The sequence below is a fragment of the Salipiger abyssi genome, from assembly GCF_017311415.1.
Taxonomy (GTDB): Bacteria; Pseudomonadota; Alphaproteobacteria; order Rhodobacterales; family Rhodobacteraceae; genus Salipiger; species Salipiger abyssi_A.
This window is the reverse complement of sequence record NZ_JAEKIS010000010.1, coordinates 1-55,291: the sequence shown is the minus strand read 5'-3', so window position 1 is coordinate 55,291 and position 55,291 is coordinate 1. Positions and strand designations below refer to the sequence as shown.

Sequence of the window (55,291 nt, the reverse complement as noted above, 5' to 3'; positions counted from 1 at the left end):
TGCTGCGCCCGAAGTTCACCCGTCCGGCTTGGCCAACGCATGTACTCAGGGTGTTTTGCGGCTGGAGCGGGGTCAGCTTCATGTTTGCCGCCGCCGCCTTCATCCCGCTGGCAGATGCAACCGCCATCAGTTTTCTCAACCCGGTGGTGGGCATGCTGCTGGCGATCCCGATCCTCGGTGAAAAGGTCGGGCCGGTGCGGCTGCTGGCCGCCGCGATTGCGCTTGCCGGAGCCATGATGCTGCTGCGGCCGACGCCGCAGGCGTTCCAGCCCGCCGCCCTGCTGGCGCTCGGGGCCGCCGTTTGCCTCGGCGCAGAGCTCGTGATGCTCAAGCTGCTGAGTGGGCGCGAGGGCGCGTTCCAGATCCTGCTGATCAACAATCTGATCGGCTCTGTCATCGCCAGCCTCGCGGTGCTGGCGTTCTGGCAGATGCCGACGCCGGCGCAATGGGCCGCGCTGGCCGCTGTGGGGCTGCTGATGGCGGCGGCGCAGGCCTGCTTCATCCAGGCGATCCGGCGCGCCGATGCCGGGTTCGTGGCGCCGTTCTGGTACGCCACGCTGATCTTTGCCGCGTTTTATGATGTTTTGATCTTCGCGCAGATCCCGGATGCCGTGTCGGTGCTGGGTGCGGTGATCATCGTCACCGGCGCGGGCCTCGTGGCCTGGCGCGAGGCCCGGCTCAGGCCTTCAGACGCCAGCCCGTCCGGAACAGCGCCCATGCCGCCAGCAGCACCGCCGCTGTCGCCGCCAGCGCCACCGCAAAGCCAAAGCCCGGCGCCGCGTCGCTGACGCCGAGCATGCCATAGCGGGCGCCGTCGATCAGGTAAAAGACCGGGTTGAAATGGGTGACCTCGTAGAGCCCGGGCGGCAGCGCCTGCACCGAGTAGAAGGTGCCCGAGAGGAAGGCGAGCGGGGTGACGAGGAAATTGGTGATCGCCGCCATCTGGTCGAACTTGTTGGCCCAGAGCCCGGCCAGCATGCCGAGCGCCGACAGGAAGGCCGCGCCGAGCGCGGCGAAGACCAGCAGCACCAGCGGATGCGCCGGCGCGAGCCCGGTGGTCAGCCAGATCCCCAGCGCGATCGCCACGGCCACGAAGAGCCCGCGCGCCACGCCGCCGGCGAGATAGCCCAGCACCAGCTCGAACGGCGCCAGCGGCGGCATCAGCGTATCGACGATATTGCCCTGCACCTTCGAGATCACGATGGAGGAGGAGGTGTTGGCAAAGGCGTTCTGGATCACCGTCATCATCAGGATGCCCGGTGCGATGAAGCTGGTGAAGGGCACGCCCATCACGTCGCCCCGGCGCGGGCCGATGGCGATGGTAAAGATCACCATGAACAGCCCCGCCGTCACCAGCGGCGCGAGCAGCGTCTGGGTCCAGACATTGGTGAAACGCCGCACCTCGCGCCGGCACAGCGTGTAGAGCCCCAGCCAGTTGACGCGGCCAAAGCGGCGTTCGCCGGGATCGGTATGGGGGATATCGGTCATTCGCGGCCCTTTCCTCTGCGGCCTTGGCTTGTAACTCGGATGACGATGACTACAATAGGGCCAACCGCGGAATTTCCAGGCGGCCCCGGTCGTGGGCCGCTTTTTCAATAAGGATACATCATGTCCTGGACCGATGAGCGCGTCGAGCTGCTTAAGAAGATGTGGGCGGAAGGTCAGTCCGCCAGCCAGATCGCCAAGGAACTGGGCGGTGTCACGCGCAATGCCGTGATCGGCAAGGTGCATCGTCTGGGCCTGTCGAACCGTACCGGCGCCGGCGCCCCTGCGGCGGCGCCTGCCAAGGAGGCGAAGGCGCCCAAGGAGGTCAAGCCCAAGGCGGCACCGAAACCGGCTGAGCCCGAGCCCGAAGCCAAGCCGCGCGAACCCGCCGTGCCGGCTGCCGCCGAGACGCGGTCCGCGCCGCCGGCCACGCGCAAGCAGATCATCCCCGCCGGCCAGCCGCTGCCGCCGCAGCCTTCTGCGAACGAGATCAGCCCCGAAGCGCTCGCCAAGGTCAGCGAGGTCGAGAAGAAGGCCAAGAAGCTGACGCTGATGGAGTTGACCGAGCGCACCTGCAAATGGCCGGTGGGCGACCCGGCGACCGAGGATTTCTGGTTCTGCGGGCTGCCGGTGCAGCAGGGCAAACCCTATTGCGACGCGCATGTGGGCGTGGCTTTCCAGCCGATGTCCTCGCGCCGCGATCGCCGCCGCTGAGCGCGGGGCAACGCAGGCTTTCAGCACTGTAAGGGGACGGGCCGTCATGGCGCGTCCCTTTGTCTTTTGGCGATGCTGTGGCGACCGGGCGCGGATTGGCATGGCGTGCGGGGCGGGATAGCCTGCGGGCGGACCCTCTGAGGCGCAGGACGAAATGACCCGCATCCGCCCGGTCAGGCCGGAAGACATCGACGCGCTCTACGCGATCTCGCTTGCCACCGGTTTCGAGGGTGGCGACGCCTCGCATCTCTACGACGATCCGGCCCTGATTGGGCATATCTACTCCGCGCCCTATGCCGCGCTCTGCCCGGAGCTGGGGCTTGTGGTGGAGGATGAGGCGGGGATTGCCGGTTTTGCCGTCGGCGTCGTCGACACCGTTTCGTGGGCCGCTCGGCTGGAGCGCGACTGGTGGCCGGCATTGCGCAGGCGCTATCCCGACCCGGTGGAGATCCCGGCAGCGACGCGCACACCCGGCCAGCGGCGGGCCTTCATGATCCATCACCCGGAGGCGCCGCCCGTCGCCGTGACCGACCGCTATCCCGCGCACCTGCATATGAACCTGCTGCCCCGTCTTCGGGGCGCGGGGCTCGGCACGCGGCTCTTTGCCGACTGGCGGCGTCTGGCCGAGGCGCAGCGGGCCGGCGGCGTACATGTCGGGGTCAATCGCGCGAACGCCCGCGCGCTGGGTTTCTGGCGCAAGATGGGGTTCAGGGATCTGGGCTGCGCGGAGGGGCGCACCCTCTGGATGGGGCGCGAATGAGCGGGTGCCAGCACGATTGAAGCGCGCGGCGATTTCTGAAACGGTGACGCGATCCGGCGCCGCAGGGAGATCGGCATGACATCCAGCTACGAGTTCGTTGCCAATCCTCTGGCGAAGCCCGATGGCGTCTGGAGGCCCGCGCAGGACGACATCCTCTCTGACCGTGCCTTTGCGGCGGCTTATGACGCGATCTCGCACTGGCCCGGCTATGCGCCCACGCCGCTGCACGCGCTCGCCGATGTCGCCGCGGAATTCGGCGTCGCCACCATGCGCTACAAGGACGAAAGCGCGCGCTTCGGGCTCGGCAGTTTCAAGGCGCTCGGCGGTGCATACGCGGTGGCACGGCTGCTGCGCCGGGAGCTCTCGGCGCGGCTGGGGCGCGAGATCCCGATGCAGGAGATCATCGACCGTGCCCACCCGGAGGCGGCGGAAATCACCGTCTGCTGCGCCACTGACGGCAATCACGGGCGCTCGGTCGCCTGGGGCGCGCAGCGCTTTGGCGCGCGTTGTGTCATCTTTATCCATGAGACGGTTTCCGAGGGCCGCCGTGCGGCCATCGCACAATACGGCGCCGAGGTCAGGCGCACGCCCGGCAATTACGACGCCAGCCTGCGTGAGGCGCAGGAGACCGCCGATGCCGAGGGCTGGTTCGTCGTCTCCGACACCTCCTATCCCGGCTATACCGATGTGCCGCGCGACGTGATGCAGGGTTACGAGATCATGGCAGCGGAGGCTTTCGACGCCTTGCCCGAGGCGCCGACCCATATCTTTGTGCAGACCGGCGTGGGCGGCATGGCGGCGGCGGTCGCGGCCTCTGCCACGCGGCGTTACGGCGCGGCGCGGCCCCGGCTGGTGCTGGCCGATCCGCTGAAGGCCGATTGCTGGCTGAAGAGCTTTCGCGCCGGGGCGCCGGTGGCCGACGAGGGCGAACTCGACACGATGATGGCGGGGCTGGCCTGCGGCGAGGTCTCGCTATTGGCCTGGGAGATCCTCAAGGACCATTGCGACGCGGCGGTGGGCGTGCCCGAGGAGGCGGTGCCGCGCTGGATGCGGCGCCTCGCGGCGGGCGCGCCGCCGGTGGTTGCGGGCGAATCCGCCGTGGCCGGGCTTGCGGCGGCGGAGGCCTGCTGCGGCAACGCGACCTGGCGGACGGCGCTCGGGCTCAGCGGCACATCGCGGATCCTGGTCTTTGGCAGCGAGGGCGACACCGACGAGGCGCTTTACCGCCAGATCGTGGGCGGCTGAGCCGCAGGGCAGGCGGCATTCGCGAGAATATCGAAACGGGTGCTTCCCCGCACCCGCGCGCTCCATTATATGCCCGCCATGCAGAATCCTCCCGACCTGCGCCCCGATCTGGCGCGCGCCCGCCTTTCCGAGACCAAACGCGACGGCCAGCCGACCATCGGCATGGTCTCTCTCGGCTGTCCCAAGGCGCTGGTCGACAGCGAGCGCATCCTGACCCGGCTGCGCGCCGAGGGTTACGGCATCTCGCCCGATTACAGCGGCGCCGACGCGGTGATCGTGAACACCTGCGGCTTTCTCGACAGCGCCAAGGCGGAAAGCCTGGAGGCCATCGGCGAGGCGCTGAACGAGAATGGCCGGGTGATCGTCACCGGCTGTCTGGGCGCCGAGCCCGACTATATCACCGGCGTGCATCCCAAGGTGCTGGCCGTCACCGGCCCGCATCAATACGAGCAGGTGCTGGACGCGGTGCATGGCGCGGTGCCGCCCGCGCCCGATCCGTTCGTCGATCTGCTGCCGTCGAGCGGGGTCAAGCTGACGCCGCGCCATTACAGCTATCTCAAGATCTCCGAAGGCTGCAATCACGCCTGCAAGTTCTGCATCATCCCCGACATGCGCGGCAAGCTCGCATCACGGCCCGCGAAGGCGGTGCTGCGCGAGGCGGAAAAGCTGGTCGAGGCCGGGGTGAAGGAGCTGCTGGTGATCAGCCAGGACACCAGCGCCTATGGCACCGACTGGAAGGATCGCGCCGACAAGTTCCCGATCCTGCCGCTGGCGCGCGAGCTGGGCAGCCTCGGCGCCTGGGTGCGGATGCATTACGTTTATCCCTATCCGCATGTGCGCGAGCTGGTGCCGATGATGGCCGAGGGGCTGGTGCTGCCCTATCTGGATATCCCGTTCCAGCATGCCCATCCCGACACGCTGCGCCGCATGGCGCGGCCGGCGGCGGCGGCCAGGACGCTGGACGAAATCGCCGCCTGGCGCGCCGCCTGTCCCGAGATCGTGCTGCGCTCGACCTTCATCGTCGGCTATCCCGGCGAGACCGAGGCGGAGTTCCAGACCCTGCTCGACTGGCTCGACGAGGCGCAGCTCGACCGGGTGGGCTGCTTTCAATATGAGAATGTCGCCGGTGCCCGGTCGAACGCGCTGCCCGATCATGTGGCGCCCGAGCTCAAGCAGGAGCGCTGGGAGCGCTTCATGGAAAAGGCGCAGGAGATTTCCGAAGCCAAGCTTGCGGCCAAGGTCGGCAAGCGGCTGGAGGTGATCGTCGATCTCGTCGAAGATGACGCCGCCACCTGCCGGACCATGGCCGACGCGCCCGAAATCGACGGCAATCTCTTTATCGACGAGGGCCACGAGGCGCTGAACCCCGGCGATATCGTCACCGTCGAGGTGGACGAGGCGGGGGAATACGACCTTTGGGGCCGCTTGATCCGCGGCTGATCCCGGCCCGTATTGCGCAGTGATTCTTTACCGCAGAGTCAAAAATCCGACTTTCCGGCTCATGATCCCTGTCGTTTCTTACAGTTTTTGCCCGGGAAACCGCTGCAAAAGCTGACGTCACGTCCTGGGATATGACGCCAATGCGAGACAAAAATCTGAACTTATGGTAAAAATATGGCGTTCGGTCGGGCCAGCAGGGAGAGCCATTACCGGTTCGCATGATCCGGCCGCGCCGGGGGAAAGCTGTTTGCGACAGCGTCGATAGGCGGTTTTCCCGCTGCGTGTCCTTGTTTAACCCTTCTGGGGGGGAAGTCGTTTTAGATACCTTTTCAGCATTTTAAGAATGCTCCTCGGAAACGGGGGGCATTCTTTTTTGGGCGAACGCCACAGCTTTATCAGAGTACCACCGGTTGCAGCGTGGCGCCGCCTTCGTCCATCTCGATGAGGGTTTGGGCTTCGCGGTCGCCCGGCCGGTTCAGCGGATCCGGGAGCACGCCCAGCGACATTGCGAGCGCCGCAAGCTCGGCGCGCGAGGTCATGCCGGTATTCTGCGACAGCGCGTTCATGCGCTGCCGGATCGCCGAAATCGACACCCCGAGTCGCTCCGCGATCTGTTTGTCCTGAAGCCCTGCACCGAGCAGCTCCAGAAGCTCCAGCTGCTTCGGTGTGATGCGGTTCCGTTCGGCGAATTCGCGGCCGAAATGATAGATATACCGTTGATGCGCGGTCAGCGCCGCAGTGGTAAGCGTCCAGCCGTGGGCGTTGATGATTGTCAGCATGTCCCGGCGCGAATGGTCGCCGGAAAAACTGATGAGTGCGCTCTGCGGTGGGGCGTTGCAGCGCAGGGGAATGGAATATCCCGCGCGCAGCCCGCGCCGCGCCGCCTCGCGAAGCACTTCGAGGCGCGGTTCCGGGATGGGTTTGTATTCGTCGACGAATTCGAGACCGATGGCGATCGGCGTCAGATAATCCATCGCGTGGCAGCGGAAATAGGACCAGCGCGAGATTTCCGGGTCTCGGTAATAGCTGTTGAGCCATGACGCATCGTAGGAGGTGCGGATGAAACGGGTTTTCTTCCAGCCGTGCCAGGAACTGGCAGAGATGAAATCGACGAAAGGCAATTTCAGCTCGCGTCCGAGCGCGACGAGCATGCGCCAGACTTGGCGCGAGTTCTCGGTGGTTTCCAATTGCAGCAGAAACCGCTGGAGCAGCTCGGGAACATGCTGCTCGGCGGCGCTCAGCGGACGGGGCTGGGACGGGTCCTCAGGCTGTTTCATCTTCGAGATGCAGCTTGATATCGACAAGCACCTTCTGGAGGGCAAGCGTTTCCTTGAGCAGGCGGCGGGCTTCGGTGCCCGAGATCACGCCGTCCTGGATCGACTGGTGATATTCCGCCATGAGCATCGCGAAACGTTGGCTAAGCGCCACCACATCGCTGTTGACGCCGCCTTCTCGCGGGGCATTCCTGCGGTCGCCGCCGTGCTGGAGCATGATGGATTGCAACTCTGCCAGCGCCGAGGTCACATGCGGATAGGACGCGGCCTCCTCCAACGCCGCCACGGTATCGACGGGCATAAACCTGTCTTCATGCTCTTGGTGATCGGAATAATAGCGCCCCAGCGTGGCCTTTGATTTTCCGCTGAGGGTGCAGGCGGCCTCGATCCCGACATCCTTTACCAGCGCCTCGGTGTGTTTTTTCAGGTAACGTCCGACGATCGACATTTGCACTTGGTCTGCCTTTTTGCCGCGTCCGGCGCGGATGGGAAACTGCGCTATCATTTCCCATTATACCGCAATGAGGCAAATGTCATTTTCTGTGATCAGTTGGCACGCGTGACCGGTGGTTCGAATCGGGACGGGCTGCGAACCGTCCCGCAGGCGGGGCGGCGGGCGGTCTGGTGAGGCGCGGCGCGATGCCGGTCGGCAACCCCCGGGGCTCTGTCCCGCCGGCCCGGCGTCGCGCCGCGCTTTCACCGCCGCGACGCAAAGCTGCGGCTTGCGCCGCGCCGCGGGCTGCGGCATGGAGCGTCGCCATGGCGAAGCTCTATTTCAACTACTCCACCATGAATGCCGGCAAATCGACGCTGCTTTTGCAAGCGGCGCATAACTATGGCGAGCGCGGCATGGAGGTCTATCTGCTGACCGCGCGGCTCGATACGCGGGCGGGGCAGGGGCGTATCGGGTCGCGCATCGGGCTCGGGCGGGATGCGGATACCTTCACCCCGCAGGACGATCTCTTTGCCCGCATCCAGGCGCAGAATACCGCGCGGGCACTCGCCTGCATCTTTGTCGACGAGGCGCAGTTTCTGACCGAGGCGCAGGTTTGGCAGCTGGCGCGCGTGGCCGACGATCTGGGAATCCCTGTGATGGCCTATGGCCTGCGGGTCGATTTTCGCGGCCAGCTCTTCCCCGGCTCGGCGGTGCTGCTGGCGCTGGCGGACACTCTGCGCGAGGTCCGCACAATCTGCCATTGCGGTCGCAAGGCAACAATGGTGATCCGGCAGGATGCAGAGGGCCGGGTGGCGATGGAAGGCGATCAGGTGCAGATCGGTGGCAATGAAACCTATGTCTCGCTCTGCCGCCGTCACTGGCGCGAGGCGGTCGGCGAGCGCCCCGCGAGCTAGCCGCGCTTCTGTGCGGGGGCTTACAGGCCGGGGTGCAATCTCGTCTTGCGCGTGCTTTGTGGAGAGAAGATCCCAGGGCGATGTGGCGGGCGCCCGGGGAAAGGGGGCTCTGCCGGCTATGGCAGCAGGGCGCCAAACCGGTTCATGCTTGATCCGCCGCGCGTTTCGAGATCCGGGATTTCAGCATCGCGTAGACCGGGGTCTGGGAGACAAAGATCGCCACCACCACCAGCAGTAGCGTCAGTGACAGCGGGCTGCCGAAGATACCGGCAGAGAAGGCGCCCAGATCCTCGCGCTCTGAGATGATCGCCCGTCGCCAGTTGTCGTCCAAGAGGCGCGACAGGATCACGCCGAGGATCACCGGCCCCAGCGGATAGCCGTAGTGCCGCATGAAATAGCCGAAGACGCCGAAGCCCAGCATCCAGTAGACATCGGTGACCGAGTTGTTGACCGCATAGGCGCCCACCACCGACAGCAGCATGATGAGCGGGATCAGCACCGCGCGTGGCATCTCGACGATCTTGGTGAAGAGCTTGATGCCGGTCAGGCCGCAGATCAGGATAAAGACATTGGCGGTCAGCAGCGCGCCGACGATGAACCAGAACATCTGCGGCTGATCGACCATAAGCATCGGGCCAGGGTTCAGCCCGTGGATGAAAAGCGCCCCGATCATGATCGCGGTCACCGCGTCGCCGGGGATGCCCAGCGTCATCATCGGCACGAAGGCCCCGCCCACCGCGGCATTGTTCGCCGTCTCGGGCGCCACCAGCCCTTCCATGGCGCCGGTGCCGAAGGGGCGTGTCGGCTTTTTCGTCACACGCTTGGCGTGGTCGTAGGCCATGAGCGCCGCGATGTCGCCACCGGTGCCGGGCAGGGCGCCGATGATGACGCCGATCGACGAGGTTTGCAGCGACAGCGGCAGGTATTTCCGCACGGTCGACCAGGACGGTACAATGCGGTCGATCTTCTGACGCATCGCCTCGGCGCCGACATGGTGAAGTTGCAGCAGCGCTTCGGAGATGCCGAACATGCCGATCATCACCGCGATGAAGGAGATGCCGCCCTCCATGATCTGAAAATCGAAGGTGAAGCGTTCGGCAAAGGTCAGCGGGTCGCGGCCGACAGCGCCGATGGCGATGCCCAGGGCGCCGGCGAAGATGCCCTTGAGCAGGCTGCCCGCGGAAAGCGAGCCCACCAGCAGGATGCCCAGCACCGCGAGCAGCATGTAGTCGCGCGGCTGGAAGGTCAGCGCGAACTCGGCGACGAAGGGCGCCGCCAGCGCCAGAACGGCGATCCCCACGAGCCCACCGAAAAAGGACATGACGGTGGTGACGCCGATGGCCTCGCCGGCCTCGCCGCGCTGTGCCATGGGATAGCCGTCCATGGCCGTGGCGATGGCCGAGGGCGCGCCGGGAATGTTCAGCAGGATCGCCGTGCGCGAGCCGCCATAGACGCCGCCCATGTAGATGCCCACCATCAGCGAGATCGCCGGGTAGACATCCCAGGAAAAGGTGAAAGAGATCAGGATCGACACCGCCATGGTGACCGACAGGCCGGGGATCGCGCCGATATAGACGCCGAGAAAGGTGCCCAGCCCCACCAGAAGAAAGAGCTGCGGCTGCGTGAAGACGGTGAGAAGTGCGAGCAGGGTATCCATCATTGCGCTCCCCCGCCGGTGCCGAGGTTGCGGAAGAATTGCAGCAGCTCGGCCTCGGGCACGATGCCGGCGGGCATCAGAACGGTGAAGACGATACGGAAGACCACCCAGATCAGCAGCAGGCTGCCCAGCGAGACCGCCAGGGTAAAGCCCCAGCCGCGGCCCGAGAGATACTTGATCGCCAACACTAGAAAAAGCGCGGCCGTCGGAAGAAAGCCCAACGGGACCAGCAGCAGGCCGAAACAGACCAGCAGCCCGCCGAAGAGGATCACCTTGAACGGCAGGATGTCGCGCGCCAGGCTCTCCGTCGACACTTTCGGCAGCCGCGCGGTGCGCAGCACGATGATCAGCGCCGAAACCGCCATTGCGGCGGTTGTCGCCATCGGAACCGCACCCGCCGACGATAGCGCCTCGAAGCCGGCGATGCCGTAGGCCTCCCAGAGCAGATAGAGGCTTGCCACGAGCAGGAACAGGGCAAAGGCCAGCTCTCCGGGCCGCCGCTCGGTTTCATAGCCGCCGGGCGTGGCGTCGGATGTGCCGTCATGGTGATCGGCGTCACCGCGATAGTCGATTTTCATGGGGACCTCCTCTGGCAGAGCCATCGCTGGCGGGCAGCGTTCCGGGCCGCCTCCGGCAGCGCCGGCCGGTGCCGGAACGGCGCCCGCACCGGGGCGCCGTTCGGCCGTTATATCATATTGTTTCCCGGTTCATGCGCCGCGGCTCAGGGGCGCGGAATATCGAACTCTTCGGGCGATTTTTTCGAGAAGCCCGCGTCATGCACCAGCCAGGAGGAGGTGGACCGGTAGCTTTCGAGGAAATCCATCGCCTCGTCTCCGGCGATCGACATGACAATGAAGCCGCGATCTTCCATCAGCTCGATGAAGTCGGGATTCTTGGCGCCTTCGGCATAGGCGGCTTGCAGCTCGGCGACGACTTCGTCCGGCGTGCCTTTCTTGACGAACACGCCGAAGAACGGCCCCCAGGGAAGGTAGTCGGCGAAACCGGGGATCTCCTCGGTGATCGGCACGACGCCCGGCAGCAGATCGTTGGGCTGGGTATCGACCAGGCCGATGACCTTCATACGTCCGGCTTTCACGCCTTCGATGGCGGCCCCCAGCACTGCGGGCATCACGTCGATGGCGCCGCCCTGAAGCGCGGTCAGCGCGGGGCCGTCGCCGTCATAGGGCACACGGGTGAACTCGACATCTTCCTGGTCGGTCAGCATGGCCAGCACGATCGAGGTCAGCCCGCCGGGACCGGTCGAGCCGACGCGGACCTCGCCGGGGTTGGCCTTGGCGTACTCGACGAATTCCGTCATCGAGTTGTAGGGCGCGTCATTGTTGGCGACGAACATCGGCACGCCGCGCGCCAGAACGTTGATCGGCACCATATCGGTGTAATCGTCCGTTCCGAGCCCGAGCACCTTGTACATCTGCGGGTTCTCGGCGCCCATCAGCAGCGTGTAGCCGTCGGCATCCTGCTGCTGGACATAGCGCAGGGCGATGGCGCCCACGCCGCCGGTCTTGTTCTGCATGACGATATTACCGCCAAGCGCCTCGGCCGCATGCGGCGTCACCGCGCGCATCACCGTGTCGGTAGAGCCCCCGGCCCCCCACTGGATGATCCCCTGGATCTCCTTCACGGGATAGTCTGCGGCGAGCGCGCTGCCGCCTGTCATGGCCAGCAGGCTCAGGCCTGCGAGAAACGTTTTCATGGTTTTCCTCCCATTGATTGACGGCCCTATGCCGCCGCTTGTTCTGCCGGATCCGAGGGCAGCCCCTCTCCCAGCAGGAAATCCACCAGCCTTTCGGCTTCGGCGTTGAACATGCCCGCGCCGGTCATCGTGTTGCAGCCCTTGGCCCGGGCGGCGGCCACCATGGGCGACACTTCGGGGCGGGTGATGGCGTCGGCGACGAAGGTCTCGGGCGACATCAGCGCGGGATCGGAGGGGAAGGGGTCGCCCTCGCGCATCCCGCAGGGGGTGACGTTGGCCACCAGGTCCATGCCCGTCGGATCGTTGCTGCCGGCCGCGACGCGCCCGGAGAATTTCTCGTCCAGCGCCGAGACGATGCGCGAGAGGCGCGTCTCGTCGAGATCCGAGATGGTCAGATGCGCGGCGCCGCGATCCAGGATTTCGAAGGCCACGGCGCTGCCCGCGCCGCCGGCGCCGATCAGCAGCGCCGTCTTGCCCGCCGGCTCGAAGCCGAGCGCCTTGATCCCGTCGAGATAGCCGATGCCGTCGACATTGTCGCCGATGAAGCGGCCTTCTGAATCCTTGTGGATGACATTCACTGACCCGACAAAGCGGGCGCGGTCGCTGACCACGTCGCAAAAGGCGAGCGACGCGATTTTGTGCGGGATCGTGATCACCAGGCCGCGAACGTTCTGCATGTGGCGAAAGCTTTCCATGGCGGCGGTCATGTGATCGGCATGGATGTGCAGCGGCGGCACGAGGGCGTTGATGCCGCGTGCAGCCAGGATTTCGCTCAGGAAGCGCGGAGAGCGGACCTGCGCAATGGGGTCCCCGATCACCGGGAACAGGATGGTTTCGCCGTCAAGCTGCACGGGTCTGTCCTTTCTCTTGATGCGAGCGGGCGGCGGCATGGCGTGCGGCGATGGCGCCGAAGACCAGGCCGGGGCCCAGTGTGATGCCGGGGCCGGGATAAGTGCCGCCCATGATGGAATGCAGGTCGTTGCCCACCGCATAGAGCCCGCCGATCACGCTGTCGTCGTCGCGCAGCAGCCGGGCGTGGGTATCGCCGCGCAGGCCTTGCGCCGTGCCGATATCGGCGGGTTGCAGGCGCACCGCATAGAAAGGCGCGGTGGCGATCCGGCCCAGCGTCGGGTTGGGTGCAACCGTCGGGTCGCCGTTGTTGCGCTGGTAAGGCGAGCCGCCCCGACCAAAGCTTGTGTCCTCGCCCTTCTCCGCAGCGGCGTTGATATCGGCGACGCTGGCGGCGAGCGACTGCGGGTCGGTGCCGGTCTTGGCGGCGAGCTCGTCCAGTGTCTGCGCTTCGATCAGATAGCCGTCGGCAACATGGGGTTTCGGGTTCTCGCCGCCCGGGTGGACCATGCCCAGCCCGAATTTCGCCAGCGTCGGCGCGTCGGTGACGATCCACGCACCGGCAGTGTCGGGGCCGCCCGCCAGCATCGCCTTGCCAAAGGCATGATACGAGATTGTTTCGTTCACGAAGCGGCGGCCCTTGAGATCGACGCAGACGGTGCCGGGCTTCGAACGGTCGAGTACGAAATGCGGGAAGACCGCAGTGCTGCCATCGGCGCGGCGGCGGGTGGAGCAGGGTGCCCAGAAGGCGCTCTGATCGTTGCCCTGGCCGTAGGTGGCGCCAAGAGCGAAGGCCAGATCGTGCATCGTGCCAGTATGGCCGGGAGCCGAAGGGCTTTCGGCGGGCAGGGTGTCGGGCAGATAGGCGGCACGGCGGCTGGCGGAGCGTCCAAAGCCGCCGGTGGCGAGGATGACGCCACCGTCCACGGCCACGGTGCGTTCCTTGTCGCCCGCCCGAAGGCGCAGTCCGGTCACCTCGCCGTCGGTTTCGGTCAGTGCCGTCACCTCGGTGCTGCGCAGGATGTCGACGCCCAGATCCAGCGCCGACGCCAGCAATCTGGCCACCAGCGCGCCGCCCATGACCACCCGCGTGTGCCGGCCATGCAGCGCGCGGTCGCGCATGTAACGGGGCACGATCCTGGCGACATGCAGGAAGCTGGCCGGGGATTTGTAGCGGTTCAGCAGGTGGCCGATATCCACCCGGTCGATATTCATGCCGCCGAGCACGGTGAATTCCGGAATCGGCGGGCGGATCATGTTGCGCGCGGCGCCCATGGCGCGCGTATCGAAGGGCACCGGCTCGATCGCGCGGCCATTCAGGGTAGGGTTGGGGTGATCCCATTCGTAATCGGGATGACGCGGATAGGGGCGGAACCGCACCTGCGTGCGCGCCTCAAGCGTGGCGATGGCCTCGGGGGCGGCATCGAGGAAGGCCTCGCGCATGTCGCGGTTGCCGAAAATGCCCACGGCGCTGTCGAGGAAGGCCGAGACCTTTTCGCGGGAATCGTCGGGATTCGCGGTGCGCCCGGTTTCGGTGCCCGGCGCCCAGACCGTGCCGCCGGAGAGGGCGGAGGTGCCGCCGATATACTCGGTCCGTTCGACCAGCAGGACGCGCGCGCCTTCGAGCGCGGCAAAGACCGCCGCGCCCAAGCCGGCCGCGCCCGAGCCGATAACGGCGACATCGTAGCGCTCAGCGGTGCTGTCGATGGAAATATCGGCCATATCGTCCTCCCTGACGCTCGGTAGCCAGCTCGCCTCCTGCGAGCCGTCGAATCGCGTCTGAACCCATCATTGCCAGAAAATGAAATATCATTCCAGTTTTTAATGGTCTTCACATTTTGATTATTCTTCCATATCCTATGAGCAAGCAACAGCGAGAGGCCTGTCATGAGCAGCGCATTGGAAAAGGGACTGGGTGTTATCAGCTTCCTGGCCGAGCGGCCCGAAGGGGCGTCGGTGAGCGAGATCGCCAAGGCGCTGGATCTGCCGCCGTCGGGCGTGCATCGCCTTTTGAAAGAGCTGGAGGCGCTCGGGTATACGCGCCAGAGCCGCGAGCATGGCGACTACATGCTGACGCTGAAACTGGCGACCAACGGGCTGGCCTTTCTCGCCCGCACCGGGATCCCGGATCTGAGCCAGCCGATTCTCGACCGGCTGGCGCAATCGACGAAAGAATTGATCCGGATGGCGCTGTTCGACGGCGAGGAGCTGGTCTGGGTCGGTGTCTCGCAGGGCGCGACCGCGGGGCTGCGCTATGATCCCGATGCGGAGCATGGGCAGATTGTACATCTCGCCTCCGCCTCTGGCGGGCAGGCCTGGTTGTCGGGGCTGAGCGACGACGATGCCGTCGCCTCGGTGATGCGGCAGGGGCTTGAAAAGCCAGGCGGGGCCGGTGTCTCGGCGCCCAAGGGCGTGGCCGAGCTCTTGCAGATCGTGCAGACCGCGCGGGCCCAGGGCTATGCGCAGAACACCTCCAGCTTCATGCTCGGCATGGCGGCAATCGCCGTGCTGATCCGCCATCCCGACACCGACGAGCCGATCGGGACCGTGTCGATCGCCGGCCCGTCTGCCCGTGCGACGCCCGAACTGCTGCATTCGTTCCTGCCGGAGCTTCGTCAGGCCGCGACGGATCTGGCAGAGGCCAGTCTGGCGGGGCGCAGCTTTACCCGCTGGTATGACGAGACCATGGGGCGCCGGCAGACGCAGTCCCGGGCGGGAGAGGGGCGCGACCGGTCGTGACGCATAAGGGGAGGAGCATCGACGCGCGCCCCGAGCCGGGCGCGAGCTACGATTTGCTGGTCGTCGGATCGGGCGCCGGAGGGCTTGCCACCGCGGTCACCGCCGCCGATCTGGGCCTGTCGGTCGCCGTGCTGGAAAAGGCGCCGGTGCTGGGCGGCACCTCCGCCTGGTCGGGTGGCTGGCTATGGGTGCCGCGCAATCCTCTAGCAGTGGAGGCCGGAATCGACGAGCCGTCCGAGGCGCCGCTGGATTATCTGGCGGGCATCATGGGCAACCGTGTGGGCGACCCTCGGATAAAGACCTATCTCGACACCGGGCCGGAGATGGTGAGATTTTTCCGCGACCGCACCGCCGTGGACTGGATCGACGGCAACAGGGTTCCCGATTTCACCGATAGCCCGGGCGCCGCAGCCGGTGGCCGCTCGGTCTGTGCCGCGCCCTTCGATGGGCGGCGGCTGGGGCCCTGGATCGCCAAGCTGAGGCCGCCGCTCGACGTGATCTCGCTGGCTGGCATGGGCATCGCCTCTGGCAAGGACATGGCGCATTTCTTCAATGCGATGCGCCGGCCCGCTTCGGCGCTTTATGTGACGCGGCGCCTGGCGAAGCACGGGGTCGATCTGGTGCGGCATGGGCGTTCCATGCAGCTGGTCAACGGCAACGCGCTGGTGGCCGGGCTGATGCGGTCCTGCCTCGACCGGGGTGTCGATCTCTTCACCGATGCCGGGGTGAGCGCGCTGAAACATGAGGACGGGGCGGTGAGCGGCGTCACGCTGACCGGCGGCACCCGGCTACACGCCCGGCGCGGCGTGGTGCTGGCGACCGGCGGCTTCCCGCACGATCCCGCCACGCGAGCGAAGCTCTTCGGTGCCGAGACCGGCACCGCGCATTATTCTGCCGCGCCCCGGGACAATACCGGAGACGGCATCCGCCTGGGCGCCGAGGCTGGCGGCCAGCTGCGCGAGGATCTGACAAATGCCGGTGCCTGGGCGCCGGTTTCCCTCGTGCCCGACGGCAAAGGGGGCTTCACGCATTTCCCGCATCTCGTCGACCGGGCCAAGCCCGGAATCATCGCGGTGCGCGGCAGGGGCAAGCGCTTTGCCAACGAGGCCGACAGCTATCACGCCTTCATGCGCGCGCTGTTCGACGCCACCCCGGCAGGCGAGGCGCCCGAATGCTGGCTGATCGCCGATCACCCGGCGCAGCGCCGCTGGGGGCTGGGCTGGGCGCGACCGGCGCCCTTCCCGCTGGCCCCCTTCCGGCGCGGCGGCTACCTGCGCTCGGGCCGCACATTGGAGGCGCTCGCGCGCGCCTGCGACCTCGACCCTGCGACACTGGAGGCAACTGTCGCCCGCTTCAACGCCCAGGCGGCGGCGGGCGAGGACGCGGATTTCGGCCGTGGCGCGTCGATCTACAACCGTGTGCAGGGCGATCCGGAGAACCGTCCCAACCCGGCGCTTGGCGCGCTGCGGCGCGGACCCTTTCACGCGGTGCGCATCGTGCCGGGCAGTCTCGGCACCTTCGCGGGGCTCGACGCCGACGACCGCGCCCGGGTGCTGGACGCCGGGGGCGTGCCGATTCCGGGGCTTTTCGCCGCCGGCAACGATCTGAGTTCGATCTTCGCCGGGCAGTATCCGAGCGGGGGCATCACCCTCGGTCCGGCCATGACCTTCGGCTACATCGCCGCCCATGTCGCGGCGGGCCGCTGGCCCCCCGAGAGCGGGGCCGACCCTCAATCCGAAACGCAACAGACCCCGGCCCGACCGGCCGGATCCAACGGAGGAACTATCCATGCCGCTTTTTGACATCGTCACCCTGAAGACCGCGCTTTTCGCCACCCCCAAGGTGGCCCCCGCGCTCCAGGAGTGGCTGGCCGCGCCCGAGGCCAAGGGCACCCTGATGGGCGCCTGGGCGCCGGATATCGGCACGCTGAACGACATCATCCTGTTGCGCCAGTTCGACAGCGCCGAGGATCTGATTGCCGAGCGCACCCGCACTCATCTCTCCGACAACCCGTTCGGCTGCATGGAGCATCTGCGCGGCTGGACCTCCGACAGCTACATCCCGCTGGATTTCACCCTGCCGGTCACGCCGGGCGAATACGGCAAGGTTTATGAGATCCGCAGCTATCAGCCGAAGCTGAACGGCATGGCGCCGACCATCGACAAGTGGCGCGAGGCTGTGCCCGTGCGCACCGAATATTCGCCGCTCTCGATTGCGATGTATTCATTGGACGGCCCGACCCGGTTCACCCAGATCTGGCCTTATGAAAGCGCCAACCACCGCGCCGAGATCCGCGGCAAGACCGTGGCGGATGGCATCTGGCCGCCGAAGGGCGGTCCCGACTGGCTGACGCCCGAGATGACCTCGACCCTGGCGGTGCCGCTGCCCTTTTCTCCGCTGAAATGAGGGCGCCATGGGGTATCGCTATTCCCTTGCCTTCCTCACCGTCGCCGAACTGACACCGCCGGAGGCGGTGCGGGTGGCTGCGGAGGCTGGGTACGACCTTGTGGGTCTGCGGCTCCTGCCGGCGGGCACCGACGGGCCTTATCCCCTGCTGACCGATCCGGCCATGCTGAAGGAGACCCGCGCGGCACTGCGCGACACCGGCCTTCAAGTCGCCGATATCGAGATCATCAGGATCACGCCGGAGTTCCGGGCAGCGGATACGCTTCCCTTTCTCGAGCGCGGCGCGGAGCTGGGGGCGCGCAACATCCTGACGGCGGGCTACGATCCGGATCCGGCGCGGATGACCGACAGCTATGGCGCCTTTTGCGACCTGGCGCATCAGCACGGCATGACGGCGGATCTGGAGTTCATGCCCTGGACCGATATCCCCGATGTCTCGGCGGCGGTGCGTCAGGTCCGGGCGGTGGCGCATCCCGCCGCCGGGGTTTTGGTCGACGCCTTGCATGTGCAGCGCTCCGCGACCGAGTTCGAAGAACTCGCGGCGCTCGATCCGGCCTGGATCAACTACGCGCAGCTTTGCGACGCCCCGGGGCAATTCGATGCCTCCCCCGAGGCGTTGATCGAAACGGCGCGGGGCAATCGCCTGATGCCCGGCGACGGGGATTTCGATTTCAACGCCATGCTCTCCGCCCTGCCCAAGGACATCGTGCTTAGTGTCGAGGTGGCGCAAAAGCACCGGATCGGCAAAACGCCGGCGCTGCGACGCGCGGTGGAGGCAATGCAGAAGACCAAACAGGTCATCGCGCGGGCAGAGGTCTGAGCCTAGTCTCAGACCCCGCAAGCGCCTGCCGTGCCCGCGATGGCCGGGAGAGGGCTCTCGGGCCGCTTTCCCGGTCCATTGCGGTGCTGGCATCGACCTGCGGTTCCGACACGGCGCCCGTTTTCGGCGCCCATGTCTTCCTCTGATGCTCGGCTGTCCGCCTTCACGACACGACTCGTGCGAGCGGGCGCAGAAGTCAGCGATAATCTTCCCGTCCTTGCCGCGATGACCTTTGGGTTTCAGGGGAGAATCCAACGCCATATCCGGGCGCAAAAGTCCGGAACGGCACGCATCGAGACGCGAATCGCCGTTATTCCATGGCGCCCGCCCGGCGCGCGCACCGCGTTTGGCTTGAAGCCTACGAGAGGAAGTTCAGTGGTGAGCCGTGCAGGATTCGAACCTGCGACCCACTGATTAAAAGTCAGTTGCTCTACCAACTGAGCTAACGGCCCACTGTGCGGGCGCTTCTAGAAAGAGCGGGGGGCAGGGTCAACCCCCGATTTACGCTTTTCTTCACCCAATCGTCACGAACTCTGGAAAGGCTCTCGCAACGGGCGTATATGCCCGCCCATGGAACGTGCCCCGGATACGCTGCCCTTCATGAAAATGCATGGGCTCGGCAACGACTTTGTCGTGCTAGACGGGCGTGTCCGGAACATCGAAGTTACCCCTGCGCTCGCCCGCGCCATCGCCGACCGGCATCGCGGGGTGGGCTTCGATCAGCTCGCCCTGGTCGAGCGCGGTGAAGGCGATGCGCGACTGACCTTCTACAATGCCGACGGCTCCACTGCCGGCGCCTGCGGCAATGCCACCCGCTGCATCGCACGCTTCCTGATGGATGAGACCGGGCGCGATCGGCTGGAGCTGGTCACCGAGCGCGGCACGCTGCTGGCGGAGGAGGCCGGTGACGGGCTGACCTCTGTGAATATGGGCCAGCCGCAACTGCGCTGGGACGAGATTCCGCTGGCCCGCGAGATGGACACGCTGGAGCTGCCCATTGAGGGCGCGCCGACCGCCACCGGCATGGGCAACCCGCATTGCACCTTCTTTGTCGAAGATGCCGAGGCGGTGGATCTGGACGCCTTCGGGCCGGTACATGAGCATCACCCGCTCTACCCCGAACGCACCAATGTGCAGGTCGCGAGCCTCATCGGCCCGGACCACCTGCGCATGCGCGTCTGGGAGCGCGGCGTGGGCGTGACCCTGGCCTCGGGCTCATCGTCCTGCGCCACCGCCGTGGCCGCCGCCCGCAGGGGGCTCACGGGTCGCAAGGTGATCGTCGAGCTCGATGGCGGCACATTGCAGATCGACTGGCGTGAGGATGGGGTCTGGATGACCGGCGGCACGGCGCATGTTTTCGACGGCGTGTTCTCGCGCGCCTGGCTGGAGGCGGTGCAATGAGCGCGCCGAAATTCACCACGCTGGGCTGCCGGCTCAACGCCTACGAGACCGAGGCGATGAAGGCGCTGGCCGAAGAGGCCGGCGTCGGCGACGCGGTTGTGATCAATACCTGCGCGGTGACTGCGGAGGCGGTGCGCAAGGCGCGGCAGGAGATCAGGCGGCTGCGGCGTGAAAACCCGGACGCCCGCGTCATCGTCACCGGCTGCGCGGCGCAGATCGACCCCGACAGCTTTGCGCAGATGGACGAGGTCGACGCGGTCATCGGCAACAGCGAAAAGATGGCGCCTGCGACCTGGGCCGGGCTGTCGAACGGCTTTATCGGCGAGACCGAGCGCGTGCAGGTCAACGACATCATGTCGGTGACCGAGACGGCGGGGCATCTGATCGACGGGTTCGGCACAAGGAGCCGCGCCTATGTGCAGGTGCAGAACGGCTGCGACCACCGCTGTACCTTCTGCATCATCCCCTATGGCCGGGGCAATTCCCGCTCGGTGCCCGCCGGCGTCGTGGTTGACCAGATCAAGCGGCTGTTGCAGCAGGGCTATAACGAGGTGGTGCTGACCGGGGTCGACCTGACCTCCTGGGGCGCCGATCTGCCGGGCACGCCGCGCCTCGGCGATCTGGTCATGCGGATCCTGAAGCTCACCGATGTGCCGCGTCTGCGGATCTCGTCGATCGACAGCATCGAGGCGGACGAGAACCTGATGATGGCCATCGCCACCGAGCCACGCCTGATGCCGCATCTGCACCTGAGCCTGCAACATGGCGACGACCTGATTCTCAAGCGCATGAAGCGCCGCCACCTGCGCGACGACGCTATCCGCTTCTGCGAGGAGGCACGGCGGCTGCGGCCCGAGATGACCTTTGGCGCCGATATCATCGCGGGCTTCCCGACCGAGACCGAGGCGCATTTCGACAATTCGCTGAAGCTGGTCGAGGAGTGCGACCTGACCTGGCTGCATGTCTTCCCCTATTCCTCGCGCCCCGGCACGCCGGCTGCGAAGATCCCCAACAAGGTGGACGGTGCGACGATCAAGGCGCGTGCCGCCCGGCTGCGCGCCGCCGGAGAGGCCGCCGTGGCGCGGCATCTGGCGGCACAGCAGGGCAAGACCCACCGGATTCTCATGGAAGCGCCGGATATGGGTCGCACCGAGCAATTCACCGAGGTGACGCTGACCGCGCCGCAGACCGAGGGCAGTATCGTCACCGCCACGATCACCGGCCAGACCGGCCAGCGTCTGGTGGCATGAGCCGGATTGTCCTGCTGCACGGGGCATCGAGCAGCGGCAAGACAACTCTCGGAAAGGCCCTGCAAGCCCGCGCGCCATCGCCCTTTCTGCGGTTGTCCTTCGACACCTATCGCGACGGCGGCGCGCTGCCGCCCGCCGCGCGCGGGGACTGGCCACAGATCCGGGAGGCGGTGTTCGAGGGGCTGCACCGCAGCTTTGCCGCCTTTGCCGAGAGCGGCTGCGATCTGATCGTCGAGCATATTCTCGACACGCCCGGCTGGCACGAGAGGTTGCAGGAGCTTCTGTCAGGTCAGGATCTGCTCTTCGTCGGGCTGTTTACACCAGTGGAGGAGCTGTCCCGGCGCGAGGCCGCGCGCGGTGACCGCCAGCGGGGCAGTGCTATCGAGGATGCCGCGCGCATCCATGCCGGGCTGCGCTACGATCTCGAACTCGACGGCAGCGCAGCGCCCGAAGAGAATGCGGACCAGATCCTTGCGGCGATGGCCCGACCCGTCCAATCTCGCTCGGCGTTCTTTTCCAGCTAGTTCCAGCTCTCCCGACAACCGAGAGGCCAAAATGCATCCCAATCCGATCTTTCGCCGCACCGAGGAAGCCGAGAGCCTGCGGCTTGTCCGCGAACGGGCATTCGGTACGCTGGCCGTCTCGACCGAGGGCGCGCCGCTGCTGAGCCATGTGCCCATTCTGCTCTCCGAGGATGGCAGCTACGCGGATCTGCATCTGGTCCGCTCCAACCCGATCACCCGCGTGGCCCGTGACGGTCTGGCAGCGCGGCTCGCCGTGGGCGGGCCCGACGGCTATGTCTCGCCGGACTGGTACGGGATGGGCCCCGAACAGGTGCCGACCTGGAACTATGTCGCCGTGCATCTGACCGGGCGGCTCGTGCCGCTGCCGCAGGAGGCGCTTGAGCAGCTGCTGGCGGCGCAATCCGCCGCCTATGAGGCCCGGCTGCCCAAGGCGCCCTGGACCATGGACAAGCTATCGGAGGAGGCCAAGGGCAAGCTGATGCGCATGATCCTGCCCTTCCGGCTGGAAATCGAGCAGGTCGACAGCACCTGGAAGCTGAGCCAGAACAAGCCCGACGAGGCACGGCAGGCCGCCGGCGCGGCGCTGGAAACCGGCTTCGGCCAGGAGCTGGCGGCGCTCGCCGCGCTCATGCGGACCCCGCCCCGGACCTGATCCGGGGCCTCCTGCCCGGGAATCCTCGCTGAGGCCCCGGATCAGGTCCGGGGCGGGGGATACCCAGTCGGTCCAGAGAACAAAATCCGCAGGTTCGGTTTGCGGTCAGCCTCCGGATACGGCATGACACGGTGATGACACGCGCGTCGCAAGCCCTGCTCGTTCACCTTTTTACCGCCACCGGAGCGGTCTTTGCCATGCTCGCGCTGCTGGCCGCGGCGCAGGAGCAATGGTCGGTGATGTTCCTCTGGCTGGTGGTCGCCTTCTTCGTCGATGGGCTCGACGGGCCGCTGGCGCGGAAATACGACGTAAAGACCAACGCCCCGCGCTTTGACGGCGTCGTGCTCGACCTGATCATCGACTACCTGACCTATGTGTTCATCCCGGCCTTTGCGCTGTTTCATTCCGGGCTGCTGCCGGGCTGGACCGGCTGGCTGGCGATCATCCTCATCACCTTCGCCAGCGCACTCTATTTCGCTGACAGCCGGATGAAGACCGCCGACAATTCCTTTCACGGCTTCCCGGGCTGCTGGAACATGCTGGTGCTGGTGCTCTTTGCCATCCAGCCGAATTTCTGGGTGATCCTGTCGCTGGTCGCCCTCCTGGCGGTGGCGATGTTCCTGCCGCTGAAATTCATCCACCCGGTGCGGACCGAGCGCTGGCGTGCGATCTCTCTGCCCATCGCGCTGGCCTGGACCTTTTTCGCCGGCTGGGCGGCCTGGGTGGATTTCCATCCCGAAAGCTGGGCGCATTGGGGGCTGGTCGCGACTTCCATCTACCTGATCTTCGCTGGTGTCGCGCAGCAGATCCTTCCGCAGCGCGGCTGAGGGGCGCCGCGCCTGCGTCAGATCTGGTTCAGCGCGGGGGCGGCCTGTATTGCATAGCGGCCACCGGCAGCGTGCGTCCGCGCAGCTGGCCAAGCGGCTTCCGGCTTCGCTGGAGCACACGCTCTTTGCGTTGGTGGTCTCCTGCGCGGTGGCAATCCCGCTCGGCGTGCCGGCGGCGACGCGGCCCGGAAGCTGGATCGATCATCTCTGCCGCCTGCTGGTCGCCGCCGGGACCAGTCTGCCGAGCTTCTTCACCGGGATCGTGCTGGTCTATGTGTTCTACGATCTGCTCGGAATCGCGTCCTCGCCGCTGGGTCGGGTGGCGTTCATCTATCGCGACCCGCGGCATCAGTTCAAAATGCCCACCGGCGCGGGGCGGCGTCGTGGACCTTCCGGCGATAGGAGAGGGTAAAGGCTCCCCTAGTCGATCTGGCGCGAGGCGATCCGTGTGCCATCGGTGAGCCCCGCGGCCGGGTAAAGAACGACGCTGTCGCCTTCGCCCAGGCCCGATGTGACCTGGGCCGACAGGCCATTGCCGGGTCCGAGCGTGACGGCAGTCTGCATCGCGCGACCACCCTGCGCCCGGAAGACCGCCCAGCCTGCGCCGTCACGGAACAGCGCGCTTTGCGGCACGCGCAGGGTGTCGGCCTCTTCCCAGACCACGATCCGTGTCACCACACGATAGCCATGGCCCAGCGTCGCGCGCGCCTCTTCCGGGCCGGAGAACCGCACGGTCACGTCGACCCGCTGCTCCTCAACCCCTAGCGCCGAGACCTTGGTCGCGCCCAGCGGCGCGATGCGGGTGACCTCGCCCTCCAGCGCCGTCTCGCCGCCCCAGTCGTCGATCATCACCCGGTCGCCGAGGCTCACCTGCACCGCATCCGAAGAGATCAGATCGACGATCACTTCCAGATCGCCGATCACGTCGCCCACTTCCAGCACCGCCGTGCCCGCCGGCAGGATGGTCTCGCTCTGTTGCAGCACCTGGAGGATGCGGCCCGAGACCGGCGAGACCAGCGGGATATCCGAGGCGTGATCGCCCGCCACCGCCGCTGCCAGGCCGATATCGTCGAAGCTGATGAGCTGCGCGCGGGCATTGGCCAGCTCCGCCTCGCGCATCGACACCGCCGCCCGCGCCGTTTCCAGCCGCGCCGTCGCGGCCCGCGCCTCGGAGCGCGAACGGTCGAGCGCGGCGGTGCTCACCGTGCCGCGCCGGGCCAGCGTCTGGTCGCGCTCGTATTGCGATTGTGTCAGCTCGGCATCGGCGGCGGCGACATTGACCTCGGCCTCCGCCACCTTGAGCGCCGCGCGCGCCGCATCGACCGCCGCCGAGGCCTGCTCGCGGGTGCGGATATCCAGCGCGTCGGGGTTGGTGGGGCGCATATGCGCCACCGCCTGGCCCTGGCTGACCGCATCGCCGGCCACCGCCCGCACGCGCAGCAGCCGGCCCGCGACGGGGGTGGAGACCACATAGACATCATGCACCTGCGTGCGCCCCTCCTCGTCGATGGTGACGGTCAGCGGGCCGCGTGTGACCGCGCCCAGATCGACCAGCGTAGCGCGCGGCCAGAAGGCGGCCACCAGCGCGCCGCCCAGCAGCAGCGCGAGCAGGGTCCACAGGATCAGGCGGGTGCGGTTGCGGGTGTCTGCCATATCGTCAATCCCGTGTCTTGAGCGCCGTGACCAGATCGGCCCGGTCGACATCGCGTTTTACCAGAAGCCCGGAAATCGCCGCCCCCGCGATCACCACCAGCGCGGCATTGCCAAAGGTGGCGGGCTGGAAGACCACCGTAACGGTGTAAAGCTCCGAGGAATAGGCGGCGGCGAGGATATGCGCAAAGCCCGCGCCGAGCGCCGCGCCGAAGGGCAGGGCGAGCAGCGTCACCAGCCCCAGCTCGCCCAGCAGCACATAGGCCGCCTCGCCGCGCGAAAAGCCGATGACCCGCAGCGAGGCGAGATCGCGGGACCGCTCGGCCAATGCGATGCGGGCGGCGTTGTAGACGATGCCGAAGGTGATGATGAAGGCCACCGCCGACATGATAAAGCGCGACCAGCCCGCGCCCTCGTTCATCATCCGCTCGAAGGCCGCGCGGCTGTCCTGCTTGAGCGCCACACCCGCCACCGTGGGCAGCCCCTTGAGCCAGACATAGATCTCGTCCGCCCGCGCCTCGTCGAGCCGCAGCGCCACGCCGGTGATGCGCCCCGGCTCCCCCAGCGCCGCGTTGATCCCGTCGAGCGCCATATAGGCGGGCGCCCCCATCACCGTATCCGAGATCCCCAGCACCGGCAGCTCCAGCACCGGCTGCGCGCCCTCGCGCACCTCGGCAAGCAGGGTCTGGCCGGTCTCCAGCTTCAGCTTGGCGGCAAGCGCGCTGCTCAGGACAAGCCCCTCGCGGCGCATGTGGATCGGCTCCAGATCCGGGGTCAGCGCGCGGTTCAGCACCGGGCTTTCCGGCAGGCCGGTGATGCTGCCGCGATGGGTCTGCCGCCCGTTGCTGAGGATCACCGCCACGTCGCGCCGGCCCTCTACCCGCTCGATGCCGGGATGACTGGCCAGCTCGAACAGCACCTTGTCCGAGACCGCATGGGTGAAGGTCACGGCGGCCTCGGAGCGGTCCATCACCTCGAAATTCAACGCGATGGCGTGGTTGAAACTGCTCTGGATGGTGATCATCCCCACCGACAGCGCCATGCCGAAAGTGATGCCGACGATGGCGCCCGCCATGCGGAACGGCGTGCGGGTGAAGCGGCGCAGCACCATGCGGCTGGGCTGGTCGAGCCAGCGCGTCAGCCCGCGCCAGCGCCCGGCGCGGGAATAGTCGGCAGGGGCGGGCGGGCGCATCGCCTCCGCCGGGTCGAGCGCAAAGATCCGCCGCAGCACGATGGCACCTCCCGCTGTCGCCGCCAGCACGCTGACCGCGATGCCGATGGCAAAAGACGCCGGATCGAGCCGGAAGACGAGGAAGGGGAACTTGAAGAAATTCAGGTAGAGCTGCACCATGGCCCGCCCGGCCAGAATGCCGAAGAGACAGCCCATCAGCGCGCCCAGCAGGGCGATGGCCAGCACCAGCTTCAGGTAATGCCCGCCAATCTCGCCCGACCGGTAACCGAAGGCCTTCAGGAGCCCGATCTCCTCGCGCTCGGCCTGTACCATACGGGCGATCACGATGTTCAGCAGGAAGGCCGCGACGGCCATGAAGATCGGCGGGATCGAGGCGGCGCTGTCGCGCAGCCCGTCGATTTCCTCCGAGACGAAGCGGTTGGAGAACATATCCTCGCGCCCATAGGCGCCGGTGGAGCCGTAAGGTTCCAGCACCCGGTCCACCGCATCGGTCACCGGCTGTTCGCCCGCGCCGCGCGCCAGCCCGATCAGCAGCTCGTTAAAGGCGCCGTCCATGTCGAAGGCCGCCGCCATCGCGGCGGGCGACAGCCAGAGCACGCCGAAGCGGGCGTCGTCTGGGATGCCCTCGCCGGGGGCGGCGCTGTAGAGGAATTCCGGCGCGCGGGCGAGCCCGGTGATGCGGAAGCTGTGCCGCGCGCCGTTCATCGTGGCCTCCAGCGTATCGCCGGGGCGAAGCCCGTGCGCGGCGGCGAAACTGTCGAGCAGCACCGCCTCTTCGGGTTTGTCGCGTTCGAAAAGCCGCCCGGCCTCCAGCCGGATCGCGTTCAGCGCCGGATCGCCGTCATAGGGCAGGGAGAGCGCCTGCGCCTGCACCGGCACCGCGCGGTCGGGCAGGTCGATGAGCGCCGCGCCGCTGACCCGGCCCTCCACCGCCTGCACCCCCGGCAGCGCGGCGATCCGGTGCAAGAGGTGATCGGGCGCGCGCACCACCGAGGCCGCGAGATCCGCCAGCCGGTAGCGCTCGTAATAGCTGCGGCGGGTTTCGTCGAGCGAGGTCACCAGCCCCGACATCATCACCTGCATCATCACGCCAAGCGCCATGACCACGGCAATGGCCAGCGCCTGGCCCTTCATCCGCCACAGGTCGCGGGTGAGCTTGCGGTCGAGCGGGCTCACCACTCGATCTCCTCGGCGGGCAGCTTGTGGCTGTTGCGCTCCTGCGACCGGATCGCGCCATCGGCAAAGCGGATCACCCGGTCGGCCATGGCGGCGGTGGCGGCGGCATGGGTGACGATCAGCACCGTGGTGCCCAGCGTCTGGTTGAGATGCTGAAGCACCCCCAGCACCTCGCGCCCGGTGGTGCTGTCGAGCGCGCCGGTGGGCTCGTCGCAAAGCAGCACATCCGGCTTTTTCGCCACCGCGCGGGCAATGGCGACGCGCTGCTGTTCGCCGCCCGACATCTGGCTCGGGAAATGCCCGAGCCGCTCCTCCAGCCCCACCAGTGCCAGCGCCTCGGCGGGGGTCATCGGGTCGCGGGCGATCTCGGTCACCAGCTCGACATTCTCCTCCGCCGTGAGCGAGGGCATGAGGTTGTAGAACTGGAAGATGAAGCCCAGATGATCGCGCCGGTAGCGGGTGAGCTGCCGGTCGGTCATCGCCGTCAGCTCGCGGTCGCGGAACCAGGCGCGCCCGGTGCTGGGCCGGTCGAGCCCGCCGAGGATATTGAGCAGGGTGGATTTGCCGCTGCCCGAGGGGCCGAGCAGCACCACGATCTCACCGGCAGGCAGATCGAGATCGACCCCGCGCAGCGCATGAACTGCCGAGGCGCCCTCGCCATAGGTGCGCGTCAGTCCCTCTGCCCGATAGGCGCTCTCTGCCATGGACCTCCCTCCATGGCCGCAACCCTAAAGCGTTTTTGCGACGCTTGTCTTGCGCAGGATCAAGCTTTTTCGGAGGGCGCGTGGATATGCGCCGCCGCCGCAGCGGCCAGCGGATGCAGCCCCTCGCCGCCCTGCGCCACGTAATCGAGATACTGTGCCCGCATGCGCGGTTCCCAGAAATCGTTGATATGGGCGGCCACATCCTCGGCGCCGGTGTCGCCGGGCTGGGTGGCAAAGAAGGTGGCGATCTGGTTGGCCATCATGACCATCTTTTCAGGCGACATGCGTCTCTCCATCGACGATCCGCTCGGGCGCGGCGTAAAGGTCGAACCCGCCGGAGCGGGCAAAGGCGGCAAGCGTGAGCCCCGCCTCCTCGGCCATCCGCAGCGCCAGCGCGGTGGGGGCCGAAACGGCGATCAGGATCGGACAGCGCGCCAGAACGGCTTTCTGCACCATATCGACCGACACCCGGCTGGTCAGCACAAAGGCGCCCTCGGCCGGGTCCATATCCTGCCGCGCCATGGCGCCGATCAGCTTGTCGAGCGCATTGTGCCGCCCGACATCCTCGCGCGCCAGAACGATGCCCTTGCCGGGCCGCAGGAACCCCGCCGCATGTACCGCGCGGGTCTGGTCGTGCAGCGGCTGGTGGGCGCGCAGCGCGTCGGTCGCGCGCGCAACCTCGGCGCGGGTGAGGCTCGGCCCGCCCTCGGGCAGCGGCGGCAGGGCGCGCAGCGCCTGATCGAGCGAGTCGATGCCGCAAAGCCCGCAGCCGGTCGGCCCCAGGAGGCTGCGCTGCCGCTCCTTCAGCGCGGCGCCCCGGTCCTCATGCAGCCAGAACCGCGCCTCGATGCCCTGCGGATGGGTCACCGCCTCGAACTCGGCCACCTCGCGCGGATGTGCGATGATGCCCTCGCTCAGCGCAAAGCCATAGGCGAAATCGGCGATGTCGCCGGGGGTCGCCATCATCACCGCCTGCGTGGTGCCGTCGAAGACCAGCGCCACCGGCACCTCTTCGGGCAGCGAGCGCACGACAGAGCGCGTGCCCTCGCGATGCACGGCGAGGCCGGGGCGGCTGTGGCTCTGGCGCGGCGCCATGGCTTACTCCGCCGCCGGCAGGATTCGCCGCGCGCGCTCGGCCTGCGCGGCATAGTCTTCCTGCCAGTCCGACGGCCCGTTGGAGGGCGCGACCTGCACCGCCGTCACCTTGTATTCCGGGCAGTTGGTGGCCCAGTCCGAGAAATCGGTGGTGACCACATTGGCCTGCGTGTCCGGGTGGTGGAAGGTGGTATAGACCACGCCGGGCGACACCCGGTCGGTGATCTTGGCGCGCAGCGTCGTCTCGCCCGAGCGGCTGGCGAGCTTCACCCAGTCGCCCTCCTTCAGCCCGCGGTTCTCGGCATCGTGCGGGTGGATCTCCAGCAGATCCTGCTCGTGCCAGACGCTGTTCGCGGTGCGCCGTGTCTGCGCGCCGACATTGTACTGCGACAGGATGCGCCCGGTGGTCAGCAGCAGCGGGAAGCGCGGGCCGGTCTTTTCATCCGTTGCCACATATTCGGTGACGATGAACCGCCCCTTGCCGCGCACGAACCCGTCCACATGCATGAGCGGCGTGCCCTCGGGATGCTCTTCGTTGCAGGGCCACTGCACCGAGCCCTTCTCCTCCAGCAGATCGTAGGTCACCCCGGCAAAGCTCGGCGTGGTGGCCGCGATCTCGGCCATGATCTGTTCGGGGTGGGTATAGGCCCAGCCGGCGCCCATGGCATTGGCGAGCAATTGAGTGACTTCCCAATCCTCATAGCCGTTCTTCGGCGCCATGACCTTGCGCACGCGGTTGATGCGGCGCTCGGCATTGGTGAAGGTGCCGTTCTTCTCCAGGAAGGACGAGCCGGGCAGGAAGACATGCGCGTAATTCGCCGTCTCGTTCAGGAAGAGGTCATGCACGATGACGCAGTCCATTGCCGCCAGCCCCGCCGCCACATGCTTGGTGTCCGGGTCCGATTGCAGGATGTCCTCACCCTGGCAGTAGAGCCCCCGGAAGGTCCCGTCCACGGCGGCATCCAGCATGTTCGGGATGCGCAGCCCCGGCTCCGGGTCGATCGGCACGCCCCAGGCGTCTTCAAAGACCTTGCGCACCTCGGGCAGCTTCACATGGCGATAGCCCGGCAGCTCATGCGGGAAGGAGCCCATGTCGCAGGAGCCCTGCACGTTGTTCTGCCCGCGCAGCGGGTTCACGCCCACACCCTCGCGGCCGATATTGCCGGTCATCATGGCGAGGTTGGCGAGCCCCATGACCGTGGTCGAGCCCTGCGAATGCTCGGTCACGCCCAGCCCGTAATAGATCGCCCCGTTGCCGCCCTGCGCATAAAGCCGCGCTGCCGCGCGCAGCTCCTGCGCGTTCACGCCGGTGAGCAGCGCGGTGCTTTCGGGCGCGTGGCGCTTTTCGGAGACGAACTCCGCATAGGCCATGAACTCGTCCCAGTCGCAGCGCGCGCGGATGAACGCCTCGTCATAGAGCTTCTCGGTCACGATCACATGCGCCAGCGCGGTCACCACGGCCACATTGGTGCCCGGCGTCAGCGCCAGGTGATGCGACGCCGCGATATGCGCCGATTTCACCAGGTCGATGCGGCGCGGGTCGATCACGATTAGCTTGGCGCCCTGACGCAGCCGTTTCTTCAGCCGTGAGGCAAAGACCGGGTGGCCGTCGGTCGGGTTGGCGCCGATCACCACCGCCACATCCACCTGCTCGACCGAGTCGAAATCCTGCGTGCCGGCGGAGGTGCCATAGGTCTGGCCCAGCCCGTAGCCTGTGGGCGAATGGCAGACCCGGGCGCAGGTATCGGTGTTGTTGTTCATGAACACCGCGCGGGTGAGCTTCTGCACCAGATAGGTTTCCTCATTGGTGCAGCGGCTGGAGGTGATCACGCCGACGCTCTTGCGCCCGTGCTTCTCCTGAATGGCTTTCAGACGGCCCGCGGCAAAGGACAGCGCCTCTTCCCAGCTCACCTCGCGCCACGGATCCTCGATGCGGTCGCGGATCATCGGGTTGAGGATGCGGTCGGGATGCTCGGCATAGCCATAGGCAAAGCGGCCCTTGACGCAGCTATGCCCCCGGTTCGCCTTGCCGTGCTTCCAAGGCGTCATGCGCACCAGCTCGTCGCCGTTCAGCTCCGCCTTGAAGGAACAGCCGACGCCGCAATAGGCGCAGGTGGTCACCAGCTCGCGATCCGGCGTGCCGAGCTCGGCGACGCTCTTCTCCTGAAGCGTCGCGGTCGGGCAGGCCTGCACGCAGGCGCCGCAGCTCACGCAGTCGGAGCTCAGGAAATCGTCCCCCGCCATGCCTGCCGAGACGCGGCTCTCGAACCCGCGCCCTTGAATCGTCAGCGCAAAGGTGCCCTGCACCTCCTCGCAGGCCCGCACACAGCGCGAGCAGACGATGCATTTGCTGGGATCGTAAGTGAAATAGGGGTTGCTCTGATCCTTCGCGATATAGCGCGGATTGGCCTCGCCCTCGGGCATCCGCAGCCGCGCCTCGGATTGCGAGCGCGCGCCGCTGCCCGACGGGTCGAAATGGTTGTCGCCCGGCGTGTAGCGCACGTCGCGCAGCCCCACCATGCCGGCCATGTCCTGCAATTCGCAATCGCCATTGGCGGCGCAGGTCAGGCAGTCCAGCGGGTGGTCGGAGACGTAGAGCTCCATCACCCCCTTGCGGATCTTCTTCACCTTCGAGGATTGCGTATGCACCACCATGCCCGCATGCACCGGTGTGGTGCAGGAGGCCGGCGTGCCGCGCCGCCCCTCGATCTCGACCACGCAGAGCCGGCAGGAGCCGAAAGCGTCGAGACTGTCGGTGGCGCAGAGCTTCGGCACCGCGATGCCCGCCTCCGCCGCCGCGCGCATCACCGAGGTGCCGGCGGGCACCGTCACGTCGATGCCGTCGATGGTCAGATGCACGGGCTTGCCGCTTTTCGCGGGCGTGCCCATATCCCGGTCGTCCCAGGGAATGATGAAATCTTTCATCTTTCGTCCTCCCGCAGTTTCCATTGGCTCAAAATATCCCGGGGGTCCGGGGGCAGAGCCCCCGGCGAGTCGTCTCGCGTCAGCGAGGCGAAACCGCTCATTCCGCCGCTTCCTTCACCGCGCCGAACTCTTCGGGGAAGAGCCGCAGCGCCGACATCACCGGGTAGGGGGTAAAGCCGCCAAGCGCGCAGAGCGATCCGTCCTGCATGGTCTCGCAGAGATCGGTCAGCAGCGGGATCGCCGCTGCGTCGCCCGCCGCGATCCGGTCCAGCGTCTCGACGCCGCGCACCGCGCCGATCCGGCACGGCGTGCATTTCCCGCAGCTCTCCACCGCGCAGAATTCCATGGCAAAGCGCGCCATCCCCAGCATGTCGGCGCTGTCGTCGAACACCACCAGCCCGGCATGGCCAATGAGCGCGCCCTGGCCGTCGAATTCCTCGTAGCCGAAGGGCGTGTCGAACTGATCGGGGCTCAGATAGGCGCCCAGCGGCCCGCCCACCTGCACCGCCTTGACCGCGCGGCCCGAGGCGGTGCCGCCGCCCAGATCCTCGACAATCGCGCCCAGCTTCATGCCGAAGGCGGTTTCGAACAGCCCGCCATGGCGCACATTGCCGGCGATCTGCAACGGGATCGTGCCTTTCGAGCGGCCCAGCCCGAAATTCGCGTAATGCTCGGCGCCCTTCTCGAAAATCACCGGCACGGTGGCCAGCGAGATCACGTTGTTCACCACGGTGGGCTTGCCGAAGGCGCCTTCCAGCGCCGGCAGCGGCGGCTTGGCGCGCACCACGCCGCGCTTGCCCTCTAGCGAGTTCAGCAGCGAGGTCTCCTCGCCGCAGACATAGGCGCCCGCGCCCACGCGGACCTCCATGTCATAGGCCTTGCCCGAGCCCAGCACATCCGTCCCCAGAACCCCGGCGTCGCGGGCGATCTCGATGGCGCGGCTGAGCACCGCGATGGCATCGGGATATTCCGAGCGCAGATAGACATAGCCCATGGTCGCGCCGACACCGATCCCGGCGATGGCCATGCCCTCGATCAGGCAGAACGGGTCGCCCTCGATGATCATGCGGTCGGCAAAGGTGCCGCTGTCGCCCTCATCGGCGTTGCAGACGATGTATTTGCGGTCCGCATGCGCCATGCGCACCGTGTCCCACTTGATCCCCGTCGGGAAGCCCGCGCCGCCGCGCCCGCGCAGGCCCGAGAGCTTGACCTCATCGGTGATCTCTTCGCCGCTCATGGTCAGCGCCCGGCGCAGCCCGGCAAGGCCGCCATTGGCCTCGTACTCCGCCAGCGACAGCGGGTCGGTCACGCCGCAGCGGGCGAATGTGAGGCGCGTCTGGCGCTTCATCCAGTCGAGCTCTTCGGTGAGACCCAGCGCCTTGGGATGGGTCTCCTCGAAGAGCGCCGGCACATCGGCGGGGCTCATCGGGCCAAAGGCCATGCGGCCGGCCTCGGTTTCCACCTCGACCAGCGGCTCCAGCCAGATCATGCCGCGCGTGCCGTTGCGGGCGATCTCGACCTCCACACCGCGTTTTTCGGCTTCGGCGCGGATCGCCTCGGCGACCTCATCCGCACCCAGCGCCTTGGCGGCGCTGTCCATGGGCACCCAGATCTTCATGCCGCGCCCTCCAGTTCCGCAGAGAGCCGCGCCGCGTCGGCCCGGCCGATCAGCTTGCCGTCCACCATTGCTGCCGGTGCGCAGGCGCAGAGCCCCAGGCAATAGACCGGCTCGACCGTCACCGACCCGTCCGGTGTGGTGCCGCCCCAGTCCAGCCCCAGCTTGTCCAGCACCGCCTGGCTGAGCGCATTGGCACCCATCGACTGGCAGGCCTCGGCGCGGCAGATCTTGACCACATGCCGCCCGGTGGGGGCCTTGCGGAAATCGTGGTAGAAGGACATCACCCCGTGCACCTCGGCGCGCGTCAGGTTGAGCGCCTCGGCGATCAGCGGCAGCGCCATTTCGGGCACATGGTCATAGGTGTGCTGGATCGCGTGCAGGATCGGCAGCAGAGGCCCTTCGCGGTGCAGCTCGGCGTCGATCAGGGCGCGGACCTCGTCCGGCGTGGGGTTTGAGTGGCGCATGCGGGCTTCTCTCCCAGAAATGTGCCCCTTTGTGCCAGACCCTTGATTGTCGATTCAATATCGTTGTTCCGTCAAACGATAGAGAAGTTCAATCAAACTTTCTCCACCGTCAGCCCCTCTGCCTCGCTCAAAAGCGCTTGCAGCACGGGGGTATAGGGTTCCTGATGCGGCGCGATGAGGCCCACGGCGGGGGCCGCGCCGCTTTCGCGCAGGGGCACCACCGCCAGCGGCTTGCCCTCGCAGAGAAAACGGGCCAGGTGGTCGGGCAGGATCGTCACCCAGTCGCCGTGCAGAACATTGGCCGCCAGCATCACCGTGGAGTTCGATTCGATGAGCGCGGCGGGGCCCACACCCGCCTCCATGAAATGCCGGTTGATGATCCGGCGGTTCTGCATGTCCGGCGTCAGCAGGCAGAGCCGCGCCTCTCCCAGCGCGCCCCAGCCGATGGCCTCGCCCTCGGCAAAGGGATGATCGGGGCGGCAGACCAGCGTGTAGGATTCGCGGTAGAGAAGTCGCGTGGTCACCCGGCCCAGCGGCTCGTTGTCGAGATAGGAAATCCCGGCGTCGATCTCGAGATCGTCGAGCATCGACAGGATCTCCGCGGAGGCGCGCGACAGCACGGTAAAGCTCACATTCGGGTGCCTTGCGGCAAAACCTGTGACCAGCCGCGAGGCCCAGGTCAGCGCCGTGGGGATGACCGCAAGCCGCAGATGCCCCGCCAGCCCCTCGCGCGAGGCGCGCATTTCCTCGCGCAGCCGCCGCGTGTCGCCAACGATCTGCCGCGCCCGGATCAGCGCGCGCTGGCCTTCCGGCGTCAGCCCGCCAAAGCGCGAGCCGCGGCTCACCAGCTTGACCCCGAGCTGCTCTTCGAGCTGGCGGATGCCGGTCGACAGGGTGGGCTGGGTGATGCCGAGGCTTTCGGCAGCGCGGCCGAAATGACGTTCCCGTGCCAGCGCGATAAGCATTTCCAGTTTTGCGATCATGATTTTCTATCGAAAATGGTCCTGACGATCTGTAACAGGAAAGTCACATCCGGGCCAATGCGCTGACATGTTAATAGGGGGCAAAACGAGACGGCGCCGTGATCGCTAACGAAGGACGGTTTTCCGGGGGCAAATATTGAATAATCTTTCAGAATACATAGTAACTCCTTAACAAGACGATACCGGGACAACTTCCGCCCCTCGGCCCCCGGTCAGGCGCAGGCGGACAAGACGAAGGAACAGGGATGGTGTCAGGCAGCGGACTTCTGCCCGTAATGGTCTTATTGCCCTTTATCGGTGCGCTGGTGCCGGGGCTGATGATCCGGGCGGGGCGCAACGCATGCGCCACCTTCACCGCGGTTCCGACCGTTCTCGCTCTCGTGTTCCTCGGCGTGATGGCACCCGGCGTGCTGGACGGGGGCACCGTCACCGCAAAGTTCGACTGGCTGCCGGCGCTGGGGCTGAACGCCAATTTCATGCTCGACGGGCTGGGGCTGCTCTTTGCCGGCATGATCCTCGGCATGGGGCTGCTGATCACGCTCTACGCGCGGTTCTACCTCTCGGGCGACGATCCGATGGGGCAGTTCTATACCTATCTTCTGCTCTTTCAGGGCGCGATGCTGGGCATTGTCGTCTCGGATAACATCCTGCTTTTGCTGGTGTTCTGGGAGCTGACCTCGCTGTCGTCCTTCCTGCTCATCGGCTATTGGAAGCACCTGCCCGAAGGCCGTCAGGGCGCCCGCATGGCGCTCACCGTGACCGGGGCAGGGGGGCTTGCGATGATCGCGGGCATGCTGATTCTCGGCAATATCGCCGGCAGCTACGATCTCAGCGTGATCCTTCAGCATGGCGAAGAGATCCGCGCCTCGGAATATTATCTGCCGGCGCTGATCCTGATCCTGCTCGGCGCCTTCACCAAATCGGCGCAGTTCCCGTTCCATTTCTGGCTGCCGCACGCCATGGCCGCGCCGACGCCGGTGTCGGCCTATCTGCACTCGGCGACGATGGTGAAGGCCGGCATCTTCCTGATGGCGCGCATGTGGCCGGTGCTCGCGGGCACCGAGGAATGGTTCTACATCGTCTCGACCGTGGGCCTGATCACCATGGTGATCGGCGCGCTGATCGCGCTCTTCAAGGACGACCTGAAGGCGCTGCTGGCCTTCTCGACGGTCAGTCACCTCGGGCTGCTGACCATGCTGCTGGGGCTCGGCTCCAAGATGGCCGCGGTGGTGGCGGTGTTCCACATCCTCAACCACCTGACCTTCAAGGCGGCGCTCTTCATGAGCGCGGGCATCGTCGATCACGAGACCCATACCCGCGACATCAAGCGGCTGGGCGGGCTGGCGAGCCTGATGCCGGTGACCGCACTGATCGCCGTGGTGGCGGCGCTGTCGATGGCGGGGATCCCGCCGCTCAACGGCTTCATGTCCAAGGAGATGATGCTGGAAGAGGTCGCCCATACCCATTGGTGGGGCGGCGAATGGCCAATCATCATCCTGGCGACGCTGGGCGCGCTTCTGTCGGTGGCCTATTCCTTCCGCTTCATCGGCCACACCTTCTTTGGCCCGGTGCGAGACGACTATCCGCATCACCCGCACGATCCGCCGGTGGGCATGCTGCTGGCGCCGGGCTTCCTCGCGGTGCTGGTGGTGCTGATCGGCCTCGCGCCCATGGTCTTTGCCGCGCCCATCGTCGAGGCGGCGGGGCTGGCGGTGACCGGTGAGGCGCCGGATGTGCATCTCAAGCTCTGGCACGGCGTGACCCCGGCGCTCTTCATGTCGATGGTCGCCGTGTTGGGCGGCGCGGTGCTGCTCTGGCTGCACCGTCCGCTTGACCGGATCTGGCTGGCGACGCCGCGCCCCGAGGCCAAGGTGATGTTCGACACGCTGGTCCGCCGCATCGCGCTGGGCTCGCGATTCATCACCGAAGTGGCGCATAACGGCTCCATCAGCCGCTATCTGGCGATCTTCACCGTTGCGACCATCGCGCTCGGCTATGCCGCCTTCCAGGGCGGCGGGCTGCCGGCGCCGACCCGGGCACCGCTGCCGGTGCCGCCGCTGGTCGCCGTGGGCTTCGTGCTGCTGATGGTGGCGACGGCGGCGACCGTCACCATGCATCGCAACCGGTTCCGCGCGCTGATCCTGACCAGCGTGGTGGGGCTGATGGTCTCTTTCGGCTTCGTCTATCTCTCGGCGCCCGACCTGGCGCTGACGCAGATCTCGGTCGACACGGTCACCGTCATGCTGATGCTGCTGGCGCTGCACTTCCTGCCCAAGGAGACGCCGCGCGAAAGCCCGATTGCCCTGCATATCCGCGATGGCGCCATCGCCATCGCGGCGGGTGTCGCGGTGGCGGCGCTGGCCTATGCCTTCCTGCTGCGCGATATCAGCACGATCTCGGACTATCACCTCGCCAATTCCTACAAGGGCGGCGGCGGCACCAATGTGGTCAACGTGATCCTCGTCGATTTCCGGGGTTACGACACCTATGGCGAGATCATCGTGCTGGGCATCGCCGGGCTGACGCTCTACGCGCTGATGGAGGCGCTGCTCGACGGGCCCGCCTCGCGGCGGCTGCGCAACTGGACCTTCCCGCCCGACCGCTCGCGGGACCGGCACCCGCTGATGATGGTGGTCGCCACCCGCGTGATGATGCCCATCGCGGCGCTGGTCGGTGTCTATATCTTCCTGCGCGGCCACAACCTGCCGGGCGGCGGGTTCGTCGCGGGCCTCGTGATCTCCATCGCGCTGCTGATGCAGTACATGGCCTCGGGCTTTGGCTGGACGCAGGAGCGCAAGCGCTTCGAGTACCACGCGATGATCGGCTGGGGCGTGGTGGTGGCCGGGCTGACCGGCGCCGGCGCCTGGCTCGCGGGCGAGCCCTTCCTGACCAGTGCCTTCGGGTATTTCCAGATCTGGCCCTTCGAGGAGTTCGAGCTGGCCACCGCGGCGCTCTTCGATCTCGGCGTGTTCCTGACGGTGCTGGGGGCGGTGATGCTGATGCTCTACAGCCTGTCGCGGCTGGCGCGCTACGCGGGCGAGACGGTCAATATCGAGCCCATGGATTACGACCCCTCGCGGCGCGCCGATGCGCCCGAGGCGGCAGACGGCAAGAAGGACGAGGGCTGAGATGGAACTGGTCGTGGCAACCTCTCTGGGCGGGCTGACCGCTGCCGGGATCTACCTGATCCTGCGGCTCCGTGCCTTTCCGGTCATCCTGGGGCTGACGCTGCTCTCCTACGCGGTGAACGTCTTTGTCTTCGCCACCGGGCGGCTGACCGTCGGCCTGCCGCCGGTGCTGAGCGACGGCGCGAGCGCCTATACCGACCCGCTGCCGCAGGCGCTGGTGCTGACCGCCATCGTGATCTCCTTCGGGATGACGGCGGTGCTGGTGCTGATCGCGCTCGGCGCCTTTCTTGAAGCGGGCGATGACCGGGTGAACATCGAAGACGAGACCAAGACGACCGGGGAGAACGACGCGTGAACCACTGGATCATCGCCCCCGTCGTGTTGCCGGCCATGCTGGCGCCGCTCATCGCCTATGTGATGCGCCATGATATCACCCTGCAACGAGCCACCTCGATTCTGGGCGCGGTGCTGCTGGTGGCGGTGGCCACCGGGCTTTTCCTGCTGTCGGCGGATGGCAGCGTGCATGTCTACCGGCTGGGCGACTGGCCGGCGCCCTTCGGCATCGTGCTGGTGCTCGACCGGCTTTCGGCGCTGCTCATCCTGCTGACCTCGGTGCTGGGGCTGATCGTGCTGATCCATGCCTCTGCCAGCGGCTGGGACAGGCGCGGACGGCATTTCCACGCGCTGATGATGTTCCAGCTCATGGGGATCTGCGGCGCCTTCCTGACCGGCGACGCCTTTAACCTCTTCGTGCTGTTCGAGATCCTGCTCATCGCCTCCTATGGCCTGACGATCCACTCGGGCGGCAAGGCGCGGCTGCAATCGGGCCTGCAATACGTGATCATGAACCTCGCAGGCTCGACGCTGTTCCTGATCGCGCTCGGTACGCTCTACGCCACCACCGGCACGCTCAACATCGCCGATCTGTCGGTGAAGGTGCGCGAGATCCCGGTGGAGGACGCGGCGCTGGTGCGGGTGGCGGCGATGCTGCTGATGATCGTCTTCGCGGTGAAGGCGGCGCTCTTCCCGGTGCAGTTCTGGCTGCCCGGCACCTATGCCAACGCGCCCGCGCCGGTGGCGGCGCTGTTTGCGATCATGACCAAGGTCGGCGCCTATGCGATCCTGCGCATGCACACCATCGTCTTCGGCCCGGATGCCGCCGCCATCGGCACGCTGTCGCAGGACTGGCTGATGCCCGCCGCGCTGATCACCATCGCCATCGGCGGGTTCGGCGTGATGGGCGCGCGGCGGCTGATGCCGCTCATCGCCTTTGCCGTGCTGGGTTCCACCGGCACGCTGATGCTGGCGGTCTCTGCCTTCACCCCCTACGCGGCGCAGGCGGCGCTCTATTACCTGCTGCATTCGACCTTTGCCGCCGCGGCGCTGTTCCTCTTTGCCGACCTGCTGCTGACCAAGCGCGAAAGCGGCGATCTGCTCAGGGCGGCACCGGCCACGGTGCAGAACGGGCTGCTGGCCTCGCTGTTCTTTGTGGGCGCCATCGGCATCGCCGGCATGCCGCCGCTGAGCGGATTCCTCGGCAAGCTGCTGGTGCTGGATGCGCTGCGTAGTGCCGATTACACCTGGCTGGTCTGGACCGTGGTGCTGGCGGGCTCGCTGCTGACCATCGTCGGCTTTGTCCGCGCCGGCAGCCTGCTCTTCTGGAAATCCACATCGCCGGCGCTTGCCGGGCCAATGGAGCCCGAATCCGAAGAAGAGGCGCCGCCGCCCGAGGCCAGGCTGGGCCCCATGCTGGTGGCGCCGACCATGGCGATGCTGATCATGCTGGCGCTGCTCACGGTCTTTGCCGGGCCGGTCTCGCGCCATATGGAGGCGACGGCGGGGCAGCTCTTCGATCCGGGCGCCTATATCGACGCGGTGCTGGTGGACCAGCCCGATACCAAGGATCTGTCCGCGCATGGGGAGGAGCATTAAGCCATGCTGAAACGCATCTTCCCGCACCCGCTGCTGAGCGTCACGCTGACCATCGTCTGGCTGATGCTGGTCAACAAGGTCACGCTGGGCAATCTGGCGCTCGGTGTGGTGCTGGGCATCGTGATCCCGATCATGACCGCGCCTTACTGGCCCAACCGCCCGGCGGTGCGTGCACCGCTGATGGCGGCGGAATACGCGCTGATCGTGCTCTGGGACATCGTCGTCGCCAATATGGTCGTGGCGGGCATCGTGCTCTTCAAGCGCAACGCCGACATCCATTCGCAATGGGTGGTGGTGCCGCTGGAGCTGACCTCTCCCGAGGCGATCACCGTGCTGGCGGGCACCATCACCATGACCCCCGGCACCGTCTCGGCGACGCTCTCGGCGGATGGTGGCGCGCTGCTGGTGCATTGCCTGCATACCGACGATCCCGATGGCATCCGCGATGACATCAAGACCCGCTACGAGCGGCGGCTGAAGGAGATTTTCCGATGATCACCTACGCCCTGATCTTTGCCTTTGCCTGCTACGGTTTCGGCCTGCTGGCGACGCTCTGGCGGCTGCTGACCGGGCCGACCGCCGCCGACCGGATCCTCGCGCTCGACACCATGGTGATCAACTTCATCGCGCTGCTGATCCTCTACGGGGTCTGGCGCGGCACGGCGATCTATTTCGAAGCCTCGATGCTGATCGCGATGGTCGGTTTCGTCTCCACCGTCGCTTTCTGCCGCTTTATCCTGCGCGGCGACATCATCGAGTGAGGAGGACGCAATGGACCAGGACATGACCCTACTCGCCGAGCTGCTGGTCTCGGCCTTCCTGATCGTCGGCGGCATCTTTGGCTTTGTCGGCTCGTTTGGCCTGCTCAAGCTCAAGCACACGATGCAGCGGCTGCACGCGCCCACCAAGGCGACGACGCTGGGGGTGGGCGGCGCGCTCATCGGCTCGATGCTCTATTTCCTGATGATCGAGAGTTCGGTCTCGTTCCACGAGCTGCTGATCACGCTGTTCCTGTTCATCACCGCGCCGATCACCGCGAATTTCGTCGCCAAGACCTTCATGCAGGGCGATGTGGTGGAAAGGGAACTGCCCGATACCGGGCGCGCCTTCGGTTGGGCGGTCTATGACGACCCGCCCTCGGAGAAGACCGAAGAGGACTGACAGGCGGGGCCTCAGGCCTCGCGTTCGGCCAGCAATTCGCGCGGGATGACGAAGGCGCGGATCTGCCCTGTGCCTTCGGCGATCTCGGACCAGTCGGAAATCTCGAACTCGGCCACCGTGGTGGCGCCGGTCGGATAATCGGCAAAGCGCGGATGCTGTGGCCGCTCGGCGGCGATGTCATGGGCGAAGGCGGCTATGCCTGGGTTGTGGCCGACCATGATCACCGTGTCGCCGGTGGCCTCGCCGAGACATTTCATCATTGCCACCGGTCCTGCGTGATAGAGCCGGTCCTCGTAGCGGGTGGGCGCCTCGACACCCAGCAGCGCCAGCGTTTCGCGGGTGCGCGCGGCGCTGGAGCAGAGCGCCTGATCGGGGAGGAGCTTTTCCGCCCGCAGCCAGTCGCCGAGCGCTTTGGCGCTGTGCCGGCCGCGCTTGTTCAGGGGGCGCTGGTGATCCACGGTGCCCGTCGGCCAGTCGGATTTGGCGTGGCGCATGAGTATCAGCCGTTTCATGCCTGTCCTCCCTCTTTGCCGGACCAGTTTTTCACGAAGGCGGCCATGTGAAAAGCCGCCTGTGAGTCCTGTCTGTGCAGGTTTTGCGAAAGCGGGCAGGCGCGGCGGGCAAGGCAGCCCCTGTCGCGGCATTCGGCACCCGCATCGCTGTGCAGATGGCGCTGGCAGGTGGCCACATCATAGGGCGCGCCGGACCGCAGCGCACCGACCGGGCAGGCGGTGGTGCAGGGCTGGTGTTCGCAGTTCGGGCAGGGGGCTTTGGGCGGTTCTGGCAGGGGCAGGCGCTGGGACAGCGCGAGGGCGCCGCGATAGCTGATGAGCAGGCCGGCTGTATCGTGCACGAGCAGCCCGAGCGGCGAGGGAAAGGCGCGGCCCGAGCGCTGCGCCCAGTGCAGGAAGGGCGGCCAGGGCGGCCCGTCGGAGGGAAAGAGCGCCTCAGCCTGCCATGCGGCGGCGATCGCTCCGATTTCGCGTTTCGACCAGCGGTCGAGCGGATGGGGCACGCCGTCTGCAGCCTCGGGGGAAGCGGCGAAAAGCGGCCAGAACCGGGGCTCGTCAGGCCCCAGCAGGATCAATGTGCCGGTGTCTGGCGGGGTGCCGTCTGCGGGACCCGGGTGAAAGGCGCCGCGCAAAGCCAGCCCGCGCGCCCGCGCGGCGGCGGCGAGCGCCTCCAGCGTCACGCGCGGTCCCGCACCGGGGGCAAATCGGCGGAGCGGATGAGCGAGCCCGCGCCATGCTCGGTGAAGAGCTCCAGCAGGCAGGCATTGGGGACGCGCCCGTCGAGAATCACCACCGCGCGCACGCCTTCCTCGATGGCTTTCAGCGCGGTCTCGGTCTTGGGGATCATGCCGCCGGCGATCGTGCCGTCGCCGATCATAGAGCGCACATCGTCCGGCGTCATCGCGGTGACTACCTCGCCGGCGGCGTTCTTGACGCCGGTGACATCGGTGAGCAGCAGCAGCCGGTCGGCCTTCAGCGCGCCGGCGATGGCGCCGGCGGCGGTGTCGCCGTTGACGTTGTAGGTTTCGGTCACCTCTGTGCCGGTGGCGACCGGGGCGACCACGGGGATGATGCCGGCGGCGAAGAGATCGCGCAGCACCTGCACGTTCATCTCGATGGGCCGTCCGACAAAGCCGAGCTCGGGATCGTCGGGCTCGCAGACGATGAGGTCGTCATCCTTGCCCGAGAGCCCGACGGCGCGCCCGCCCTCGTCCATGATCGCCTGCACGATGCGTTTGTTGACGAGCCCGGTCAGCACCATCTCGACCACCTCGACGGTGGCCTTGTCGGTGACGCGCTTGCCGCGCACGAAGCGGCTTTCGATATTTAGCCGTTTCAGCATGTCGTTGATCATCGGGCCGCCGCCATGCACCACGACCGGGTTCACGCCGACCTGCCGCATCAGCACGATGTCGCGGGCGAATTCCGCCATAGCCTCGTCGTCGCCCATGGCGTTGCCGCCGAATTTCACCACCACGATGGCGCCGGTATAGCGCTGCATGTAGGGCAGGGCTTCGTTGAGCGTGCGGGCGGTGGTGATCCAGTCTCGGTTCATCTTCTGCTGCTTCATCTCTGGAGGCATCCTTCCGATGCGGTCGGGGTTGCCTTTCTGTCTTCCGGATGCCCGCGTGGGACGCAAGATTTTTCGTACGAAAAATCTCCTTGGCGCTGAGATGGCGCCTGGAAAAATCTTCGTACGAAGATTTTTGTCAGGCGAGCCCGGCGATGATGGATCGCAGCGTCGCGATGCCGTCGCCCTTTTCCGAGCTGGTCTGCACGATCTCGGGATAGGCGGCGGGGTGTTTGGCAAGCTGCCCGCGCACCTGCGCCAGGATTTTCTCGCGCTCCGAGGCTTTGACCTTGTCGGCCTTGGTCAGCACCGTCTGAAAGGTCACTGCCGCGCGGTCGAGCAGGGTCATGATCTCGTCGTCCACCGGTTTCACCCCGTGCCGCATGTCGATCAGCACAAAGGCGCGGCGCAGAGAGGCGCGGCCCGAGAGATACTGCTTGAGCAGCCGCTGCCATTTCTCCACCACCGCCACCGGCGCATTGGCAAAGCCATAGCCCGGAAGATCGACCAGGTAATGGCTGTCGGCCAGGGTAAAGAAATTGATCTCCTGTGTGCGTCCCGGCGTGTTCGAGGCCCGCGCCAGGCCCTTGCGCCCGGTCAGCGCATTGATCAGGCTCGACTTGCCGACATTCGAGCGCCCGGCAAAACAGACCTCGGCGCGGTCGTCCGGGGGAAGCCCGTCCATGGCGACGACGCCCTTGAGGAAATCGACTTCGCCGGCAAAAAGCTTCCGGGCCGCCTCGCGCGTGGGGGCGTCGGGCTCTTCGGCAAGCGGGAAGGGAAGGGTACTCATAGCAGTTCCACCGTATCGTCGAGGGCGACCGTACCGCCTTGTACCACCTCTGCCTTCACCGAGAAATCCCGGTGGCCGAAGCTGTCGAGCGTGGGCAGGATCTGCGCGTCGCGTTCACCGGTTTCGGGATTGGCATGTGTTGCGAGGCAGCGCGTTGTGCGGGCGAGGCATTTCAGCACCGCGCCGCCCAGCCGGATCTCGCGCCCGATCCAGTCGTTCTCCGTCCAGGCAGGGGCGCCGTCGATCCAGAGATTGCCGCGCCAGCGCTCGATGGCGAGCGGGTGGCCGATCTTTTCCTCCACCGCCCGGTGCGATGCGCGGTTGCAGAGCGTCAGGTGGCCGCGCTCGCTGTCGGTGAAGCCGCGTGTGGCACCGCGGACCAGCCGCACAGGCTGCGGTCGGTTCTGTGGCGTGAACCCGTCGAGCCAGGCGAGCAGCCGCGCACCGTCTTCGTCGGGGCGAAAGGTCAGATCCGCGCGCGCCGGGTGACGCAGGGTGAGGGTTTCGCGCGCCTGGTCGAGCTCCGCCGAGATCGCCGCCAGTGCCGGCGATCCCGCCACGCGGGTGAAGTTGCGGCAGGCCGCCCAGGCGCTGCCATCGGCCATCGACACCTCATGTGCCACGGCCCAGAGCCGGTCATAAGGCATGGTCCGCCCCGCAATCAAAGCCACGGAGGCGAGTGCCTCGCGTCCGTGGCTCTTGATCGGGTGGCGGAAGATGCCGGTGACGCGCACCGTCATTTCTTGTCGGACTTGGCGGCGTCGGCCTGTTTTGCCTTGCGCTTGAAGCTCGACTTGATGTTGCCGAACACGTCCGGCTTGTAGCCCTGGCTGCGCATGATCAGATATTGCTGGGTGAAGGTGATGGTGTTGTTGGTGATCCAGTATAGCACCAGCCCGCTGGCAAAACCGCCCAGCATGAACATGAAGACCCAGGGCATCCAGGCAAAGATCATTGCCTGCGTTGCGTCGGTGGGCGCCGGATTGAGCTTCTGTTGCAGGTACATCGAGATGCCCAGCAGCAGCGGCAGGATACCGATGAAGACCAGCGCCAGCGTGGTGCCCGGCTCGGGCGCGGCCCAGGGCAGCGCGCCGAACAGGTTGAAGAGCGAGGTCGGATCCGGGGTCGAGAGATCCTGGAACGGGCCGAACCATGGTGCCTGGCGCAGTTCGAAGGCGACGAAGATCACCTTGTAGAGGGAGAAGAAGATCGGGATCTGCAACAGGATCGGCAGACAGCCCGAGGCCGGGTTGACCTTTTCGCGCTTGTAGAGCGCCATCATTTCCTGCTGCATCTTCTGGCGGTCGTCGCCGGCGCGCTCCTTGAGTTTCTCCATTTCCGGCTGAAGCTCTTTCATCTTCGCCATGGAGACGTAGGATTTGAAGGCCAGCGGGAAGAGCAGCGCCTTGAGGATCAGCGTCAGCGCGATGATCGACCAGCCCATATTGCCGATCAGCTGGTGCAGGTGATGCAGCAGCCAGAAGATCGGCTTGGTCAGGAAAAAGAACCAGCCCCAGTCGATGGAATCGATGAAGCGGTCGACGCCCTGATCCTCGTATTCGCGGATGGTTTCCCATTCCTTGGCGCCGGCGAAGAGCTGGGTTGTGACCTCCTGGCTGTCGCCGGGGGCGAGGCTCATGGTCGGCAGCACGGCCTCGGTCTGGTAGATGTCGCGGCCGTCATCGTATTTCGCCACCTGCTTGAAGGCGCTGCCCGGGGCGGGGATGAGCGTGGTCATCCAGTAATGGTCGGTAAAGCCGATCCAACCATTCTCGGCGACCTGCGAGACCTCGGCGCGCGCGCCCTCGCTCTGCATCATATCGAGATCGGGCATATCGGAATAGTCGATCTCGTTGAGCTTGCCGTCGGCCATGGCGACAACGCCCTCGTGCAGCACGAAGAATTTCTTGCGATCGACCGGTTCGCCATGGCGGGCGAGGATGCCGTAGGGCGCGGCGGACACGCTGCCGCTGCCGGCATTTTCCACCGATTGCGTCACGGTGAACATGAAATCCTCGTCCACCGCCAGGGTGCGGCGGAAGATCAGCCCGGCCGGGCTGTCCCAGCGCAGGGTGACGGGGCTGTCCGCGCTCAGCGTCTCGCCGGATTCGACCTGCCATTCGGTATTGGCGCCCGGCACGTCCGAGAGGCCCAGCCCGGCGCCAGGGGCCCAGCCGTAAAGCGCGTAATAGGCGTGGCCGCTGCCGACGGGCTCCAGCACCTGCACACTGCCCGAGGCGGGGTCGGGGGTGACGGTGTAATCCTTGAGCTTCAGCTCGTCGATGCGCCCGCCCATGAGCGAGATCGAGCCCGAGAGCCGTGCCGTGTCGATCGGCAGGCGCGGGGCGTCGGCGGTCTGGGCCTGTGCCGGTGCGGTGCCGGTCTCGGCGGTCGCACCGGGGGCTGTGCCGGGCGTCGCGGCGGTATCGCCTGCGACGGGCGCCGTCGCGGCGGGCTCGGGCTGCTCCACGGCCGTGTCTTCGGGTGGCGGGAACAGCAGGAACCAGATGAGGATCACCACAAAGCTCAGCCCTGTTGCGATGAGCAGGTTCTTGTTCTGATCGTCCATGCGAGACTGCCGCCCTGTCCTTGGAAAGTCACCGCCGGGTTCAACAGGCGGAACCTGCAAAGGTCAAGCCGATTCCGGGCAATCGCGGGGTTTTGTGACCTTTTGGAGCAGCGGCCCTCAGCCGGTGCCGCGCCCGATATTCTGCGCCGCGGCGATCCGTTCGGCATGGGCGCGCGCCCAGTCGGCGAGCCGGTCGGCGGGCATCGGGCGGGCGATGCCGAAACCCTGCACATGGTCGCAGCCGAGCTGCGAGAGCAACGCGTGTTCGGCGACGCTCTCGACCCCCTCGGCCACGGTTTCCAGACCCAGACGGTCGGCGAGGCCAAGCACGGCGGCGAGCATCCGGCGCTGCTCCTCGTCGCGGTCGACGCGGGTGACGAAGCTGCGGTCGATCTTCAGCCGGTTCACGGTGAAGCGGCGCAGCGCGGTGATCGAGGCGTGGCCGGTGCCGAAATCGTCGAGATCGATCTGGCAGCCAAGCTGCGACAGTCCCACGATATTGCGCGCCACCACGCCTTCGGGCGATTCCGCGATCACCGTCTCCAGCACCTCGACCCCGAGGCGCGAGGCCGGCATGGCGAAGCGGTCGAGCTCCCATTTGATGCGTTCGATGAGCTGCGGGCTGCGCAGCTCGACATCGGAGAAATTCGCGCTCACCCGGGGGATTTCGACCCCGGCCTCATCCCAGCCGCGTAGCGCGGTGAGGCTGTATTGCAGCACCACCTCGCTCAGCCGGTCCATCTGGCCGGCATCCTCCAGCGCGTCGAGAAATTCTGCCGGGGGGACGATGCCGCGCTCGGGATGCAGCCAGCGCGCCAGGGCCTCGACGCCGCTGATCTGGCCGGTGGAGGTGCAGAGCTGCGGCTGGAACCAGGGCTGGATCTGCCCCTTGGCCAGCGCGCGCTCGACCTCGCTGAGCAGGGTTTTGCGTGCCTTACGTTCGGCGCGCATGCTTTCCGACCAGGCGCGAATCGCCGAGGGACCGTTGGCCAGCGCCTCCGACAGCGCGGCCTGCGCCGCCTCGATCAGCCGGGCGCCGCCGGACTGGCCGCGCAGCCGGGTCGAGCCGCAAAAGCCGATGGCGGCGGAAAGGTAATGCGTGCCGCCCTGGGTCTGTGCCGGCTCCTCCATCCCGCGCTGCATGCGGTTTGCGAGCGTCAGCAGCGCCTCCAGATCGAGGCGCAGCGAGGGGCCGAGCAGCACCAGAAAGCGCGCGTCGCCCACGCGTACCGCCCGGTCGTTGCGGCGGATCACGGCGCGCAGGCGGGCAAGCATCACGTCGCGCAGGACCTGCGCGGACTCGTCCCCGGCGCGGCGCGCGACGCTGTCGAGCCCCTCCGCCTCGACCAGGAAGCAAGCGGTGGCGAGATTGGCGGCGCGGGCCTGCGACATCACCTGTTCGGCCAGCTCCTGCGCGGTGGCGGTGTCGACCAGATCCGGCAGGGGCCGTGCGGGATCGTGCGGCGTGACATCGCCGGAAAACAGTGCATAGGCGGCCGGCAGGCCGAGCGCGACGGCCATCAGCGCCATCTCGCCCCCCAGCCAGAACCCGGCCAGCGACAGTGCCGGGAGAAAGGCCAGCATATGTGGGCCGTGCATCCATTTCGACATGGGCACGCGGTGCCGGATCAGGCGCGCGGTCAGCCAAGATTTCATCGCCCCGCCCTTTGCATTGTTGCGGACGGGAACAGGACTAGAACAAGGAGGTAACCCGAGACTTAACGTAAGTCGGGAATATCGGATTTTTCCGGCGCTTCGCCCCGCATCAGCCCGACGAAATCGAAGAGTTTCGGGTCGAGCATATGCGAGGGCCGGATGTTCATCAGCGAGCGGAACATCACCTGTCGCCGCCCGGGGCTGTTCTTCTCCCACTGATCGAGGATCTGCTTGACCTGCTGGCGCTGGAGCCCGTCCTGGCTGCCGCAGAGATCGCAGGGAATGATCGGGTAATTCATCGCGCGGGCGAATTTCTCGCAATCCACCTCGGCCACATGTGCCAGCGGGCGATAGACGAAGAGATCGCCCTCTTCGTTCACCAGCTTCGGCGGCATGGTCGCCAGCCGTCCGCCGTGAAAGAGGTTCATGAAGAAGGTTTCGAGAATGTCGTCGCGGTGATGGCCCAGCACCACCGCCGAGCAGCCCTCTTCGCGGGCGATGCGGTAGAGATTGCCGCGCCGCAGCCGCGAGCAGAGGGCGCAAAAGGTGCGGCCCTGCGGCACCTTGTCGACCACGATGGAATAGGTGTCCTGATATTCGATCCGGTGCGGCACCTGCATCTTTTCGAGAAACTCCGGCAGCACCGTCGCGGGAAAGCCCGGCTGGCCCTGATCGAGATTGCAGGCCAGCAGATCCACCGGCAGCATGCCGCGCCATTTCAGCTCGTGCAGGATGGCGAGCAGCGTATAGCTGTCCTTGCCGCCGGACAGGCAGACCAGCCATTTCGGCGTGCTGCCGTCCTCGCGCCGCTCGACCATGCCGTAATGCTCCACCGCCTCGCGCACGTTCTGCACGATGCGCTTGCGCAGCTTCTTGAACTCGGTGCTTTTGGGAGCGCCGTAGAACAGCGGGTGGATATCGTCGGCAGTGTCGAACATGGGATCAGCTCTTAGCGCGGGGCAGGGGCGTTGGAAAGCGGCACGCCGCTACCCGTCGCCGCCATGACGGTGGCGGTGTGCGGCCTCGGGCACGTTGTCGATGCCATGGCCGCCCCAGGGGTGGCAGCGCAGGATGCGGCGGGCGGCGAGCCAGCTGCCCTTGAACGCGCCGTGTTTCTCAAGTGCCTCAAGCGCATAGGCCGAGCAGGTGGGCTGATAGCGGCAGCCATGGCCGACCCAGGGCGAAAACACCAAACGATAGAAGCGCACGGGCAGGGCGGCGATATGGGCGAGCGGGCTCATGCCGTATCGCCATGCAGCTTGCGCAGGGCACGTTCGAAATCGCGTTGCAGCAGATCGAAGGGGCGCGCGGCGGTGGCGTCGCGAAAGCCGATCAGCACGTAATCCCAGCCGGGACGCCCGAGCCCCGGCAGCGACAGCCTTGCCACCTCGCGCAGGCGCCGCTTGGCGCGGTTGCGGGCGACGGCGTTGCCGACCTTCTTGGAACAGGTGAAGCCGACGCGGATCGCCGGATCGTCATCGCCCCGCTGCCGGGCCTGCACAAGCATGGAGCCCGCGGGCTGGCGGCGCGCGCGGGCGGCGGCGAGAAACTCGCCGCGTTTCGTCAGCGTTGAAAGCCTGATCGGGTCACGACAAAAGACCGCCCCGGACTCTTCCGAAACGGCCCCTGTGTCGGTCGATGCGTCCCGCTCCGCCATGGGCAGAGCGCGCGGCTCAGGCGCTGAGCTGCTTGCGGCCGCGGGCGCGGCGCGCGTTCAGGACCTTGCGGCCCGCTTTGGTCGCCATGCGGGCGCGGAAGCCGTGACGGCGCTTGCGAACCAGGTTCGACGGCTGAAAGGTGCGTTTCATCGCGCTCTACTCCGTTTCTCGGTCACCCGGGACGGATTCGCCGGGCGGTATCATTCGAAGCCCGTGCTATAGGGAGGCGCCGGACGCATGTCAAACCTCTATCGCGCGAAAGCTGCAACATTTCGCGCCGGGCGGCGTGGCGCAATTGTTACAACGCCTCACGCTCCGCCCGCAATTGCTGTCCTACCGGGTCACTCCGGATCAAGGCGGCGTGAAGGGGCTGTTGCGGCGCGTGCAGTTCCCGCATCTTCCATAACATGACCGAGACCCGAACCAATACCGAGACCGCCATGGCCGCCCCGCCGAAACGCAGCCTTGCCCGCCACCTGCCGCTGGTGGCGATCCTTGTCGCTGCGGCGCTGGGGTTCCTGACGCTGCGCGATTACCTGAGCTTTGAGACGCTTGCCGAGAACCGCGAGGCGCTGCTGGCGCTGCGCGACAGTCATTACGCGCTGATCGCCGGCGGGTTCGTGCTGGCCTATGTGGTCATCGTGGCGTTTTCGCTGCCCGGCGCGGCGGTGGCCTCGGTCACCGGCGGGTTTCTCTTCGGGCTGGCGGCGGGCACGGTCTTCAATGTGGTTGCCGCCACTGCGGGCGCGATTTTGATCTTTCTCGCCGCCCGTGCCGGCCTCGGCCGGGCGCTGGCGGCGCGGATGGAGGCCTCGGAGGGCACGCTGGGCAAGATCAAGACAGGGTTGCGCGAGCATGAGGTGAGCGTGCTGTTCCTGCTGCGGCTGGTGCCGGCGGTGCCGTTCTTCGTCGCCAACCTGCTGCCGGCGCTGGTGGGGGTGCGGTTCTGGAATTTCGTCTGGACCACGGCGCTGGGCATCGTCCCCGGCGCGCTGGTCTTTACCTCCATCGGCGTTGGTGTCGGCGAGGTGTTCGACCGGGGCGAGAAACCGGATCTCAGCCTGCTCTGGGCGCCGCATGTGCTGGGCCCGCTGCTGGGGCTCGCGGCGCTGGCGGCGCTGCCCATGGTGATCCGCGCGCTGCGCGGCAAGAAGGAGCTTTGAGCCGATGCAGCGTATGAAGACGGACCTTCTGGTGATCGGCGCCGGCTCCGGCGGGCTCTCGGTGGCCGCCGGGGCGGCGCAGATGGGCGCAAAGGTGGTGCTGCTGGAGCCCGGCGAGATGGGCGGCGACTGCCTGAATTACGGCTGCGTGCCGTCGAAGGCGCTGATCGCCAGCGCCAGCCGCGCCCACCGCATGGCGAATGCGGAGGCGTTCGGGGTCGCCGATGCCGCGCCGCAGGTGGATTACGCCGCCGCCCAGGCGCATGTGGCCGAGACCATCGCACGGATCGCGCCGATGGACAGTCAGGAGCGCTTCGAAGGCTTCGGCGTGACGGTGATCCGCGAGGCCGGGCGCTTTGTCTCGCCGACTGAGGTGCAGGCCGGCGCGCATGTCATCGCCGCCCGGCGCATCGTGATCGCCACCGGTTCCTCGCCCTTCGTGCCGCCGATACAAGGGCTCTCGGACGTGCCGTATCTGACCAACGAAACCCTCTGGCAACTGCGCGAGCGGCCCGGGCATCTGCTGGTGATCGGCGGCGGCCCGATCGGGCTGGAAATGGCGCAGGCGCATCGGCGGCTGGGCAGCGAGGTCACGGTGATCGAGGCGCAGCGGGCGCTGGGGCGCGAAGACCCGGAGCTCGCCGCCATCGTGCTGGAGGAGCTGCGCGCCGAGGGGGTGAATATCCTTGAGGACACCCAGGCCCGCACCGTGCGCGGGCAGGGTGGCGCCATCGAGGTCGAAACGGCGGATGGCGCCGTGCATCGCGGCACGCATCTGCTGGTGGCCGTCGGGCGGCGGCCGAATATCGACGGGCTGAGTCTCGACGCCGCCGGCATAGAGACCGCGCAGGCGGGCATTGCCGTCGACGAGGGGCTGCGCACGACGAATCGCCGGGTCTATGCCATCGGCGACGTCTCGGGCGGGCCGCAATTCACCCATGTAGCGGGCTATCACGCAGGGCTCGTGGTGCGAAACGCGCTCTTTGGTCTGCCGGTAAAGGTCAAGCCGCAGATCCTGCCGCGCGCCACCTATACCGCGCCGGAACTGGCACAGGTCGGGCTGACCGAGACCGAGGCGCGCCGCATCCATGGCGATAGGCTCGAGGTCGTCCGGCTGCCCTATCAGCACAATGACCGCGCCATCGCCATGCGCCAGAGCGCCGGGCTGCTCAAGGTGATGGTGGTCAAGGGCCGCCCGGTGGGCGCCTCCATGGCGGGGGCGCAGGCGGGCGAGCTGATAGGGCTCTGGGCGCTGGCGCTCTCGGCAAGACTCAAGATGAGCGATATCGCCGGGATGGTTGTGCCTTACCCCACAATTGGGGAACTTAACAAACGCCTCGCGGGAACCTATTTCTCTCCACGTCTGTTCGAAAACGAAACAGTGAAAAAAGTTGTAGGACTGGTGCAGCGCTGGCTGCCCTGACGGGACAAAGACCCTTTATGCTCAATTCGCTCTCCGGCCGTTTCCTGATCCTCACGACCGTGTTCGTGATGCTGGCCGAAGTGCTGATCTTCGTGCCCTCGGTGGCGCGCTTCCGCGAAGACTATCTCTTCGACCGGCTGGAGCGTGCGCAGATCGCCTCGCTTGCGCTGCTTGCCGACGACATGATCGACCCGGATCTGGAGCGCGAGCTGCTGGCCAATGCCGAGGTCTACAACGTCGCGTTGCAACGCAATGCCACGCGCGAGCTGATGCTGTCCTCGCCGATGCCGGGATCGGTGTCGCAGAGCTACGATCTGCGCGAGGCCGGGCCGCTGATCCTGATGCGCGACGCCATCGCCCGGCTGGTCGATCCGGCGCCGCGGCTGATCCGGGTGATCGGCTACCCTTCGCGAGAGGCAGGGCAGCTGATCGAGGTCACGATGGACAGCATGCCGCTGCGTGACGCGATGCTGGAATACGGTCTGCGAATCCTGCTTCTCTCGGCGGTGATCTCGGTGATCACCGCGCTGCTGCTCTTCCTCGCGGTGCGCCGGCTGCTGGTCAAGCCGATCAAGGGCGTGGTGGCCGAAATGCGGCGCTTCTCGGAGGCGCCGGAAGACGCAAGGCGCATCATCCGCCCCTCCGCCGGCGTGCTGGAGCTGCGCGAGGCCGAGGAGGCACTGAAATCGCTCGAAACCCAGCTTTCTGCTTCGCTGCGGCAAAAGGAGCGGCTGGCGCAGCTCGGCGGCGCGGTGGCTCGGGTGAGCCACGATCTGCGCAATATCCTGACCTCGGCGCAGCTTTTCACCGACCGGATCGAGATGTCGGAGGATCCTTCGGTCAAGCGCATGGCGCCCAAGCTGGTGGGATCGATCACCCGCGCCGTGTCGCTCTGCGAGAACACGCTGGCCTTCGGCAAGGCCGAGGAGCCGGCCCCGGTGCTCACGCAGTTCAATCTCGCCGAGCTGGTCAACGAGGTGCTGGAGGCGGAGCGTCTGGCCATCGACGACCACGATCTGAGCCTCTCGGAGGACATCCCCGGTTCCTTGCAGATGCGCGGCGATCCCGAGCAGATCTACCGCGTGATCAGCAACCTGGTGCGCAACGCCCGGCAGGCGATCACCGGCTCGGGCGAGCCGGGCGAGATCAGCGTCGCGGCGCGTGTCGAAGACGATGCCTGGGTGATCGAGGTCACCGATACCGGCCCCGGCCTGCCGCCCAAGGCGCGCGACCATCTGTTCCAGCCGTTTCAGGGCGGTGTGCGCAAGGGCGGTGCGGGGCTGGGGCTGGCGATCGTGGCCGAGCTGGTGCGCAACCACGGCGGCACGCTGCGCCTTGCACGTTCCGACGATGCCGGAACTTGTTTCGAAATCCGCTTGCCGATGGGAGATGTGGGCTGAGGCGAATTTCTTTCAGAAAGGCCCTTGCATTGCCCGGCGCTGGAGTCTAAATCCCGCCTCCACGGACCGATAGCTCAGCTGGATAGAGTACTTGACTACGAATCAAGGGGTCGGGGGTTCGAATCCTCCTCGGTCCGCCAGAATTCCAGTGTGGGGTGTCAGGCAAAACTGACTTTCATGTCAGATGCCTGACCCCGCAGGCGGAACTTCCAGAACACGGAGTGGCGTTGCCCAGTTGAGCTCACGATCGTAAGGTCAGGACATTCCTGCCTTTGTATGATCTCGGAAGTCTCGTTTGGCCAAGAGCCTCCCTGCCATCCCCGGAAATACCTTTCCTCAGTTGCCGCTGACTGTGCCGCATGCTGCGTTCGAGCCGGCATCGTCCTTGCTGTCCCGACTCGCGGCGAGGGGTGGCGCAAGCTCCATGCAGCGATTCTGCGGCGACATTGCCTTTCCGATCGATCCCTTGTTCCGCGGTGAAAAGGTCGCGATAGGGCAATTGGCGCAGCTGGCCGGGTGCGATGCGGCTGCGTTGGAGCGGGTGTCTGTCTGCCATCTCGGTAAAGGGCATTTCCGTCTGCGAGACGAATTTGCCTCCCGCCAGAGCTTTCAACGCTTGCGGGTCCGTGTCTGTCCCGAGTGTGTAAGGGCGGAGTCGCCGTCTGCAGCTGAATCGTGGCGTGTACCGCGCCGCCTGCAGTGGAAATTCTCGTCGATCAGAAGCTGCCCCGAGCACGGCTGCATGCTGGTGAACCTTCCGCCAGAGAAATTTAGCAAATATGCCAGGGATTTTTCGGCGCAGCTTCGGAAACATTACTGCTGGATCTTGGATCAGCCGATGATCCCCGCAGGCCTCAGCTCTTTCGAGCAGTACCTCACCAACCGCATCCTGAAAGGGCGGGGCGATCGATGGATCGACCGTCTCGAGCTCAATGTGGTGTCGCGCGCATGCGAGGTGCTGGGGCTGCGCATTGCCAAGGGCCCAGACGCTTCGCTGGCAGGGCATAGAGAGGCCGATTGGAGGAGTTTCGGTGCCTTGGGCTACGACGTACTGAAAGACGGCCCTGTGGCCCTCTCAGGCTGCCTCGCGGCGATGGCGCGTGAGGAGGGCGTGGATGGGCGTTTCTTCGGTCGGCTTTTCGGTCCCTGGACCACATGGCTGAAAAGCCGGAGCCTTGGTGATGAGTTCGAGCCCCTGCGTGACGTCGTGCGGCGGCACGTCTTCGACCATTTCTCCGTCAGAAGGGGAGTGCTGGTGCTTGGGGTGCCGTCGGAGGGAAAGGCTAGGTTGAATGTCAATCGGCACCGAAAAATGACCCCCTATCGGCGTCCAAAAATGACCCCCTCATGCACGACGTAAGCTGGCCCGATGCGGTGTAGCCACCACACAGCGCAGCCGCGTCGGGCCAGCG

General features: G+C 66.7%; 54 protein-coding genes and 2 tRNA genes (1 of these 56 cut by a window edge). 27 read left to right on the top strand and 29 right to left on the bottom strand.

The genetic code is table 11. The features are described from left to right. A protein-coding gene (locus tag I6N89_RS14835) for a DMT family transporter (RefSeq protein WP_207019207.1) crosses the window boundary here: on the top strand, positions 1 to 788 show its 3' portion. The gene continues 187 nt to the left of window position 1, outside the view; 788 of the gene's 975 nt are visible here — the last part of the coding sequence; its start codon lies beyond the left edge, outside the window; it ends in the stop codon at positions 786 to 788. On the opposite strand, the gene I6N89_RS14830 is transcribed toward I6N89_RS14835, so the two are convergent. Next, on the bottom strand, positions 679 to 1,488 hold the full coding sequence (locus I6N89_RS14830; protein WP_207019206.1) for an ABC transporter permease: 810 nt from the start codon (positions 1,486 to 1,488) through the stop codon (positions 679 to 681). The two genes, I6N89_RS14835 and I6N89_RS14830, sit on opposite strands and share 110 nt — an antisense overlap. 120 nt (positions 1,489 to 1,608) lie before the next feature. Here I6N89_RS14830 and I6N89_RS14825 point away from each other — a divergent pair, with 120 nt between their 5' ends. From I6N89_RS14825 to rimO, 4 genes are all read left to right on the top strand, one after another. Then, positions 1,609 to 2,199 (top strand): GcrA family cell cycle regulator, encoded by a 591-nt coding sequence (locus tag I6N89_RS14825; protein WP_076701144.1) that lies wholly within the window; start codon positions 1,609 to 1,611, stop codon positions 2,197 to 2,199. Positions 2,200 to 2,353: 154 nt separating this feature from the next. Next, a complete protein-coding gene (locus I6N89_RS14820; RefSeq protein WP_207019205.1) occupies positions 2,354 to 2,959 on the top strand; it encodes a GNAT family N-acetyltransferase in 606 nt (201 codons plus the stop codon). Positions 2,960 to 3,034: 75 nt separating this feature from the next. Next, positions 3,035 to 4,204, top strand: coding sequence for a diaminopropionate ammonia-lyase (locus I6N89_RS14815; RefSeq protein ID WP_207019204.1), 1,170 nt, complete (start codon positions 3,035 to 3,037; stop codon positions 4,202 to 4,204). A gap of 69 nt (positions 4,205 to 4,273) precedes the next feature. Further along, positions 4,274 to 5,644 carry a 30S ribosomal protein S12 methylthiotransferase RimO gene (gene rimO, locus I6N89_RS14810; RefSeq protein WP_207019203.1) on the top strand — a complete coding sequence of 457 codons (1,371 nt, stop codon included), beginning with the start codon at positions 4,274 to 4,276 and terminating at the stop codon, positions 5,642 to 5,644. Positions 5,645 to 6,039: 395 nt separating this feature from the next. Here rimO and I6N89_RS14805 read toward each other — a convergent pair whose 3' ends face one another. Continuing rightward, a complete protein-coding gene (locus tag I6N89_RS14805) occupies positions 6,040 to 6,921 on the bottom strand; it encodes a helix-turn-helix transcriptional regulator (protein ID WP_207019202.1) in 882 nt (293 codons plus the stop codon). Next, positions 6,908 to 7,366 (bottom strand): hypothetical protein, encoded by a 459-nt coding sequence (locus I6N89_RS14800; protein ID WP_207019308.1) that lies wholly within the window; start codon positions 7,364 to 7,366, stop codon positions 6,908 to 6,910. The genes I6N89_RS14805 and I6N89_RS14800 overlap by 14 nt, the downstream gene beginning before the upstream one ends. A 311-nt stretch (positions 7,367 to 7,677) precedes the next feature. On the opposite strand from I6N89_RS14800, the gene I6N89_RS14795 reads away from it, so the two are divergent. Continuing rightward, positions 7,678 to 8,268 carry a thymidine kinase gene (locus I6N89_RS14795; protein WP_207019201.1) on the top strand — a complete coding sequence of 197 codons (591 nt, stop codon included), beginning with the start codon at positions 7,678 to 7,680 and terminating at the stop codon, positions 8,266 to 8,268. 142 nt (positions 8,269 to 8,410) lie between these two features. Here I6N89_RS14795 and I6N89_RS14790 read toward each other — a convergent pair whose 3' ends face one another. From I6N89_RS14790 to I6N89_RS14770, 5 genes are all read right to left on the bottom strand, one after another. Further along, positions 8,411 to 9,925, bottom strand: coding sequence for a tripartite tricarboxylate transporter permease (locus tag I6N89_RS14790; protein WP_207019200.1), 1,515 nt, complete (start codon positions 9,923 to 9,925; stop codon positions 8,411 to 8,413). After that, positions 9,925 to 10,503, bottom strand: coding sequence for a tripartite tricarboxylate transporter TctB family protein (locus tag I6N89_RS14785; protein WP_207019199.1), 579 nt, complete (start codon positions 10,501 to 10,503; stop codon positions 9,925 to 9,927). Before I6N89_RS14785 ends, I6N89_RS14790 begins: the two co-directional genes overlap by 1 nt. A gap of 143 nt (positions 10,504 to 10,646) precedes the next feature. Next, a complete protein-coding gene (locus I6N89_RS14780; RefSeq protein WP_207019198.1) occupies positions 10,647 to 11,639 on the bottom strand; it encodes a Bug family tripartite tricarboxylate transporter substrate binding protein in 993 nt (330 codons plus the stop codon). Between the two features lie 26 nt (positions 11,640 to 11,665). Continuing rightward, a complete protein-coding gene (locus tag I6N89_RS14775; RefSeq protein ID WP_328805884.1) occupies positions 11,666 to 12,490 on the bottom strand; it encodes a shikimate dehydrogenase in 825 nt (274 codons plus the stop codon). Beyond that, positions 12,480 to 14,210, bottom strand: coding sequence for an FAD-dependent oxidoreductase (locus tag I6N89_RS14770; RefSeq protein ID WP_207019196.1), 1,731 nt, complete (start codon positions 14,208 to 14,210; stop codon positions 12,480 to 12,482). The genes I6N89_RS14775 and I6N89_RS14770 overlap by 11 nt, the downstream gene beginning before the upstream one ends. Positions 14,211 to 14,375: 165 nt before the next feature. Here I6N89_RS14770 and I6N89_RS14765 point away from each other — a divergent pair, with 165 nt between their 5' ends. The 4 genes from I6N89_RS14765 to I6N89_RS14750 are packed head-to-tail and all read left to right on the top strand — an operon-like array spanning position 14,376 to position 18,453. Then, positions 14,376 to 15,227, top strand: coding sequence for an IclR family transcriptional regulator (locus I6N89_RS14765; RefSeq protein ID WP_207019195.1), 852 nt, complete (start codon positions 14,376 to 14,378; stop codon positions 15,225 to 15,227). Continuing rightward, positions 15,224 to 17,029: an FAD-dependent oxidoreductase gene (locus I6N89_RS14760; RefSeq protein ID WP_328805883.1), complete on the top strand. Its 1,806-nt coding sequence runs from the start codon at positions 15,224 to 15,226 to the stop codon at positions 17,027 to 17,029. The genes I6N89_RS14765 and I6N89_RS14760 overlap by 4 nt, the downstream gene beginning before the upstream one ends. Further along, entirely contained in the window at positions 17,016 to 17,633 is a 618-nt protein-coding gene (locus tag I6N89_RS14755; RefSeq protein ID WP_207019194.1) for an NIPSNAP family protein, read from the top strand. Before I6N89_RS14760 ends, I6N89_RS14755 begins: the two co-directional genes overlap by 14 nt. A gap of 7 nt (positions 17,634 to 17,640) precedes the next feature. Further along, positions 17,641 to 18,453, top strand: a complete 813-nt coding sequence (locus tag I6N89_RS14750; RefSeq protein WP_207019193.1) for a sugar phosphate isomerase/epimerase family protein — start codon at positions 17,641 to 17,643, stop codon at positions 18,451 to 18,453. Between the two features lie 376 nt (positions 18,454 to 18,829). On the opposite strand, the gene I6N89_RS14745 is transcribed toward I6N89_RS14750, so the two are convergent. After that, positions 18,830 to 18,905 (bottom strand) — tRNA-Lys (locus I6N89_RS14745). A gap of 118 nt (positions 18,906 to 19,023) precedes the next feature. Here I6N89_RS14745 and dapF point away from each other — a divergent pair. From dapF to I6N89_RS14715, 6 genes are all read left to right on the top strand, one after another. After that, positions 19,024 to 19,854 (top strand): diaminopimelate epimerase, encoded by an 831-nt coding sequence (gene dapF, locus I6N89_RS14740; protein ID WP_207019192.1) that lies wholly within the window; start codon positions 19,024 to 19,026, stop codon positions 19,852 to 19,854. Then, positions 19,851 to 21,104 carry a tRNA (N(6)-L-threonylcarbamoyladenosine(37)-C(2))-methylthiotransferase MtaB gene (gene mtaB / locus I6N89_RS14735; protein ID WP_207019191.1) on the top strand — a complete coding sequence of 418 codons (1,254 nt, stop codon included), beginning with the start codon at positions 19,851 to 19,853 and terminating at the stop codon, positions 21,102 to 21,104. Before dapF ends, mtaB begins: the two co-directional genes overlap by 4 nt. Next, a complete protein-coding gene (locus tag I6N89_RS14730; protein ID WP_207019190.1) occupies positions 21,101 to 21,628 on the top strand; it encodes a chloramphenicol phosphotransferase CPT family protein in 528 nt (175 codons plus the stop codon). Before mtaB ends, I6N89_RS14730 begins: the two co-directional genes overlap by 4 nt. Before the next feature lie 31 nt (positions 21,629 to 21,659). Then, positions 21,660 to 22,280, top strand: a complete 621-nt coding sequence (locus I6N89_RS14725; RefSeq protein WP_207019189.1) for an FMN-binding negative transcriptional regulator — start codon at positions 21,660 to 21,662, stop codon at positions 22,278 to 22,280. Positions 22,281 to 22,414: 134 nt separating this feature from the next. Further along, a complete protein-coding gene (locus I6N89_RS14720) occupies positions 22,415 to 23,107 on the top strand; it encodes a CDP-alcohol phosphatidyltransferase family protein (protein WP_207019188.1) in 693 nt (230 codons plus the stop codon). A gap of 49 nt (positions 23,108 to 23,156) precedes the next feature. Next, positions 23,157 to 23,519 carry an ABC transporter permease subunit gene (locus I6N89_RS14715; RefSeq protein WP_236016654.1) on the top strand — a complete coding sequence of 121 codons (363 nt, stop codon included), beginning with the start codon at positions 23,157 to 23,159 and terminating at the stop codon, positions 23,517 to 23,519. Between the two features lie 8 nt (positions 23,520 to 23,527). Here I6N89_RS14715 and I6N89_RS14710 read toward each other — a convergent pair whose 3' ends face one another. From I6N89_RS14710 to I6N89_RS14670, 9 genes are all read right to left on the bottom strand, one after another. Further along, on the bottom strand, positions 23,528 to 24,760 hold the full coding sequence (locus I6N89_RS14710) for an efflux RND transporter periplasmic adaptor subunit (RefSeq protein ID WP_207019187.1): 1,233 nt from the start codon (positions 24,758 to 24,760) through the stop codon (positions 23,528 to 23,530). A 4-nt stretch (positions 24,761 to 24,764) separates the two neighbouring features. Next, the gene (locus tag I6N89_RS14705) at positions 24,765 to 27,125 is read right to left on the bottom strand and encodes an ABC transporter permease (protein WP_328805882.1); all 2,361 of its coding nucleotides are present in this window, start codon (positions 27,123 to 27,125) and stop codon (positions 24,765 to 24,767) included. Then, positions 27,122 to 27,829 (bottom strand): ABC transporter ATP-binding protein, encoded by a 708-nt coding sequence (locus tag I6N89_RS14700; protein WP_076701220.1) that lies wholly within the window; start codon positions 27,827 to 27,829, stop codon positions 27,122 to 27,124. Before I6N89_RS14700 ends, I6N89_RS14705 begins: the two co-directional genes overlap by 4 nt. Positions 27,830 to 27,888: 59 nt before the next feature. Next, positions 27,889 to 28,113 carry a formate dehydrogenase subunit delta gene (locus tag I6N89_RS14695; protein ID WP_207019185.1) on the bottom strand — a complete coding sequence of 75 codons (225 nt, stop codon included), beginning with the start codon at positions 28,111 to 28,113 and terminating at the stop codon, positions 27,889 to 27,891. After that, complete coding sequence (fdhD, locus tag I6N89_RS14690; RefSeq protein WP_207019184.1) at positions 28,103 to 28,924, bottom strand: formate dehydrogenase accessory sulfurtransferase FdhD; 822 nt, start codon at positions 28,922 to 28,924, stop codon at positions 28,103 to 28,105. Before fdhD ends, I6N89_RS14695 begins: the two co-directional genes overlap by 11 nt. Positions 28,925 to 28,927: 3 nt before the next feature. Beyond that, on the bottom strand, positions 28,928 to 31,849 hold the full coding sequence (fdhF, locus tag I6N89_RS14685; protein ID WP_207019183.1) for a formate dehydrogenase subunit alpha: 2,922 nt from the start codon (positions 31,847 to 31,849) through the stop codon (positions 28,928 to 28,930). A 97-nt stretch (positions 31,850 to 31,946) separates the two neighbouring features. Continuing rightward, positions 31,947 to 33,467, bottom strand: coding sequence for a formate dehydrogenase beta subunit (locus I6N89_RS14680; RefSeq protein ID WP_207019182.1), 1,521 nt, complete (start codon positions 33,465 to 33,467; stop codon positions 31,947 to 31,949). Next, positions 33,464 to 33,931, bottom strand: a complete 468-nt coding sequence (locus I6N89_RS14675) for a formate dehydrogenase subunit gamma (RefSeq protein WP_207019181.1) — start codon at positions 33,929 to 33,931, stop codon at positions 33,464 to 33,466. The genes I6N89_RS14680 and I6N89_RS14675 overlap by 4 nt, the downstream gene beginning before the upstream one ends. Positions 33,932 to 34,023: 92 nt before the next feature. After that, positions 34,024 to 34,914 (bottom strand): LysR family transcriptional regulator, encoded by an 891-nt coding sequence (locus I6N89_RS14670; protein WP_207019180.1) that lies wholly within the window; start codon positions 34,912 to 34,914, stop codon positions 34,024 to 34,026. 245 nt (positions 34,915 to 35,159) lie between these two features. On the opposite strand from I6N89_RS14670, the gene I6N89_RS14665 reads away from it, so the two are divergent. Genes I6N89_RS14665 through I6N89_RS14640 form a run of 6 tightly spaced genes read left to right on the top strand, consistent with a single transcriptional unit; the run spans position 35,160 to position 41,135 of the window. After that, positions 35,160 to 38,042 (top strand): monovalent cation/H+ antiporter subunit A, encoded by a 2,883-nt coding sequence (locus I6N89_RS14665; protein ID WP_207019179.1) that lies wholly within the window; start codon positions 35,160 to 35,162, stop codon positions 38,040 to 38,042. A 1-nt stretch (position 38,043) separates the two neighbouring features. Further along, entirely contained in the window at positions 38,044 to 38,397 is a 354-nt protein-coding gene (locus I6N89_RS14660) for a Na+/H+ antiporter subunit C (protein WP_076701249.1), read from the top strand. After that, positions 38,394 to 39,974 carry a monovalent cation/H+ antiporter subunit D gene (locus I6N89_RS14655; RefSeq protein WP_207019178.1) on the top strand — a complete coding sequence of 527 codons (1,581 nt, stop codon included), beginning with the start codon at positions 38,394 to 38,396 and terminating at the stop codon, positions 39,972 to 39,974. Before I6N89_RS14660 ends, I6N89_RS14655 begins: the two co-directional genes overlap by 4 nt. Before the next feature lie 3 nt (positions 39,975 to 39,977). Continuing rightward, positions 39,978 to 40,469: a Na+/H+ antiporter subunit E gene (locus tag I6N89_RS14650; RefSeq protein ID WP_207019177.1), complete on the top strand. Its 492-nt coding sequence runs from the start codon at positions 39,978 to 39,980 to the stop codon at positions 40,467 to 40,469. Beyond that, positions 40,466 to 40,735, top strand: a complete 270-nt coding sequence (locus tag I6N89_RS14645; protein ID WP_076701260.1) for a K+/H+ antiporter subunit F — start codon at positions 40,466 to 40,468, stop codon at positions 40,733 to 40,735. Before I6N89_RS14650 ends, I6N89_RS14645 begins: the two co-directional genes overlap by 4 nt. Before the next feature lie 10 nt (positions 40,736 to 40,745). Continuing rightward, on the top strand, positions 40,746 to 41,135 hold the full coding sequence (locus I6N89_RS14640; RefSeq protein WP_236016653.1) for a Na+/H+ antiporter subunit G: 390 nt from the start codon (positions 40,746 to 40,748) through the stop codon (positions 41,133 to 41,135). 11 nt (positions 41,136 to 41,146) lie between these two features. On the opposite strand, the gene I6N89_RS14635 is transcribed toward I6N89_RS14640, so the two are convergent. From I6N89_RS14635 to rpmH, 11 genes are all read right to left on the bottom strand, one after another. Continuing rightward, positions 41,147 to 41,647, bottom strand: a complete 501-nt coding sequence (locus tag I6N89_RS14635; protein ID WP_207019176.1) for a SixA phosphatase family protein — start codon at positions 41,645 to 41,647, stop codon at positions 41,147 to 41,149. Beyond that, positions 41,644 to 42,327 (bottom strand): ferredoxin, encoded by a 684-nt coding sequence (locus tag I6N89_RS14630; RefSeq protein WP_207019175.1) that lies wholly within the window; start codon positions 42,325 to 42,327, stop codon positions 41,644 to 41,646. Before I6N89_RS14630 ends, I6N89_RS14635 begins: the two co-directional genes overlap by 4 nt. Further along, on the bottom strand, positions 42,324 to 43,217 hold the full coding sequence (gene argB / locus I6N89_RS14625) for an acetylglutamate kinase (protein ID WP_207019174.1): 894 nt from the start codon (positions 43,215 to 43,217) through the stop codon (positions 42,324 to 42,326). The genes I6N89_RS14630 and argB overlap by 4 nt, the downstream gene beginning before the upstream one ends. A gap of 139 nt (positions 43,218 to 43,356) precedes the next feature. Next, positions 43,357 to 44,010 carry a ribosome biogenesis GTP-binding protein YihA/YsxC gene (yihA, locus tag I6N89_RS14620; RefSeq protein ID WP_207019173.1) on the bottom strand — a complete coding sequence of 218 codons (654 nt, stop codon included), beginning with the start codon at positions 44,008 to 44,010 and terminating at the stop codon, positions 43,357 to 43,359. Further along, positions 44,007 to 44,750, bottom strand: coding sequence for an MOSC domain-containing protein (locus tag I6N89_RS14615; protein WP_207019172.1), 744 nt, complete (start codon positions 44,748 to 44,750; stop codon positions 44,007 to 44,009). The genes yihA and I6N89_RS14615 overlap by 4 nt, the downstream gene beginning before the upstream one ends. Continuing rightward, entirely contained in the window at positions 44,747 to 46,579 is a 1,833-nt protein-coding gene (gene yidC / locus I6N89_RS14610; protein WP_207019171.1) for a membrane protein insertase YidC, read from the bottom strand. Before yidC ends, I6N89_RS14615 begins: the two co-directional genes overlap by 4 nt. A 117-nt stretch (positions 46,580 to 46,696) precedes the next feature. Next, positions 46,697 to 48,235, bottom strand: coding sequence for a putative bifunctional diguanylate cyclase/phosphodiesterase (locus tag I6N89_RS14605; protein WP_207019170.1), 1,539 nt, complete (start codon positions 48,233 to 48,235; stop codon positions 46,697 to 46,699). Between the two features lie 62 nt (positions 48,236 to 48,297). Next, positions 48,298 to 49,173 carry a tRNA 2-thiocytidine(32) synthetase TtcA gene (gene ttcA, locus I6N89_RS14600; RefSeq protein WP_207019169.1) on the bottom strand — a complete coding sequence of 292 codons (876 nt, stop codon included), beginning with the start codon at positions 49,171 to 49,173 and terminating at the stop codon, positions 48,298 to 48,300. A gap of 48 nt (positions 49,174 to 49,221) precedes the next feature. After that, positions 49,222 to 49,476 carry a membrane protein insertion efficiency factor YidD gene (yidD, locus tag I6N89_RS14595; protein WP_207019168.1) on the bottom strand — a complete coding sequence of 85 codons (255 nt, stop codon included), beginning with the start codon at positions 49,474 to 49,476 and terminating at the stop codon, positions 49,222 to 49,224. Further along, positions 49,473 to 49,892, bottom strand: coding sequence for a ribonuclease P protein component (rnpA, locus tag I6N89_RS14590; protein WP_207019167.1), 420 nt, complete (start codon positions 49,890 to 49,892; stop codon positions 49,473 to 49,475). Before rnpA ends, yidD begins: the two co-directional genes overlap by 4 nt. Positions 49,893 to 49,908: 16 nt before the next feature. Beyond that, positions 49,909 to 50,043, bottom strand: a complete 135-nt coding sequence (gene rpmH, locus I6N89_RS14585; protein WP_076623372.1) for a 50S ribosomal protein L34 — start codon at positions 50,041 to 50,043, stop codon at positions 49,909 to 49,911. Positions 50,044 to 50,300: 257 nt separating this feature from the next. Between rpmH and I6N89_RS14580 the strand changes: the two genes are divergently transcribed. The 5 genes from I6N89_RS14580 to I6N89_RS14560 all read left to right on the top strand — a co-directional run bounded on the left by I6N89_RS14580 (position 50,301) and on the right by I6N89_RS14560 (position 55,239). After that, complete coding sequence (locus tag I6N89_RS14580; protein ID WP_207019166.1) at positions 50,301 to 51,056, top strand: TVP38/TMEM64 family protein; 756 nt, start codon at positions 50,301 to 50,303, stop codon at positions 51,054 to 51,056. A gap of 4 nt (positions 51,057 to 51,060) precedes the next feature. Further along, entirely contained in the window at positions 51,061 to 52,479 is a 1,419-nt protein-coding gene (locus I6N89_RS14575) for a dihydrolipoyl dehydrogenase family protein (RefSeq protein WP_207019165.1), read from the top strand. Positions 52,480 to 52,496: 17 nt separating this feature from the next. After that, entirely contained in the window at positions 52,497 to 53,879 is a 1,383-nt protein-coding gene (locus tag I6N89_RS14570; RefSeq protein WP_207019164.1) for a sensor histidine kinase, read from the top strand. Between the two features lie 63 nt (positions 53,880 to 53,942). Continuing rightward, positions 53,943 to 54,019 (top strand) — tRNA-Arg (locus I6N89_RS14565). Positions 54,020 to 54,174: 155 nt separating this feature from the next. Beyond that, positions 54,175 to 55,239: a TniQ family protein gene (locus I6N89_RS14560; RefSeq protein ID WP_236016652.1), complete on the top strand. Its 1,065-nt coding sequence runs from the start codon at positions 54,175 to 54,177 to the stop codon at positions 55,237 to 55,239. The last annotated feature ends 52 nt before the right edge of the window (positions 55,240 to 55,291 follow it).

Coding starts and splice junctions, on each gene's coding strand:
- I6N89_RS14830 (WP_207019206.1), bottom strand. CDS start 1,488: ATGACCGATATCCCCCATACCGATCCCGGCGAACGCCGCTTTGGCCGC.
- I6N89_RS14825 (WP_076701144.1), top strand. CDS start 1,609: ATGTCCTGGACCGATGAGCGCGTCGAGCTGCTTAAGAAGATGTGGGCG.
- I6N89_RS14820 (WP_207019205.1), top strand. CDS start 2,354: ATGACCCGCATCCGCCCGGTCAGGCCGGAAGACATCGACGCGCTCTAC.
- I6N89_RS14815 (WP_207019204.1), top strand. CDS start 3,035: ATGACATCCAGCTACGAGTTCGTTGCCAATCCTCTGGCGAAGCCCGAT.
- rimO (WP_207019203.1), top strand. CDS start 4,274: ATGCCCGCCATGCAGAATCCTCCCGACCTGCGCCCCGATCTGGCGCGC.
- I6N89_RS14805 (WP_207019202.1), bottom strand. CDS start 6,921: ATGAAACAGCCTGAGGACCCGTCCCAGCCCCGTCCGCTGAGCGCCGCC.
- I6N89_RS14800 (WP_207019308.1), bottom strand. CDS start 7,366: ATGTCGATCGTCGGACGTTACCTGAAAAAACACACCGAGGCGCTGGTA.
- I6N89_RS14795 (WP_207019201.1), top strand. CDS start 7,678: ATGGCGAAGCTCTATTTCAACTACTCCACCATGAATGCCGGCAAATCG.
- I6N89_RS14790 (WP_207019200.1), bottom strand. CDS start 9,925: ATGGATACCCTGCTCGCACTTCTCACCGTCTTCACGCAGCCGCAGCTC.
- I6N89_RS14785 (WP_207019199.1), bottom strand. CDS start 10,503: ATGAAAATCGACTATCGCGGTGACGCCGATCACCATGACGGCACATCC.
- I6N89_RS14780 (WP_207019198.1), bottom strand. CDS start 11,639: ATGAAAACGTTTCTCGCAGGCCTGAGCCTGCTGGCCATGACAGGCGGC.
- I6N89_RS14770 (WP_207019196.1), bottom strand. CDS start 14,210: ATGGCCGATATTTCCATCGACAGCACCGCTGAGCGCTACGATGTCGCC.
- I6N89_RS14765 (WP_207019195.1), top strand. CDS start 14,376: ATGAGCAGCGCATTGGAAAAGGGACTGGGTGTTATCAGCTTCCTGGCC.
- I6N89_RS14755 (WP_207019194.1), top strand. CDS start 17,016: ATGCCGCTTTTTGACATCGTCACCCTGAAGACCGCGCTTTTCGCCACC.
- I6N89_RS14750 (WP_207019193.1), top strand. CDS start 17,641: ATGGGGTATCGCTATTCCCTTGCCTTCCTCACCGTCGCCGAACTGACA.
- dapF (WP_207019192.1), top strand. CDS start 19,024: ATGGAACGTGCCCCGGATACGCTGCCCTTCATGAAAATGCATGGGCTC.
- mtaB (WP_207019191.1), top strand. CDS start 19,851: ATGAGCGCGCCGAAATTCACCACGCTGGGCTGCCGGCTCAACGCCTAC.
- I6N89_RS14730 (WP_207019190.1), top strand. CDS start 21,101: ATGAGCCGGATTGTCCTGCTGCACGGGGCATCGAGCAGCGGCAAGACA.
- I6N89_RS14725 (WP_207019189.1), top strand. CDS start 21,660: ATGCATCCCAATCCGATCTTTCGCCGCACCGAGGAAGCCGAGAGCCTG.
- I6N89_RS14720 (WP_207019188.1), top strand. CDS start 22,415: ATGACACGCGCGTCGCAAGCCCTGCTCGTTCACCTTTTTACCGCCACC.
- I6N89_RS14710 (WP_207019187.1), bottom strand. CDS start 24,760: ATGGCAGACACCCGCAACCGCACCCGCCTGATCCTGTGGACCCTGCTC.
- I6N89_RS14700 (WP_076701220.1), bottom strand. CDS start 27,829: ATGGCAGAGAGCGCCTATCGGGCAGAGGGACTGACGCGCACCTATGGC.
- I6N89_RS14695 (WP_207019185.1), bottom strand. CDS start 28,113: ATGTCGCCTGAAAAGATGGTCATGATGGCCAACCAGATCGCCACCTTC.
- fdhD (WP_207019184.1), bottom strand. CDS start 28,924: ATGGCGCCGCGCCAGAGCCACAGCCGCCCCGGCCTCGCCGTGCATCGC.
- fdhF (WP_207019183.1), bottom strand. CDS start 31,849: ATGAAAGATTTCATCATTCCCTGGGACGACCGGGATATGGGCACGCCC.
- I6N89_RS14680 (WP_207019182.1), bottom strand. CDS start 33,467: ATGAAGATCTGGGTGCCCATGGACAGCGCCGCCAAGGCGCTGGGTGCG.
- I6N89_RS14675 (WP_207019181.1), bottom strand. CDS start 33,931: ATGCGCCACTCAAACCCCACGCCGGACGAGGTCCGCGCCCTGATCGAC.
- I6N89_RS14670 (WP_207019180.1), bottom strand. CDS start 34,914: ATGATCGCAAAACTGGAAATGCTTATCGCGCTGGCACGGGAACGTCAT.
- I6N89_RS14665 (WP_207019179.1), top strand. CDS start 35,160: ATGGTGTCAGGCAGCGGACTTCTGCCCGTAATGGTCTTATTGCCCTTT.
- I6N89_RS14660 (WP_076701249.1), top strand. CDS start 38,044: ATGGAACTGGTCGTGGCAACCTCTCTGGGCGGGCTGACCGCTGCCGGG.
- I6N89_RS14650 (WP_207019177.1), top strand. CDS start 39,978: ATGCTGAAACGCATCTTCCCGCACCCGCTGCTGAGCGTCACGCTGACC.
- I6N89_RS14645 (WP_076701260.1), top strand. CDS start 40,466: ATGATCACCTACGCCCTGATCTTTGCCTTTGCCTGCTACGGTTTCGGC.
- I6N89_RS14640 (WP_236016653.1), top strand. CDS start 40,746: ATGGACCAGGACATGACCCTACTCGCCGAGCTGCTGGTCTCGGCCTTC.
- I6N89_RS14635 (WP_207019176.1), bottom strand. CDS start 41,647: ATGAAACGGCTGATACTCATGCGCCACGCCAAATCCGACTGGCCGACG.
- argB (WP_207019174.1), bottom strand. CDS start 43,217: ATGAAGCAGCAGAAGATGAACCGAGACTGGATCACCACCGCCCGCACG.
- yihA (WP_207019173.1), bottom strand. CDS start 44,010: ATGAGTACCCTTCCCTTCCCGCTTGCCGAAGAGCCCGACGCCCCCACG.
- I6N89_RS14615 (WP_207019172.1), bottom strand. CDS start 44,750: ATGACGGTGCGCGTCACCGGCATCTTCCGCCACCCGATCAAGAGCCAC.
- yidC (WP_207019171.1), bottom strand. CDS start 46,579: ATGGACGATCAGAACAAGAACCTGCTCATCGCAACAGGGCTGAGCTTT.
- I6N89_RS14605 (WP_207019170.1), bottom strand. CDS start 48,235: ATGAAATCTTGGCTGACCGCGCGCCTGATCCGGCACCGCGTGCCCATG.
- ttcA (WP_207019169.1), bottom strand. CDS start 49,173: ATGTTCGACACTGCCGACGATATCCACCCGCTGTTCTACGGCGCTCCC.
- yidD (WP_207019168.1), bottom strand. CDS start 49,476: ATGAGCCCGCTCGCCCATATCGCCGCCCTGCCCGTGCGCTTCTATCGT.
- rnpA (WP_207019167.1), bottom strand. CDS start 49,892: ATGGCGGAGCGGGACGCATCGACCGACACAGGGGCCGTTTCGGAAGAG.
- rpmH (WP_076623372.1), bottom strand. CDS start 50,043: ATGAAACGCACCTTTCAGCCGTCGAACCTGGTTCGCAAGCGCCGTCAC.
- I6N89_RS14580 (WP_207019166.1), top strand. CDS start 50,301: ATGACCGAGACCCGAACCAATACCGAGACCGCCATGGCCGCCCCGCCG.
- I6N89_RS14575 (WP_207019165.1), top strand. CDS start 51,061: ATGCAGCGTATGAAGACGGACCTTCTGGTGATCGGCGCCGGCTCCGGC.
- I6N89_RS14570 (WP_207019164.1), top strand. CDS start 52,497: ATGCTCAATTCGCTCTCCGGCCGTTTCCTGATCCTCACGACCGTGTTC.